The organism is Salinimicrobium sediminis (assembly GCF_900215295.1).
Lineage (GTDB): Bacteria > Bacteroidota > Bacteroidia > Flavobacteriales > Flavobacteriaceae > Salinimicrobium > Salinimicrobium sediminis.
On record NZ_OCMF01000002.1, the window covers coordinates 1 to 57,175 of the forward strand.

At 41.9% G+C, this 57,175-nt stretch carries 55 protein-coding genes, 1 rRNA gene and 1 other RNA gene (1 of these 57 cut by a window edge); 33 read left to right on the plus strand and 24 right to left on the minus strand.

Going from position 1 to position 57,175, the window contains the following annotated elements; all coding sequences use genetic code 11:
• Window positions 1–92 (plus strand): 5S ribosomal RNA (gene rrf, locus CRO16_RS07760); the annotation flags it as partial.
• A 416-nt stretch (window positions 93–508) separates the two neighbouring features.
• On the opposite strand, the gene CRO16_RS07765 is transcribed toward rrf, so the two are convergent.
• On the minus strand, window positions 509–1,489 hold the full coding sequence (locus CRO16_RS07765; protein WP_097055828.1) for a hypothetical protein: 981 nt from the start codon (window positions 1,487–1,489) through the stop codon (window positions 509–511).
• A 212-nt stretch (window positions 1,490–1,701) separates the two neighbouring features.
• Here CRO16_RS07765 and CRO16_RS07770 point away from each other — a divergent pair, with 212 nt between their 5' ends.
• Together CRO16_RS07770 and CRO16_RS07775 are read left to right on the plus strand one after the other, a co-directional pair.
• Window positions 1,702–2,445 (plus strand): LytR/AlgR family response regulator transcription factor, encoded by a 744-nt coding sequence (locus CRO16_RS07770; protein WP_097055829.1) that lies wholly within the window; start codon window positions 1,702–1,704, stop codon window positions 2,443–2,445.
• Window positions 2,446–2,449: 4 nt separating this feature from the next.
• Window positions 2,450–3,925 (plus strand): sensor histidine kinase, encoded by a 1,476-nt coding sequence (locus CRO16_RS07775; RefSeq protein WP_179670510.1) that lies wholly within the window; start codon window positions 2,450–2,452, stop codon window positions 3,923–3,925.
• Window positions 3,926–3,927: 2 nt separating this feature from the next.
• On the opposite strand, the gene CRO16_RS07780 is transcribed toward CRO16_RS07775, so the two are convergent.
• Genes CRO16_RS07780 through CRO16_RS07790 form a run of 3 tightly spaced genes read right to left on the minus strand, consistent with a single transcriptional unit; the run spans window position 3,928 to window position 5,757 of the window.
• Complete coding sequence (locus CRO16_RS07780) at window positions 3,928–4,356, minus strand: DUF4268 domain-containing protein (protein ID WP_097055831.1); 429 nt, start codon at window positions 4,354–4,356, stop codon at window positions 3,928–3,930.
• Between the two features lies 1 nt (window position 4,357).
• Window positions 4,358–5,026 carry a ZIP family metal transporter gene (locus CRO16_RS07785; RefSeq protein WP_097055832.1) on the minus strand — a complete coding sequence of 223 codons (669 nt, stop codon included), beginning with the start codon at window positions 5,024–5,026 and terminating at the stop codon, window positions 4,358–4,360.
• Entirely contained in the window at window positions 5,026–5,757 is a 732-nt protein-coding gene (locus tag CRO16_RS07790; RefSeq protein WP_097056427.1) for a class I SAM-dependent methyltransferase, read from the minus strand. The genes CRO16_RS07785 and CRO16_RS07790 overlap by 1 nt, the downstream gene beginning before the upstream one ends.
• Window positions 5,758–5,802: 45 nt before the next feature.
• On the opposite strand from CRO16_RS07790, the gene CRO16_RS07795 reads away from it, so the two are divergent.
• Window positions 5,803–6,963 carry a THUMP domain-containing class I SAM-dependent RNA methyltransferase gene (locus tag CRO16_RS07795; protein ID WP_097055833.1) on the plus strand — a complete coding sequence of 387 codons (1,161 nt, stop codon included), beginning with the start codon at window positions 5,803–5,805 and terminating at the stop codon, window positions 6,961–6,963.
• Here the strand turns inward: CRO16_RS07795 and CRO16_RS07800 are convergent, their stop codons facing one another.
• The 3 genes from CRO16_RS07800 to rlmD are packed head-to-tail and all read right to left on the minus strand — an operon-like array spanning window position 6,964 to window position 9,522.
• Window positions 6,964–7,659, minus strand: a complete 696-nt coding sequence (locus tag CRO16_RS07800; RefSeq protein WP_097055834.1) for a DUF6048 family protein — start codon at window positions 7,657–7,659, stop codon at window positions 6,964–6,966.
• The gene (locus CRO16_RS07805) at window positions 7,625–8,113 is read right to left on the minus strand and encodes a DUF6452 family protein (protein WP_143544478.1); all 489 of its coding nucleotides are present in this window, start codon (window positions 8,111–8,113) and stop codon (window positions 7,625–7,627) included. The genes CRO16_RS07800 and CRO16_RS07805 overlap by 35 nt, the downstream gene beginning before the upstream one ends.
• Entirely contained in the window at window positions 8,110–9,522 is a 1,413-nt protein-coding gene (gene rlmD / locus CRO16_RS07810; RefSeq protein ID WP_097055836.1) for a 23S rRNA (uracil(1939)-C(5))-methyltransferase RlmD, read from the minus strand. The genes CRO16_RS07805 and rlmD overlap by 4 nt, the downstream gene beginning before the upstream one ends.
• A 174-nt stretch (window positions 9,523–9,696) precedes the next feature.
• Between rlmD and rocD the strand changes: the two genes are divergently transcribed.
• A complete protein-coding gene (gene rocD / locus CRO16_RS07815; protein WP_097055837.1) occupies window positions 9,697–10,941 on the plus strand; it encodes an ornithine--oxo-acid transaminase in 1,245 nt (414 codons plus the stop codon).
• Window positions 10,942–11,039: 98 nt separating this feature from the next.
• On the opposite strand, the gene CRO16_RS07820 is transcribed toward rocD, so the two are convergent.
• From CRO16_RS07820 to CRO16_RS07830, 3 genes are read right to left on the minus strand one after another with little or no spacing between them, the layout of a single operon-like run.
• On the minus strand, window positions 11,040–11,363 hold the full coding sequence (locus CRO16_RS07820; RefSeq protein WP_097055838.1) for a CCC motif membrane protein: 324 nt from the start codon (window positions 11,361–11,363) through the stop codon (window positions 11,040–11,042).
• 15 nt (window positions 11,364–11,378) lie between these two features.
• Complete coding sequence (locus CRO16_RS07825; RefSeq protein WP_097055839.1) at window positions 11,379–11,663, minus strand: DUF2752 domain-containing protein; 285 nt, start codon at window positions 11,661–11,663, stop codon at window positions 11,379–11,381.
• A 5-nt stretch (window positions 11,664–11,668) separates the two neighbouring features.
• Entirely contained in the window at window positions 11,669–13,504 is a 1,836-nt protein-coding gene (locus CRO16_RS07830) for a T9SS type A sorting domain-containing protein (RefSeq protein ID WP_097055840.1), read from the minus strand.
• A 75-nt stretch (window positions 13,505–13,579) separates the two neighbouring features.
• Here CRO16_RS07830 and CRO16_RS07835 point away from each other — a divergent pair, with 75 nt between their 5' ends.
• Window positions 13,580–13,813, plus strand: a complete 234-nt coding sequence (locus CRO16_RS07835; RefSeq protein WP_097055841.1) for a hypothetical protein — start codon at window positions 13,580–13,582, stop codon at window positions 13,811–13,813.
• Complete coding sequence (locus tag CRO16_RS07840) at window positions 13,806–14,354, plus strand: Smr/MutS family protein (RefSeq protein ID WP_097055842.1); 549 nt, start codon at window positions 13,806–13,808, stop codon at window positions 14,352–14,354. The genes CRO16_RS07835 and CRO16_RS07840 overlap by 8 nt, the downstream gene beginning before the upstream one ends.
• 120 nt (window positions 14,355–14,474) lie before the next feature.
• On the opposite strand, the gene CRO16_RS07845 is transcribed toward CRO16_RS07840, so the two are convergent.
• On the minus strand, window positions 14,475–15,428 hold the full coding sequence (locus tag CRO16_RS07845; RefSeq protein WP_097055843.1) for a hypothetical protein: 954 nt from the start codon (window positions 15,426–15,428) through the stop codon (window positions 14,475–14,477).
• Window positions 15,429–15,515: 87 nt separating this feature from the next.
• Here CRO16_RS07845 and CRO16_RS07850 point away from each other — a divergent pair, with 87 nt between their 5' ends.
• Entirely contained in the window at window positions 15,516–16,664 is a 1,149-nt protein-coding gene (locus CRO16_RS07850; protein WP_097055844.1) for a cysteine desulfurase family protein, read from the plus strand.
• 119 nt (window positions 16,665–16,783) lie between these two features.
• On the opposite strand, the gene CRO16_RS07855 is transcribed toward CRO16_RS07850, so the two are convergent.
• Complete coding sequence (locus tag CRO16_RS07855) at window positions 16,784–19,243, minus strand: TonB-dependent receptor (RefSeq protein WP_179670511.1); 2,460 nt, start codon at window positions 19,241–19,243, stop codon at window positions 16,784–16,786.
• Between the two features lie 8 nt (window positions 19,244–19,251).
• Window positions 19,252–20,943, minus strand: coding sequence for a M23 family metallopeptidase (locus CRO16_RS07860; RefSeq protein WP_097055845.1), 1,692 nt, complete (start codon window positions 20,941–20,943; stop codon window positions 19,252–19,254).
• Window positions 20,944–21,125: 182 nt separating this feature from the next.
• Between CRO16_RS07860 and CRO16_RS07865 the strand changes: the two genes are divergently transcribed.
• The 5 genes from CRO16_RS07865 to CRO16_RS07885 all read left to right on the plus strand — a co-directional run bounded on the left by CRO16_RS07865 (window position 21,126) and on the right by CRO16_RS07885 (window position 24,052).
• A complete protein-coding gene (locus CRO16_RS07865) occupies window positions 21,126–21,416 on the plus strand; it encodes a hypothetical protein (RefSeq protein ID WP_097055846.1) in 291 nt (96 codons plus the stop codon).
• A gap of 9 nt (window positions 21,417–21,425) precedes the next feature.
• Entirely contained in the window at window positions 21,426–21,716 is a 291-nt protein-coding gene (locus CRO16_RS07870) for a cell division protein ZapA (protein WP_097055847.1), read from the plus strand.
• 56 nt (window positions 21,717–21,772) lie between these two features.
• Window positions 21,773–21,879, plus strand: a non-coding RNA gene (ssrS, locus tag CRO16_RS07875) — 6S RNA.
• A 50-nt stretch (window positions 21,880–21,929) separates the two neighbouring features.
• Entirely contained in the window at window positions 21,930–23,501 is a 1,572-nt protein-coding gene (rny, locus tag CRO16_RS07880) for a ribonuclease Y (protein ID WP_097055848.1), read from the plus strand.
• Between the two features lie 119 nt (window positions 23,502–23,620).
• The gene (locus CRO16_RS07885) at window positions 23,621–24,052 is read left to right on the plus strand and encodes a hypothetical protein (RefSeq protein ID WP_097055849.1); all 432 of its coding nucleotides are present in this window, start codon (window positions 23,621–23,623) and stop codon (window positions 24,050–24,052) included.
• A gap of 78 nt (window positions 24,053–24,130) precedes the next feature.
• On the opposite strand, the gene pncA is transcribed toward CRO16_RS07885, so the two are convergent.
• From pncA to CRO16_RS07900, 3 genes are read right to left on the minus strand one after another with little or no spacing between them, the layout of a single operon-like run.
• On the minus strand, window positions 24,131–24,736 hold the full coding sequence (pncA, locus tag CRO16_RS07890; RefSeq protein ID WP_097055850.1) for a bifunctional nicotinamidase/pyrazinamidase: 606 nt from the start codon (window positions 24,734–24,736) through the stop codon (window positions 24,131–24,133).
• Entirely contained in the window at window positions 24,733–26,145 is a 1,413-nt protein-coding gene (locus tag CRO16_RS07895; RefSeq protein ID WP_097055851.1) for a nicotinate phosphoribosyltransferase, read from the minus strand. Before CRO16_RS07895 ends, pncA begins: the two co-directional genes overlap by 4 nt.
• A gap of 23 nt (window positions 26,146–26,168) precedes the next feature.
• Window positions 26,169–27,065, minus strand: a complete 897-nt coding sequence (locus CRO16_RS07900; RefSeq protein WP_097055852.1) for a transporter — start codon at window positions 27,063–27,065, stop codon at window positions 26,169–26,171.
• 105 nt (window positions 27,066–27,170) lie between these two features.
• Here CRO16_RS07900 and CRO16_RS07905 point away from each other — a divergent pair, with 105 nt between their 5' ends.
• From CRO16_RS07905 to CRO16_RS07920, 4 genes are read left to right on the plus strand one after another with little or no spacing between them, the layout of a single operon-like run.
• Entirely contained in the window at window positions 27,171–27,449 is a 279-nt protein-coding gene (locus CRO16_RS07905) for a DUF4834 family protein (protein ID WP_097056429.1), read from the plus strand.
• 24 nt (window positions 27,450–27,473) lie between these two features.
• Window positions 27,474–29,891 (plus strand): YfhO family protein, encoded by a 2,418-nt coding sequence (locus CRO16_RS07910; protein ID WP_097055853.1) that lies wholly within the window; start codon window positions 27,474–27,476, stop codon window positions 29,889–29,891.
• Between the two features lie 21 nt (window positions 29,892–29,912).
• Window positions 29,913–31,196, plus strand: a complete 1,284-nt coding sequence (locus CRO16_RS07915) for a glycosyltransferase (RefSeq protein ID WP_097055854.1) — start codon at window positions 29,913–29,915, stop codon at window positions 31,194–31,196.
• Window positions 31,196–32,653, plus strand: a complete 1,458-nt coding sequence (locus CRO16_RS07920) for a lipopolysaccharide biosynthesis protein (protein WP_097055855.1) — start codon at window positions 31,196–31,198, stop codon at window positions 32,651–32,653. Before CRO16_RS07915 ends, CRO16_RS07920 begins: the two co-directional genes overlap by 1 nt.
• A gap of 69 nt (window positions 32,654–32,722) precedes the next feature.
• Here CRO16_RS07920 and CRO16_RS07925 read toward each other — a convergent pair whose 3' ends face one another.
• Together CRO16_RS07925 and uvrA are read right to left on the minus strand one after the other, a co-directional pair.
• Entirely contained in the window at window positions 32,723–33,913 is a 1,191-nt protein-coding gene (locus tag CRO16_RS07925; protein ID WP_097055856.1) for a hypothetical protein, read from the minus strand.
• Between the two features lie 294 nt (window positions 33,914–34,207).
• Window positions 34,208–36,994: an excinuclease ABC subunit UvrA gene (gene uvrA, locus CRO16_RS07930; protein ID WP_097055857.1), complete on the minus strand. Its 2,787-nt coding sequence runs from the start codon at window positions 36,992–36,994 to the stop codon at window positions 34,208–34,210.
• 248 nt (window positions 36,995–37,242) lie between these two features.
• Between uvrA and CRO16_RS07935 the strand changes: the two genes are divergently transcribed.
• Both CRO16_RS07935 and CRO16_RS16160 read left to right on the plus strand, forming a co-directional pair.
• Window positions 37,243–37,827 (plus strand): RNA polymerase sigma factor, encoded by a 585-nt coding sequence (locus CRO16_RS07935; protein WP_097055858.1) that lies wholly within the window; start codon window positions 37,243–37,245, stop codon window positions 37,825–37,827.
• 56 nt (window positions 37,828–37,883) lie between these two features.
• Complete coding sequence (locus tag CRO16_RS16160; RefSeq protein ID WP_179670512.1) at window positions 37,884–38,021, plus strand: hypothetical protein; 138 nt, start codon at window positions 37,884–37,886, stop codon at window positions 38,019–38,021.
• Between the two features lie 19 nt (window positions 38,022–38,040).
• Here the strand turns inward: CRO16_RS16160 and CRO16_RS07940 are convergent, their stop codons facing one another.
• Window positions 38,041–38,700 carry an endonuclease III domain-containing protein gene (locus CRO16_RS07940; RefSeq protein WP_097055859.1) on the minus strand — a complete coding sequence of 220 codons (660 nt, stop codon included), beginning with the start codon at window positions 38,698–38,700 and terminating at the stop codon, window positions 38,041–38,043.
• Between the two features lie 32 nt (window positions 38,701–38,732).
• Here CRO16_RS07940 and bcp point away from each other — a divergent pair, with 32 nt between their 5' ends.
• Window positions 38,733–39,182 carry a thioredoxin-dependent thiol peroxidase gene (gene bcp, locus CRO16_RS07945; protein ID WP_097055860.1) on the plus strand — a complete coding sequence of 150 codons (450 nt, stop codon included), beginning with the start codon at window positions 38,733–38,735 and terminating at the stop codon, window positions 39,180–39,182.
• A 120-nt stretch (window positions 39,183–39,302) separates the two neighbouring features.
• On the opposite strand, the gene CRO16_RS07950 is transcribed toward bcp, so the two are convergent.
• The 5 genes from CRO16_RS07950 to porX all read right to left on the minus strand — a co-directional run bounded on the left by CRO16_RS07950 (window position 39,303) and on the right by porX (window position 43,884).
• Complete coding sequence (locus tag CRO16_RS07950) at window positions 39,303–39,674, minus strand: DUF4258 domain-containing protein (RefSeq protein WP_097055861.1); 372 nt, start codon at window positions 39,672–39,674, stop codon at window positions 39,303–39,305.
• Between the two features lie 6 nt (window positions 39,675–39,680).
• Window positions 39,681–40,880, minus strand: coding sequence for an alanine dehydrogenase (locus CRO16_RS07955; protein WP_097055862.1), 1,200 nt, complete (start codon window positions 40,878–40,880; stop codon window positions 39,681–39,683).
• A gap of 42 nt (window positions 40,881–40,922) precedes the next feature.
• Window positions 40,923–41,516 (minus strand): hypothetical protein, encoded by a 594-nt coding sequence (locus tag CRO16_RS07960; RefSeq protein WP_097055863.1) that lies wholly within the window; start codon window positions 41,514–41,516, stop codon window positions 40,923–40,925.
• Window positions 41,517–41,883: 367 nt separating this feature from the next.
• Window positions 41,884–42,288, minus strand: coding sequence for a tRNA (adenosine(37)-N6)-threonylcarbamoyltransferase complex ATPase subunit type 1 TsaE (tsaE, locus tag CRO16_RS07965; RefSeq protein WP_097055864.1), 405 nt, complete (start codon window positions 42,286–42,288; stop codon window positions 41,884–41,886).
• 45 nt (window positions 42,289–42,333) lie between these two features.
• The gene (porX, locus tag CRO16_RS07970; RefSeq protein WP_097055865.1) at window positions 42,334–43,884 is read right to left on the minus strand and encodes a T9SS response regulator signal transducer PorX; all 1,551 of its coding nucleotides are present in this window, start codon (window positions 43,882–43,884) and stop codon (window positions 42,334–42,336) included.
• Between the two features lie 40 nt (window positions 43,885–43,924).
• On the opposite strand from porX, the gene CRO16_RS07975 reads away from it, so the two are divergent.
• The 13 genes from CRO16_RS07975 to hisD all read left to right on the plus strand — a co-directional run.
• Complete coding sequence (locus CRO16_RS07975; RefSeq protein ID WP_097056430.1) at window positions 43,925–45,154, plus strand: HD domain-containing protein; 1,230 nt, start codon at window positions 43,925–43,927, stop codon at window positions 45,152–45,154.
• A 24-nt stretch (window positions 45,155–45,178) separates the two neighbouring features.
• Window positions 45,179–46,207, plus strand: coding sequence for a UDP-3-O-(3-hydroxymyristoyl)glucosamine N-acyltransferase (gene lpxD / locus CRO16_RS07980; RefSeq protein ID WP_097055866.1), 1,029 nt, complete (start codon window positions 45,179–45,181; stop codon window positions 46,205–46,207).
• Window positions 46,200–47,588: a bifunctional UDP-3-O-[3-hydroxymyristoyl] N-acetylglucosamine deacetylase/3-hydroxyacyl-ACP dehydratase gene (locus tag CRO16_RS07985; RefSeq protein WP_097056431.1), complete on the plus strand. Its 1,389-nt coding sequence runs from the start codon at window positions 46,200–46,202 to the stop codon at window positions 47,586–47,588. Before lpxD ends, CRO16_RS07985 begins: the two co-directional genes overlap by 8 nt.
• A 5-nt stretch (window positions 47,589–47,593) precedes the next feature.
• Window positions 47,594–48,379: an acyl-ACP--UDP-N-acetylglucosamine O-acyltransferase gene (gene lpxA / locus CRO16_RS07990; RefSeq protein WP_097055867.1), complete on the plus strand. Its 786-nt coding sequence runs from the start codon at window positions 47,594–47,596 to the stop codon at window positions 48,377–48,379.
• 13 nt (window positions 48,380–48,392) lie between these two features.
• Window positions 48,393–48,959, plus strand: a complete 567-nt coding sequence (gene efp / locus CRO16_RS07995; RefSeq protein WP_097055868.1) for an elongation factor P — start codon at window positions 48,393–48,395, stop codon at window positions 48,957–48,959.
• A 63-nt stretch (window positions 48,960–49,022) separates the two neighbouring features.
• The gene (locus tag CRO16_RS08000; RefSeq protein ID WP_097055869.1) at window positions 49,023–49,955 is read left to right on the plus strand and encodes a UDP-3-O-(3-hydroxymyristoyl)glucosamine N-acyltransferase; all 933 of its coding nucleotides are present in this window, start codon (window positions 49,023–49,025) and stop codon (window positions 49,953–49,955) included.
• Between the two features lies 1 nt (window position 49,956).
• Window positions 49,957–50,358 (plus strand): nuclear transport factor 2 family protein, encoded by a 402-nt coding sequence (locus CRO16_RS08005; protein WP_097055870.1) that lies wholly within the window; start codon window positions 49,957–49,959, stop codon window positions 50,356–50,358.
• 68 nt (window positions 50,359–50,426) lie between these two features.
• Window positions 50,427–51,299 (plus strand): succinate--CoA ligase subunit alpha, encoded by an 873-nt coding sequence (gene sucD, locus CRO16_RS08010; protein WP_097055871.1) that lies wholly within the window; start codon window positions 50,427–50,429, stop codon window positions 51,297–51,299.
• 133 nt (window positions 51,300–51,432) lie between these two features.
• On the plus strand, window positions 51,433–52,179 hold the full coding sequence (gene fabG, locus CRO16_RS08015; RefSeq protein WP_097055872.1) for a 3-oxoacyl-[acyl-carrier-protein] reductase: 747 nt from the start codon (window positions 51,433–51,435) through the stop codon (window positions 52,177–52,179).
• Window positions 52,180–52,235: 56 nt separating this feature from the next.
• Window positions 52,236–54,266, plus strand: coding sequence for a hypothetical protein (locus CRO16_RS08020; RefSeq protein WP_097055873.1), 2,031 nt, complete (start codon window positions 52,236–52,238; stop codon window positions 54,264–54,266).
• A 19-nt stretch (window positions 54,267–54,285) separates the two neighbouring features.
• Window positions 54,286–55,101 (plus strand): prohibitin family protein, encoded by an 816-nt coding sequence (locus CRO16_RS08025; RefSeq protein WP_097055874.1) that lies wholly within the window; start codon window positions 54,286–54,288, stop codon window positions 55,099–55,101.
• A 211-nt stretch (window positions 55,102–55,312) separates the two neighbouring features.
• Window positions 55,313–56,170, plus strand: coding sequence for an ATP phosphoribosyltransferase (hisG, locus tag CRO16_RS08030; protein WP_097055875.1), 858 nt, complete (start codon window positions 55,313–55,315; stop codon window positions 56,168–56,170).
• 10 nt (window positions 56,171–56,180) lie between these two features.
• Window positions 56,181–57,175: the 5' portion of a histidinol dehydrogenase gene (hisD, locus tag CRO16_RS08035; protein ID WP_097055876.1), read on the plus strand. The gene runs 304 nt beyond the window's last position; the window shows 995 of its 1,299 coding nt (coding positions 1–995); it begins with the start codon at window positions 56,181–56,183; its stop codon lies beyond the right edge, outside the window.

Below are 57,175 nucleotides of genomic sequence, written 5' to 3' on the forward strand. Positions count from 1 at the left end.
CGGGGCTCACCTCTTCCCATTCCGAACAGAGAAGTTAAGCCCGTTAGCGCAGATGGTACTGCATCTCGTGGGAGAGTATGTCGCCGCCTTTTTTTAGAACCCTTCATCATGAATTTGATGAAGGGTTTTTTTATGCGCTAAAGTTAAATAAAACCTGAATGTCAGCTCCCCTCCCTCATAGGGAGGGGTGTCCGCAGGACGGGGAGGGTCAGGCTTCCACAGATTCTGTAATTAACTACAATATCTAACCCTGTCAGGGGTTTGGAACCCTTACAGGGTTGCTAAGGTGCAGGCTTAATAATCTTCTATTAAATAATAATCCGTCATGCACCACCCCGTCTCCACCTCCCGGCGGATCCACCCCTCCTCAGAAAGGAGGGGAACACTAAACCAGGAGACATTTATAGAATGCGCTGGCGCGGATTGCAATCCCATACCGACTCTAAACAGAAAAACCGGCACTGTCCCCTACATCAGTACCGGTTTCAAACCAATCTAAATAACTGGTTTATTTTACTGAAAACTCTTTGTAATAGTTATCAATTAAAATTTCACCATTACTGTCGTAATAGGAAACTTCCGATACTAAGGCATATGTGCCTGGCTTTAATACAGCCTGGAAATAGGTTCTTCCTCCCTTTTTAAGTTCCTGGGTGCCTCCAAGGAAGCTAAAACCATCAGGAGCCGGTGTCATAAAACCTTCTTTTTCAAATCCTATAATGTTCGCCCAGTGCATCCATTTCTTTAATTCTTCTCTATTTGCTGCGTCCGGATCTTCTATTTTTACAAGGTGAACATCGGCATCACTACCGGCTGCGAAATCAACAGAGAAAGTATGTTGTCCGGGTCTTCTGATCTCATCTTCCAGGTGCAATCCAAATTCATCAATGCTTATTGAGATATCTGCTTTTGGTTCTTTGGACCTGGACTCCACTTCGGTCACTGTCATTTGATCTACCATACCAGCCACGGAGTGGAAATCTCCATTAGGCATTTTTACATAACATTCAATAATATAATTTCCCGGTTCCAGATTCACAGAGGTTACTGTTGATTCTCCGGCATCTATGAGTCCGGATCCTCCAGTGTTATAAGCTTTAGTAAAAAACCAAAGAGAGATCCCGTGATCTTCTGCAGGAGCTCCCGCACGCCAGGTATTGAGCCAGGAGTTAAAGGGATTGGTGACTTGAAGACTATATTCTTCTAAAGTGACATCATCGGGAATTTTTACCAGAATAAAAAAATGTGGAGCATCACTTTTATTCATATAAGTAAAAGTTGTCCACCCCGAAGGAATTTCATCAGGGGCGTCAAAATTCATTCCTGTCGAAGTTATTTTTACTGTATTAAATGATTTTAAACTGGCATCTGCCACCTCTATGTGAGAAGTGCTGATTTCATCTTTTTCGCAACTCATGCTGAAAAGACCCAGGAATAAACATGTAATTATTTTTCCGTAGAAGCTTTCTAGTACTTTTAATTGTCTCATGATCAAATGTTTTAAATGGTTAATGAGCTAAAAGTACAGGTAACCCCGGAGTTTCTGTTTTACGGATTTATAAATGGTTCACCGGAATTCATAACCGGTTATACTGCAGGATATACCTAAAATTCTACCGATTGTATTAAAGAATTTACCAATCATAAAGTCAAAGCTTCATTTTACATTCTTTTTTGTAATTTAAATTGCAATCTTTTCCTATGATACGAGCCGTAATTGTTGATGATGAAGTAAGCGCCATAAAAAGCCTGCAATGGGAGATCAATGCATTTTGTCCCTGGATCGAGGTTTGCGCTACTTATTTCGCTCCGCAGGAAGCTGTAAAAGGTATTGAACTTATAAAACCCGATTGCGTATTTCTTGATATTGAAATGCCTCACATGGACGGTTTTCAGCTCCTAAACAGCTTAAAATTCAGAAATTTTGAATTGATCTTTACTACTGCCTACGACAATTATGCTTTACAGGCTTTTAGAGAGAACGCTGTGGATTATCTTCTAAAACCTATAGATTCTGATGATCTCCAGATTGCTGCGGAAAGGGTTTTGGACCGAAAAAAGAATAACCGGCTGGGGGAACAACTTCGCCTTTTAATGCAGGACATGAGGAAGCAACCTGTTTCAAAAAGGATCCCGCTTTCATTTGTAGATAAAACCATCTACGTTTCAAGCGAAAATATCATTTATTGTAAATCTGACGGAAACTATACGGAAATATTTATGGAAGACGGAAAGAAGGAAGTGTTGTCCAAGAAGATAAAGGAAGTGGAGGCGCTGATAGATAATTCTTCTTTTTATAGAGTACATCACTCATTTTTGGTCAACCTTGGCTGTGTGACCGAATTTGTAAAAAGTGACGGCCAGTATTTGATCCTCAAAGATGGGTCAAGCATTCCGGTTTCCCGCTCAAAAAAGGCACATTTGCTCGAACTCCTTGGAACCTGAATCATTGGAAGAAGTAATAGATATCTTAAGTCAACCCTTTAGAAGTGGCCTTCTTACTTTTTTTGCAGGCGTACTTTCGATTCTGGCAGTCTACCATTTCCTTCTTTATTTTCAGCAAAAGGTAATACCCTATCTCTTTTACAGTCTATATCTTTTTCTGGTCTTGCTTTCAATCTTCAGGTTTAGTAGTGGACGATATCATGAATTCTACCTAAATCATTTTCAGGAATTTATGTATCTCCTTACCGAGCTTACTTTTGTTGTCTATCTTCTCTTTGCCTACAGCTTTCTGGAAATGAAAAAACATGAACCGCGCTGGAACAAATATGTTATGCGCGCCAACTTCATATTTCTGGGTATAGCCATCTCAGTTCACCTTCTGTCTTATTTCATGGGAGGTGTTTATTTAAGGTCTTTAGGCTACAACTTTTTTCTCATTTATATGCCTATTCTTGCCGTACTGGCGTATTACCCTATCTTAAAAAGGAAAATTCCTTTAAGATTTTACCTGATCATTGGTTCCTTGATTTTATTTCTTGGATGGCTGGGTCCTGTATTGGTTTATCAGCTCAACCTGGGGAGGGATAATTTTAGAATTGCTTCGGGATTCTTTCTTTTGGCAGGAATTTTTGAAAATCTGCTCTTTTCTTTAGGGCTGGGGCACAAACAGAAATTGTTGCTGCAGGAAAACAGACTGGCAAAACTTGCCTTAATAAAACAGAATGAAGAAAATGAAAAACTTAGACTTAAGGTGCAGCAAAAACTGGAAGCTAATGTCCAAACCTTGAGCAAACAGGCGGAAAGAGATAAAATTGAAAAATTAACTGCTCAATACGAGAGAGAATTGGCAGAATTAAAGGTTAATTTTCTGCGCAGCCAGATGAATCCGCATTTCATTTTTAATTCCCTCAACAGCATCAAACTTTATATTATCAATAATGAAAAAGAGCATGCTGTTTACTATCTCAACAAGTTTTCAAAGTTTATAAGAAAAGTGCTGGATGCCACCAGGGAGAAAATATCTTCTCTGGCAGAAGAATTGGAAACTATTCAGCTTTATGTGAATATTGAGAACATCAGGTTTGACAATCAGATTGATTTTGATGTAAAGATCGGGGACGGGGTTGACCTGCAGGGGATAAAGGTACCTTCTCTTATTCTGCAGTCTTTTGTTGAAAATGCGATTTGGCACGGCCTTTCTCCTGTTGACCGGAAGCAGCTCAGTATTCTTGTGGAAAGGGAAGGGGCAAAGGAAATTACAATAGCAATTGAAGACAACGGTATCGGCATGAAAAGATCAAAAGAAATAAATCGGCAAAAGTTCCATCAAAGAAGATCTGTAGGCTTACAGATCACACGGGAAAGGCTCCAGATATTCTATAAAGATTATGCCGGAAAATATTCTCTGAATCATACAGAAATTCATCCGGGAAAAGAGTATCCCGGAACCCGGGTTGAGTTGCGGATTCCCCTGATGTAGAACTACTGCTCAATAAAATCCCTGTACTCCAAAAAGAAGCTTTCCAGCGCTTCCATTTTTGCGGCTAGCCATTCCTGTACCTCCGGCCAATCTTTTTTATTGTGAATATTCACTCCTTCCCTGGTGACATAGACACGGGAGATAAATTTCCCGTTTTCCAGTTCGTAGGCTTCAGCAAAAACAACATCAGGAAGAAATTCTTCTTTTAAAATATTTTGAAGGCTCTGAAGTTTTTCAAAATAGTATAGTCTCATGATCTCATCAGTGGCATCGAGGTCTATAGAAACTTCAGCAATTCTTCGGGTAAAAGTAAACTTTAGGGAAAAATCCTTGATTCGGGTGTTATACAAAAGCCACTTCCGCGGATAATTTTTTCCGAAGCTGGTCCAGAATTCCTGACGGATCTTTTTGCTTTCCTCCCTGCTGAACATGCTACATCAAATAAGCTAAAATTATTCCCAGAACTACCACTGCCAGTTTAGAGGCATTGAAACTATGGTTTTTGGAGGCTTCAAATAATATAGTTGTAGATACATGCAGAAAAATCCCTATAACGGCTGCATTGATATATGCCGAAACAGGTTCCCCTATTTCATAAACCGAATTGATCCAGCTGCCCAGCGGTGTCATTAAGGCAAAGATGCCAAGGAATAAAAAAGACTTGAATTTTCCTATTTTGGAGTGGAGAAGGAATGTCGCCAATATTGCCGCTACCGGAATTTTATGAATTACCACCCCGTGTAAAAGATCATCACTGCTTTGTAGCGGAAAACCTTCCAACAACGCGTGGAGGGACAGGCTAAACAGCAGCAGGAACGGAAATTTAACCCTATCCTCATGATGGTGCATATGCCCGTGTTCAACTCCCTTGGAAAGAAATTCCAGGAAGATCTGCAACAGCAAACCGGCCATGATAAAGATCCCTACTTCCTCAACACCCGAACTGTAGACATTTGGGAATAATTCAAAGACGGTAACCGCAAGTAAATACGCCCCGCTAAATGAAAGGAGTAACTGGAATCCTGTAGAGGATCCGGGTTTCATAAACAGGGAGATTACATATCCTATAGCAACGGCAAGGAACGGAAGGATATATAACATTACCTAAACACCAGGATTAAACGGTCGGAATTTTTCTCGTCGTAAGGCTGCAATTGATAATTTCCGAAGGTATGCACCAGCTCGATTCCGGCTTTTTCAAAGTAATAAAGAAATTTCTCCAGGCTTAGCGCCTTAACCTTTTCGGTATAGGAATGCTCTTCCCCTTCATCTTCAAATTCTATGTCTTTGAGAATAAATCCATCTTCAACCCTTCTGGTAATATGGAAATCGATATTCTTTACAGTCTTGACTTCTGAAGGTACCAGGTTCTCGATCACCTTTTTTACATTCATGAAATCAATGACTCCCCAGCCTCCTTCTTTTATTTCCTCTTTAATTGCAGCAATGCTTTCCCTGTTTTCCCTTTCATCATCAAAATAGCCCAGACTTGTAAAAAGATTGAAGACGGCATCAAATTTTTGCCCCAATGGTTTACACATACAGTGGGTGTCAAAGTGCAGGGTCTCGTTCTCAAACTGTTTGGCATACGCAATGCTGTTAGCAGAAAGATCTACCCCGGTGACATCAAATCCCAGTTTGTTGAGATAAACAGAGTGTCTTCCCTTCCCGCAAGCGAGATCCAGAATATCGGCTCCCTGTGGAAGGTCTAAAAAATTCACCAGATTTTGCATGAACTCCTGTGCCTCTTCGTCGCCCCGGTTTTTGTATAGAATATGATAGTACGGAGTGTCAAACCATGAAGAAAACCACTTATTTGCTGCTAATTCCATATCGTGCAAAATTAATGTATTTTTGTCTCTCACAGAATATAACAAATGGGAAATAATTTTAAAATGGTGGCCAAAACACTTTTTGGCTTTGAACCCTTGCTTGCCAAAGAATTAAGGAATTTAGGAGCGATAGACGTAAAAGAAGGAGTGCGTTCTGTGTCATTTTACGGGGATAAAGGTTTTATGTATAAAGCCAACCTTTCCCTTCGCACGGCAATTAAGGTGCTAAAACCCATAAATTCCTTTAAGATCTTTTCTGAAGAGGATCTGTACCGGGAGATCAACACGATGGCCTGGGAAGACTATCTTGATAACAATCAAACCCTCGCGGTTGATGCTACCGTACATTCAGAAAAATTTACCCATTCCCAGTATATCGCGCTTAAAACCAAAGACGCCATAGTAGACAGATTCAGAGACCGTACCGGGCAACGCCCCAGTGTAGATCTGGACTATCCCAATTTGAGGATCAATATTCATATCGAAAAAGAATTTTGTACTGTTTCCCTGGATAGTTCCGGACAGTCTTTGCACAAACGCGGATATAAGCTCGCCACTAATATTGCACCTATTAATGAAGTGCTGGCTGCAGGAATGCTTCTGCATTCAGGTTGGGACGGGCAATGTGATTTCATGGATCCCATGTGTGGTAGTGGCACCATTCTTATCGAAGCTGCTATGATCGCCTGTAACATTCCGCCTAACCTTAACCGCAAGGAATTCGGATTTGAAAAATGGAAAGACTGGGATGAAGATCTTTTTGAAAAGATCCAGGAGTCGGTATTAAAAAAGGCAAGGGACTTCCACTTTACCATCAAAGGTTACGACAAAGCTCCTTCTGCGGTACAAAAAGCAAAGGATAATATTGATAATGCCAATCTTTCTGAATTTATTTCTGTAGAACATGAAGATTTCTTCAAGACTGAAAAGCAAACCGAACGGCATCTGCACATGGTCTTTAATCCGCCATATGGTGAAAGGCTGAACATCGATATGCCTGAATTTTATAAAGCTATTGGAGATACCCTGAAGCAAAATTATCCCGGCACCCATGCCTGGTTCATCACATCTAATCTTGATGCCATAAAACATGTGGGGTTAAGGCCATCCAGAAAGATCAAACTTTTTAATGGTTCTTTAGAATCGAAACTGCTAAAGTACGAGATCTACGAAGGCTCCAAAAAAGCAAAAAATCAGGAAGCTTAATTATTTCTTGTAGAAGGGCAGGAGGTAGGAAATGGAATATCCATAGCCCACGCCCCAGTTGCTGTCATCGTAGGTCCTGTTGAAGCCGGGAATATAGAGATTATCAAAATTGGTAGGCTGGGTTTCGTTCACCATCCGCTTTAGCTGCACATGGGTTCCCAGGTAAACATTATTAAGAACTTCTACTTTAATTCCCAGTTGTAGTTCCACCCAACCGGCAGTAAGGTTATTGAATTCCCTGCCTTCTGTACGAATATCTGGTTCAAAATAGGGATCTGTAGTGTAGATAGAAAATTCCTGCAGTTCTGAAGAAAAAGTCGCGAATCCATATCGGAGTCCTACGAAAATAAGATTTTGCATTCCTGCCCAATTCTTATAAACATTATAATTTGCTCCCAGTTTAATATAACTTCCCTTTGCAGAGGCTGTTACATTAGGTTCGGCTATTACATTTTGCTCATTTCCCAGTTCTCCGGCTAAATATATATTCTCGTACAATCTGTAATCTCCCTTTAATTCCAGCCCCTGGTATTCTTCCTCTATAAAGCTTCGTACGGGTTTTGTGAGGTCAATACCCAGCCTTAATCCAAATTTTTCGCGGGTATCTATAGTATCTGTCTGTGCCTGTTGACCCAAAACTACAGAAGAATGAAACGAAATACTAATGAGTAAAAGAAATATGTGCTTCTGTTTCATTTTCTATGTTCTGTTGTAAAATTGATGTTGAAAGAATCCAGTTGTCGTCTTCCCCTTGTACAGAAACGTCAATGTTGCCGTAATTGATTCTGAAGCCACAGGCCCGGTTGATATATTCAGGATTTGGAGAGTAGCGGAAGGTGACTACATCTTCATTCTCATCCTCCTCGCCGCTGTTGTAGGTGAAAGTATATTCTGTAAAGTTTTGATCTGTCCTTAGCGGAATGGAAATAGAGTTGGTGGTTTCAGGCCCAAAATAGATCTCTTCCATTCCAGATGCCTGCACCCTAAGATCCTGAACTGCCTTAAGCCGCCCAGGATTCTGGCTGTCGTAAAATTCAATGACCAGCAGGGGAGTGGTTGCAGTTCCTGCAGGACAAATATCATCTTTTTGACACCCCTGAAGCAGGAAAAAAAAGACCCCTAAAAAAAGCCATTTTTGGATGTAGTTCATATTCTTCTTTCTAAACATACCACGTTCTCTACATGAAAAGTCTGTGGAAACATATCAACGGCCTGAGTTCTGGTCACCTTGTAATGTTCATCAAGTAAAGCCAAATCCCGTGCCTGCGTAGCCGAATTACAGCTCACGTATACGATTCGCTGAGGCAAGATACCAATTATTTGCGCAACCACATCCTTGTGCATCCCATCCCGTGGGGGATCTGTAATGATTACATCCGGGTGCCCGTGCTGCTTAATGAATTCGGCAGTGAACACCTTTTTCATGTCCCCAACATAGAATTCAGTGTTGGTGATATTGTTGTTTCGGGCATTTTCTTTCGCGTCTTCAATAGCTTCAGGCACCGCCTCGACTCCTATAACCTTTTTGGCCTTTGCGGCCACAAACTGGGCAATTGTTCCGGTACCGGTATAAAGGTCATACACGAGTTCACTTCCGGTAAGACCGGCAAAATCGCGGGTGATCTTGTAAAGATTATACGCCTGTTCTGAATTGGTTTGGTAAAAGGATTTAGCATTGATCTTGAACTTAAGACCTTCCATTTCCTCAAAAATATGATCCTTCCCTTTGTAGCAGATCACTTCCTGATCATAGATAGTATCATTTCCTTTAGGATTGATCACGTATTGAAGGCTGGTGATCTCAGGGAATTCTTCAGCAATAAAATTCAGGAGCAATTCCCTCTTTTCCCTGTTCTCCTCAAAAAACTGAATCAACACCATGATTTCTCCCGTAGATGAAGTCCTTATCATGAGGGTTCGCAGCATTCCTCTTTGATCCCTTGTGTTGAAAAACGGAATATCATTAGCAATGGCAAATTGCTTTACACTGTTCCTTATTCCGTTACTTGGTGCCTGCTGCAGGTGACATTCCTTAATGTCCAGGATCTTATCCCACATTCCGGGTATATGAAATCCAAGGGCATTACGGTCTTCTATATCTCTGCCGCTCGATATCTCTTCCTGTGTCAACCAGCGGCTATCGCTAAAGGAAAATTCCATTTTGTTACGGTAAAAATAGATCGCTTGGCTACCTAAAATAGGAGTGACTTCGGGAAGTTCTACTTTTCCCAGGCGGGTAAGATTGTTCACCACCTCTTTTTCTTTATAGTAAAGCTGGTGCTTATAATCCATAAACTGCCATTTGCAGCCTCCGCACACGCTAAAATGTATGCAGGGAGGTTCAACTCTCTTATCTGAATATTCATGGAACCTGGTAGCAGTACCTTCGTAAAAAGCTTTTTTTCGCTTTGTGGTCTGCACATCCACAACATCACCAGGTACTGCATTACCAATAAAGATCACCTTTCCATCGGGGGCTTTGGCAATACTCTTTCCTTTTGCCCCGGCGTCAATCACCTTTACCTCTTTAAATTCTAAATTTCTGTTCTTTCTTGCCATGCCGCAAAAATAGGATAAATGCCAAGAATTATTGGGCGCAGGCTTTAAAAAATCAGGAAACATTTAGTAATTTGCGGCTTCTGAATTCGGGATGATTTCTCTCCCTGAATACCATTGAACCGGTACTTCCTTAAAGCAGGAATTTCTTTTTAGTAACAGGTAAAAATTAATTACATGAAAGTTTCAGAAAAAATCTCTTCCCGGGAAGCAATAGCATTAGAAGATAAGCACGGTGCACACAATTATCACCCTTTGCCCGTAGTTCTTGAACGCGGGGAAGGTGTTTATGTTTGGGATGTGGAAGGCAAAAAATATTTCGATTTCTTATCGGCATATTCAGCCGTGAATCAGGGGCATTGCCACCCAAAGATCGTAGGTGCAATGCATGAGCAGGCTCAAAAACTCACACTTACTTCGAGAGCCTTTCATAATGACATTTTAGGGAAGTACGAAAAATATGCGACAGAATATTTTGGTTTTGATAAGCTTCTCCCAATGAACACCGGGGCCGAGGCTGTTGAAACTGCTATCAAACTTGCCCGTAAATGGGCCTATGAACGCAAAGGAGTAGAGGAGACCGAGGCGCAGATCATCGTGTGTGAAAATAATTTCCACGGAAGGACTACCACCATTATTTCCTTTTCAAACGATGAAGGCGCCCGAAAGAATTTTGGGCCCTACACCCCGGGATTCATCAAGATCCCTTATAACGATCCGGAAGCTCTTGAAGAAGCGCTCAAAAATAACGACAACATCGCCGGATTCCTGGTAGAACCTATTCAGGGAGAAGCAGGAGTTTACGTACCTGCCCAGGGTTTCCTTTCCCGCGCCAAGGAACTTTGTGAGCAGCATAATGTGCTTTTTATTGCAGATGAAGTACAAACCGGAATTGCCCGTACAGGGAAATTACTGGCTGTAGATCATGAGAATGTGAAGCCCGATGTATTGATCCTCGGAAAAGCAATTTCCGGCGGAGTTTATCCTGTTTCGGCAGTGTTGGCCAATGATGACATAATGAATGTGATCAAACCGGGCCAGCATGGATCTACCTTTGGTGGAAATCCTGTTGCCTGCGCCGTAGCAATGGCCGCTCTTGATGTGATCAAAGACGAGAATTTAGCCGAAAATGCTGAAAGATTAGGGAATCTATTCCGCAGAAAAATGGATGACTACATTCGAAGTTCCAACATTGTCACTTTGGTGAGAGGAAAAGGTTTGCTGAACGCGATTGTGATCAATGATTCCGAAGACAGCTCCACAGCCTGGGACATTTGTATGAAACTTAAGGAAAATGGATTGCTGGCAAAACCAACCCATGGGAATATCATCAGATTTGCTCCGCCGTTGGTAATGAATGAAGAGCAGTTGCTGGAATGTGTGTCGATTATTGAAAAGACCCTCAGGGAATTTGAAAAATAATTTCTGAATACCAAGAATAAAACAGGGGCGAAAAATAACATTTTTCGCCCCTGTTTTTTATTGAGGTCACACTAATCACTGATGTTGATCCATGATCACTAACCTTCGTAAGTTTGAATAGATTCCATCATCATTTCCTGCATACCATCCCAGCCGTAAAGAATTATAAGCACAATGTTAATCACCAGGTAAATCGCGGAAAGGATGATCCCTATTATAGCCAGGATCCTTCCGGTTTTTACATTGTTGTAACCGGAATACATGTCTGGTTCTGCCATATAGATCTCTTTGGCCTTTTTGGCCATCACCAGGGCGATGATCCCAAAGATAAGTCCTAGAATTCCCCAGCAACAGCAGGTAATGATTGAAAGAATTCCGAAAATCAGGATGAGGGTTGAATTTGGTAAAGTTGGTTTTTCCATAAATATTAAAATTGGTTAGTTGATCAAAAAGCTCATTTTATAGAAGTAGGCACCAATGATGATCACGGCATTGAGAACAATAAGCCCCACCTTGACATACCAGTCGCCTTTGAATTTGAAAAATAGATTGGTGAAAACAAACAAGAGTAAGAGAAAAATGGTGTAGATAGCGGGAAACATTTTGAAGGCCGCCACAAATTCTCCCTGAAAGACCATTACAAAAGCCCGCTGTGCCCCGCAACCCAGGCAGTCGAACCCAAAAAGTTGCTTGTTAAGACAGGGAAGCATGAATTCTTCCATAGTTATCAATTATAAACAGAGATCTTTTTAGTGATTTTTTTATTATCCGTTCCGGTCACTTTCACAATATAAACAGCATTTGCCCAATGTCCCGTAGCAATACTTATGGATCTTGAGTTGTCAAAATTCGTTCTGTAAAGCATTCTTTTTCCCTGCATATCAAAAATTCCTACCGATTTAACAGGGAAATGATCATTGCCAATGATCTCAAGTTCTCCCAGCTTATTATTTTGAACAATTTCAAATTTTACCGGTATTGCTTCCTCTTCAAAAAATACCTGCGGCAACTGTTCCTGCGGCACTTTTTCGGCAAAAGCAAGTTTGAATCTTCCGTGGAATGTTCCCGGTTGCAGCTCTAAAGTATAACCTTCTTCTTTAATAGAAAAATAATCATTCGTTTGAGTGTCTAAAATAAAAAGATTATTAATATCAATATTTTCTGAAAAACCTTCCGAAAATGTGATTTTTGACTGCTGTGTTTCGACTTTTAGAAACAGGGGAATCTCTGCGGAAGGGTCGTGTGGTCGCACATCTATTACATAACTGCTCTCGTCCTGAAGCCATCCCACATCTGTTGGCGCTATTTCAAAAGCTTCGGCATCCATTCCTGCATCGATTTCCGCGGTTGCTTCATTCCAGAATGCCACAGTCAGCTTGCGTTCATACTCATCATTTACGGAAATTTTGAGTTGGATCTTTGGTATCACCAGAGGAGCTTGTCCAATACTGTGTTTTTTATGAGCTGCTTCCGACAATTTATCCTTAGCAGATCCTTCCTCTTTCTGAAAGCTGCGATGGGCATTCCGAAAAATTACTTTTCCCGTTTCCGCTCCCTGCAGCATAAATCCGCGGCCAACCTGCAGGTATCTCGGATTGAAATGCCTGCCTCTCCCTTCTTCTTCTCCGGTGCCCACTTTTTTGAAAATGGGAGCTTCATAGACTCCGGTGGTGCAAGGGTCGACAGGACTGTAAGCTCCATAGCCGCCAATATAATCTTCAAGATAGTGAGAACTTCCGTTTTCTTTGGAATCCCAGAAATAGGCGATTCCTGTAGTGACATTATGCCGCTCCAGGTCACTGTAGCAATGTGTCTTTAAAGTACCTGCGCCTGAGTTTTCCAAAAGAAAGATGCTCAGATCGAGCGCAGAGGGATAGGGATTTCCCACCAAAACAAAATTACCGGCTGTTACGGGAACTTCTATTACCCCCGAATTTGGTTTTCCACGGAAGTCATAGCGTTGCGCATTGCCGGGGTTATTTACTTCCCCCTCGGCAAGAGTTCCGTCCATGCCATCTGTTCCTTTCATCGTGAATCCGTGGCCCGGAGGAATTGCTGTATTTCCACCCACAAAATTCCAGTTGGAATAGCTATCACCAGTAAAAGTATAGATCCATCGGGTGGCGATGGTAAGTGGATTGGCTGCTCCGTTCAAGGCTGATGTTTGTTGGGCAGGATTGCTTTTGATCTCTGCCTGAGGAGTATGTAATAAAGAGGTACCAAAAAGGCCATTTTCGGGAGCGCCTACAGGAGCACTCCAGTAATTATAATCATAAGCATTGGTACTGCCTCTTTGGAATATGGAAATGCTGCCATTCCCGGAATTCATGGCGTATGATCCTTCTCCCTGCAGCAGCTGGGCGTTTTTCCTGAGGTAAATGGATGCTTCACTCCCCACCGCCTGATTCTTCACCAGATGTATATTCTTCTGAACAAAAAGCAGATCCTCTCTTACAAAGAGATAGTTACTTTTAATTCCGTCTTTTGAGGGTGTAACCGATAGTTGGGCAAAACTGTTTTGCAAAGCAAATAAAAGAGCAGTAATTATTAAATATCCTCGCATTTTCCCGAAATTCGCAGTTGATTACATCAAGTTACTATTCTTTTTTAGTTTTAATTCATTGGTAAACAAATAATTATGAAAAAACCATCTTCGCAATTCTGGAATTCTTTGTTCATAGTAGTGGGTGGTGCGATCCTGCTTTTTGAAATCTCGGGAGAAGAGAGGAATGTTTATGCAATGATCCTGGGGCTGGTCCTCCTTATGTTTGGGCTGTACCGGGCAACAAATTTTTGGGTAGAAACAAAAGATGATCATAAGAAAGACCAGGAGGAAGAGGAGATCAACAATAACAATAAGAAAGATGTTTAAACCCGGAGATAAAGTTGCAGTCCTTGATGAAGACCTGGAAGGGAAAGTGCTTCAGGTAAATCATTCTGAAGTAGAAATAGAAACTACAGAGGGCTTTGTGCTCAGTTTTCCGGCAGGAGACCTTGTGAAAATAGGTTCCTCTTTACCAAATATTCTGCCCGATGATGTAAGTGATCTAAATGAAGTGATCAAACAAAAAGAGGCCTCAAAAAAGCGAAAATCAGTACGTATCAAACCAAAAGAGCGCAACCTGCCTCCTATGGAAGTAGATCTGCATATTGGAAAACTGGTACCAAGAAGTGGCGGATTATCAAACTATGACATCTTAACCATTCAAATGGATACAGCAAAACGGCAGCTGGAATTCGCTATGAGCAAGAGGATCCAAAAGGTGGTTTTTATCCATGGTGTCGGGGAAGGAGTCCTTAAAGCAGAGCTTGAAACCCTGTTCAACCGGTACGATAATGTCAAATTTTACGACGCAGATTACCAGAAATACGGCTTAGGAGCTACTGAAGTATATATTTTTCAGAACTATTAAAAGGTATTATTAGCTTTCTTCAGCCACGAATACACGAATTTTTTTGAGTATAGAATAGAATATTGAGAGTAAAAATAAACTAATCACTGATCACTGACCACTGACCACTGATCACTAATCTTAATTACCTCCGGTTTCCTCTTCGTTTTCTTCATCCTCATCGCCACCCGAAGGATCAATGATGACACTTTGAGAGGGAGAGTTTAGAAAACCCAGTTCATAATCCTGAAGCCTTATTTGTTCTCCATCTCCTCCCTGGTTCACCAGGGTAAGGTTTCTTGCAGTAACCAAATATCTAAAGGACCGGGAAATAGCATTTTCACGCGAGCCGGTAACTTCAAATGAGTCAGTGATCTCGGGGTTTAAATAATGAGGTAGACCATCGTCGTTCCGGTTATCTTCAGGATTAAGATTCCCATCCCAGTCCTCATTTCTTGTAGGAACTCCGTCATTATCATCATCGGCATCAAGATAATCAGGTGTGTTATCTCCGTCTGAATCCGGGTAACCATTTGCTGAATTTTCTGCTTCAACTTTTATCTCTACACGGGTAAGGATATTATCACCGTCATCATCAATGTCCAGATAATCGGGAATTCCATCGTTGTCGGTGTCTCTCTCCTGGTTCATGCCTTCATCTGCAGAAAGAACTCCGTCACCATCATGATCTGTCGCGGTGGTCAGGGTGGAAGTGATCACCACTTCCCCGCCGGTAGTACTGCGATATTCTTCGGTCACCCGGGGTGATACAGGGGGGATTTCATTACAGAAGTAGGAATTGCTCACTTCTCCGTCAAAAACGCGGTAAATAAGCTGGTTTGTTTCATTGATGGGAATGATGATCTCTTCTTCTTCAGTAGCGAAAAATCCGGTTTCTGGCGTATTATAATTGAACCTAAAAGCAATTGCTTCATTCACGCCGGTGTTGTTGATCTTGAACAACACGTGAGCCTCGTCATCTCCACATCGCTGTAGCTGCGGATTCTCAAAATTAAAATCGGTAACAATGATCTCCCCGTCATCACACGAAAATAAAATGGAGGCAGCAAATATAAGGCTCAGGACTTTTCTCATAAGGAGGGTTTTCAGCAAAATTAAAAGTAATATATAATTTAAGAGAGACTTCATTAAATTATTTTAAATCTCCTATTTTTGTACACCATGAAAAAAGTCTACTTTGATAACGCCGCAACCACTCAGATTCGTGAGGAAGTGGTGGATAAAATGGCAGTTGTAATGAAGGAGGTCTACGGGAATCCTTCTTCAACTCATGCCTTTGGCCGCAGTGCAAAAACTCTGATTGAGCAGGCAAGAAAATCTGTCGCAAAAATTCTTAATGTTGCTGCTTCTGAGATCATCTTTACTTCGGGTGGGACTGAAGCCGATAACCTTATATTAAATTCAGCCGTGCGGGATCTTGGGGTTAAGCGCATCATCACATCAAAAATTGAGCATCACGCGGTGCTTTACACGTTGAATAAGCTGCACGAAGTATTTGGCGTGGAGCTTCTTTACGTGAATCTCGATGACTGCGGAAAAGTGGACCTGGAGCACCTGCAGGAGCTACTGAAGCAAAGCGACCAGAAGACCCTGGTGAGCCTCATGCATGTTAACAATGAAGTTGGAAATTTACTGGATATCAAAAAAACCGGAGAGATCTGTAAAGCTCATGACGCTTTATTTCATTCAGATACTGTGCAGTCAATTGGTCATTATGAACTTGACCTTTCCCAGATCAAGGTAGATTTTACAGCGGTTAGCGCCCATAAATTCCATGGACCTAAAGGGGTTGGTTTTGCTTACATCAGAAAAAACAGCGGACTGCAGCCACTCATTTTTGGAGGGGAACAGGAACGAGGGTTTAGAGCCGGAACTGAATCTGTTCATAACATTGTAGGTCTTGAGGAAGCTTTAAAGCTCGCATACCTGCATCTGGACGAAGAACGGGAGTATATTACCTCTTTAAAAAGGCATTTTAAAGACCTTCTTTCAAAAGAAATTCCTGAAGTAAAATTCAATGGAGATTGCGATGATTTTGAGAACAGTACCTATACTTTGCTGAATGTATGCCTGCCCATGAGCCAGGAGAAGGCTTTAATGCTGTTGTTCCAGCTGGACCTGCACGGCATCGCCTGTTCAAAAGGTAGCGCCTGCCAAAGTGGAAGTGATCAGGGTTCTCATGTCCTCAACGCTTTTCTATCTGAAGAAGACCTTAAAAAACCATCTTTACGGTTTTCCTTTTCCCATTATAACACCAAAGAAGAGGTGGAGTATGTCGTGGAGGTTTTGAAGGAATTTATGGAAAAGTAGTGTTCAGTGTTCGGTGCTCAGTATTCAGTTGTTTTTCACTTGGCTACTAAGATTTAGATAGCAACTATTTCTAAAGTTAGACTGATTGCCAACTGCAGACTCTTAACTGCGTACTAAGCTTAAAGTTTTACTCCGATTTTCACGTTAAATACCCGAGGGGTCAGATAGTTAGGAACGGAATACAATGTCTTCGAATATACATCCCGGACAAAGGTGTTGGTGATGGAATTTTGATTGTCGAAGATGTTGAAGATCTCCAGTCCCACCGAAATTTCCCTAAAAAAACTGTCCTTGAAAAAGGTCTTTTCTGAATTCTCATTTTTTAGCAGGTAGGCAAGGCCAAGGTCTGCCCGTTTGTAATCCGGGAGGCGGGATTGGTACAGGTAAGGATCGGCATAAGAAGGGGAGCCTCCGGGAAGACCTGTGTTATAGACCAGGTTGAGATACATTCTCATATCTGGGATGCTGGGAACATAATCCTGAAACAGTAACCCAAACTTCAGCCTTTGGTCAGTAGGGCGGGCGATAAAGCCTCTATCTTCTATGTTCTCTTCGGTTTTTAAATACCCAAAGCTGAACCAGCTTTGAGTTCCGGGAACAAATTCTCCGTTAAGTCTCAGGTCCATGCCGTAAGCATAGGCTTCAGCATTATTATTTGCAGCATACCGTATCCGCACGTTTTCCAAAGTGTATGGATTGACATTGTACAGGTCTTTATAATAGACCTCTGAAGTCAGCTTAAAAGGCCTTTGGAACATATTGAAGCTATATTCATGGCCCGCAACGAGGTGTAGAGCTCGTTGCGCCTCAACTTCAGGATTTAGTGCTCCGGAAAAATTCCGAAGCTCCCGGTAAAACGGCGGCTGCTGGTAAATTCCCCCGGAAATACGGAAAACCATATCGGTTTTCCACAGGGGCTTAATGGCAAATTGTCCCCGCGGGCTCCACACAGTTTGGGTTTTGGAGTGTTCTTCTTCAGAAGCAATGCTCCAGCTATGGCTTCTAATCCCGGCATTAAAGAATATTTCATGATCATTCCAGGTAGTGCGGCGGCTCCATTGTGCAAAGGCCTGCAATCTATCAATACCTGTTTCGTTAAACGCACGAATGGAGGTGAAGGGCACTAAAGGTGCATCATAAGGTTCGTAAGGCTGATGATTTCTGAAATCGGGGAGGGGTGGACGCACAGAGAATCCCGCGGAATCTACGATCTCATACTCCCGGATCCTGTCACGAATATCCTCATGAGAGTACTTGATTCCATAATTGAAGTGATCTGCGTTAACTTTCAGTTCCCCAGTGTGTTCTATATTGATAAATAATGCATTTAACTTATTTCGGGCGTGAGTAAGTTGGGCGCCAACACCTTCAGCAAATTCCACTTTTCCAAAGTCCCTTCCGCCAATTTCCATATTTACTTTACCCAGCCGGTACTGGGCAACTATATCATAATATTCCTGCTCCCGGGAGTTATATGCAGAGGCTGTAAAATGTGCAGTATAATTTTCTGAAGCCAGATAGGAAGCTTTCACTGCCCCAAAATGGGTTTGGTAGAGATCTTTTTCCCTACCGTTATAGTGAACCAGCAGAGCTAAAGGCTCATCAAGTGTTCCGAAATTAGTTTGCCGGGTGAGAGGTTGGTACCTGTAATCATTGATAGCAGCATTTCCCAGAAAGCTTAGCTCCAATTTCCTGGAGAAGGAATAAATGAGATTGAGCTGGGCATCGGCAAAAAGAGGTTCAAAGTTGGTTTCGGTCTCCCGTGCCTGTACCAGCAGGCTGTGATTGCGATACCTTATTCCGCCAAGGGCACTTAATTTTCCACTTTTTGACACCCCTTCGGCAGCGGCATTCACCCCCAGCAATCCGGCGTCCAGGGAGGCGCGAAAATCAGTCGGCCGCCGGTATTCAATATCCAGTACAGATGATAATTTATCCCCGTACTTCGCCTGAAACCCGCCTGCCGAAAAATGCAGATTCCGCACAAGATCCGGATTCACAAAGCTTAGCCCTTCCTGTTGTCCCGAGCGAACGAGGAAGGGGCGGTAGACTTCAATGCCGTTCACGTACACGAGGTTCTCGTCGTAATTACCTCCCCTAACGTTGTATTGAGTGCTTAATTCATTATTGGAACTTACCCCCGGCAGGGTCTTTAAAAGATTCTCCACTCCGGCATTGGCACCGGGGAGGGTTCTGACGGTTTCAGGATCAATATTTACTATTCCGGTTAAAGAAAGGTCTGTCCGGGAACGGATGGTGACCTGGCCGATCTGTTCCATTTGAGCTTTTAAAACCGGATGGAATTCCAGAGTTTCTCCCGGTTTTAAGAAGGTCTTAAAAATAACATTTTTGAAGCCAATATGCGAAACCGTTACCTCGATCCCGATACCGGCGGGAAGCTCTAATAAATAAAAGCCGGAGGAATCACTCTGGGTGCCGGTATCTAAGGCTGAAATGTTTGCGTTGACAACAGGTTGGTTGTTTTCATCCAGGATTACTCCTTTTAGAACTGCCGTCTGGGAAAATAGGTGGTTCCAGGAAAGCAGGCAGCAAAGGATTAAAATTGAGGATGTTCTCAACCTGAAGTTTATTTTCTGAAAAAGGTACTTTCAAATATAGTGGTATTTCCTACATTATCGGTTACTTCAATTTTCAGCTGATTTTCCGTCTCGGTGACCACTCCGTCCTCAAAATCATGTGTGAGCAGGTTTTGCTTGTATTCATATTCCATAAGAATGAACTTTCCGTTGACAGTTGCCCTGAAGCTATTGATCCCCGAAAGGTCATCAGAAATTTTAACTTTAAGGTCCTTATTACCTGAGATCCACTGACCGTTTTTGAAATTGACGGGAATTACAGCCGGGGCTTTGGTATCCCTGGCCAGGGTATAGGTGCCAAAAGAGCGGGTCTTAGTAGTAAATCTATCACCTTCTTTTGTTGTGGTGGAGTAATTAGGCCTTCCCCATTTATTAAGACGGGCAATGAACATTTGCTCCCTGTCCTGCGGCTCATATTTGCTTACATCAAAGCCTATGGAAATATTGCTGTGAATGGGTACTATATCTTCATGAAGGCTTATTTTCTCGTCTTCAAAGGCCACGTCAAGAAAAACATCCTGGTAGAGACTGTTTTTTGGTATGTAAACATCGATTCCCTTCTCCTCAAATTGAGCACCTTTACCGGCTTCCACAAAATATTCGGTGGTGTTGTCTGCCTTTGGTTTGATGTCAGTTCGCTGTCTGCCTTCAATAGGGATGCGTACAATGCGCTCATTTCCCGCGAAATCTGAAACTTTGATCACATAGTTATAGGAAAGGCTGTCCTGTACATTAAGGACCCCTTTATTAAAGCTGTCGCTGTAGATGCTTAAAGGGTTCGATGGTTCCACAAAAAGTTTTTGAATGCGACGGTTATTTTGTGAATAATAGCCGTAGTCGATTAACTGGTTAAGGTGACGGGTTTCGTCAAAAGAGAATTTCTCAAAATTGAGCTGAAGCATGTTTTCTCCGTTTGCTGAAGTTTCTATTTTGAATACTCCATTTTGGTTGGGAGCAGCATCAAGTTGATCCACTGTATTGATACCGAAGCCGATATCTCCGCAAGCCTCTATCTTCTCTGCCTGAAAAGAACCGTCCTGTTGCGGGATGAGGCGCAGTTTTTGACGTTCGGCAGAACCATTTATATGAGCATCTTCAGCAAGAGGATAAGCATATACGCCTGAAACCAGGGGCGGCCGGTTATCGGCTATATCAATGCCGAACATTAGGGGATTCATGGGGTGCTGGTTGCCATCTCTTATTTCAAAATGCAGGTGAGGTCCGCCGCTACCCCCTGTATTTCCGCTATTGGCGACCATTTCGCCACGCTCTATTGGTAGTTCTGAAGCTGTAGGATAAACTTCCACTTCATAACTTTCCTTCTGGTACTGAAGCTTTTTAATATAAGCTTCAATCCTGGGAGAAAAATTCTTAAGATGGGCGTAAACTGTGGTATATCCGTTGGGATGCTGTATGTAGAGTGCCTTTCCGTAGCCAAAGTGAGCAACGTTGATGCGGCTCACATAACCTTCCGCAGAAGCAAATACAGGAAGTCCTTCCCGCTGTTGTGTCTTGATGTCCAAACCGCTGTGAAAGTGGTTGGAGCGCAGTTCTCCGAAAGTTCCGGCAAGAGCCAGGTCCACCTGAAGAGGGTCATCAAAGTAATCTGTCGGAAGTTTGGGGGCTTGCGCCGAAGCAAAGAATGTAGAAAGACAAAGTAGGAGGGCAAAAGTCCTTTTCATGTAGGTAAAATTTTACTTTTTAATAGCGGGTTAAAGATACCAAACGAACGTCAAAAATTAAACCCTTATTTTTGAGGAGGTTAAAATTATTTTAAAATTAACTCACAAAATAGGTTTTTAAAATATTGGATATTTCCACAGGTATGTTAACTTTGTGAGAGTAAGCAGCAGGTTTAGCTTTAATGAGCGATTTAACAGAAATAGTTGATATTCTAGAAGGTAGGATAAAGGAGTTGCTGCAGAAGCACAATGTGCTGGAGCAAAAACAACATAATCTTCAGGAAGAATTGATGCTTTTAAGGGCAGAAAAGCAGGAATTGCAAAATGGCCTTGAAGCTTCTGAAAATCGGGTTCAAACTCTTAAAGCCGCAAATGCGCTGCTTGGCAGTAATGAATACAAAAAAGAAACCAAGCTGAAAATAAACGGCTTGATAAGAGAGATAGATCAATGTATTGTTCATCTTTCTGAATAGAAGAAAAAGATGTCAAATCAGCTTAAAATTAAGATCTCGATTGCAGACCGGGTTTATCCCATGACCATCCTGCCGGAGCAGGAAGAAGGGCTTCGCCGGGCGGCAAAAAAGATTGAGTTCATGATCAAGCAATTTGAACAGAATTATGCCGTTAGGGATAAGCAGGATGTTTTGGCTATGTGCGCCTTGCAATTTGCTGCCCAAACCGAGCAGAAAGCAATTGAAAACAGCAGCGAAGTGGTTTTAGCTGAAGAAAAGCTGAAGGCACTGAACGAATTGCTGGAGAAACATCTGGTTTAACTGTTCTTTGATTTAAATAAAGGTTACTGCCTGTATTAGTTAATTTATTTTGATAAACTCAACACCAATTCTTTAAAAAGGGTGAGTTTAAGTTGTAAGAGCAAGCCGCCTTTGAGCGGATCCTTGATCAGCTTGTTAGCCCTAAACTTGATTTAAAGAGTTTATACAAATCCACAACTAATACAGGCTTTTTTTTTATATAAAAACTAACTAATGGATACACTAACTATAGCGATTATTATTATTTCATTGGTCCTGGGCCTGGCAATTGGCTTTGGAATCGCCAAATACCTGGAGAGGAAGAATGCCTCCAAAATTATTCAAAGAGCTAAGAAATCGGCTGCAGGGATACTTAAAGAGGCTAAACAGGAAGCCGAAGGAATAAAGAAGGATAAGATCCTGCAGGCAAAGGAGAAATTCATTGAATTAAAGTCGGAACATGAAAAGGTCATCCTTTCCCGGGATAAAAAGATCGCAGATGCCGAAAAAAGAGTAAGAGATAAAGAATCCCAGGTTTCAAGTGAACTCTCCAAGAGCAAAAATCTTAACAAAGAGCTGGAAGAAAAGATTGCAGATTACGACCACCGCAATGAGATCCTGGAAAGAAAACAGGAAGAAGTTGATAAACTCCACAATAGTAAAGTTCAGCAACTGGAAGTGATCTCGGGTCTTTCTGCCGAAGATGCCAAAGCACAACTCATAGAATCATTGAAAGATACTGCAAAGGCCGATGCTATGGCCATGGTGCAGGATACTATTGAAGAAGCAAAACTTACCGCACAACAGGAAGCCAAAAAGATCATTATAAACACCATTCAGCGAATAGGTACCGAAGAAGCTATAGACAATTGCGTTTCGGTCTTTAACCTGGAAAGTGACGATGTAAAAGGTCGTATCATCGGTAGAGAAGGAAGGAATATCCGCGCTATTGAGGCAGCTACGGGAGTAGAAATCATCGTCGATGACACACCTGAAGCTATTATACTTTCCTGTTTTGATTCTGTAAGAAGAGAAGTTGCCCGTTTGTCGCTACATAAGCTGGTAACCGACGGAAGAATTCACCCTGCAAGAATTGAAGAGGTGGTGAAGAAGACCACCAAACAAATCGAGGAAGAAATTATTGAAGTAGGAAAGAGAACAGTGATCGACCTTGGAATACATGGATTACATCCTGAACTGATCCGAATTGTAGGTCGAATGAAATATCGGTCCTCTTACGGTCAAAACCTGTTACAACACTCAAGGGAGGTGGCTAAATTATGTGGCGTAATGGCTGCGGAATTAGGGTTAAATCCAAAACTTGCAAAACGCGCCGGACTCTTACATGACATCGGAAAAGTGCCGGATGCTGAAACTGAAGTTCCTCATGCGATCCTTGGGATGCAGTGGGCAGAGAAATACGGTGAAAAACCTGATGTTTGCAACGCGATTGGAGCTCACCATGACGAGATCGAGATGAATTCCTTACTGTCTCCTATAGTGCAGGTGTGTGATGCGATTAGCGGAGCAAGACCGGGAGCGAGAAGGCAGGTGCTGGATTCCTATATTCAGAGATTAAAGGACCTTGAAGATATAGCTTTTGGTTTTGGAGGTGTGAAGAAGGCCTACGCTATCCAGGCAGGTAGAGAGCTACGGGTGATCGTGGAAAGTGAAAAAGTTAGTGATGATAAGGCAGCAAATTTGTCTTTTGAAATTTCCCAAAAGATCCAGACAGATATGACCTATCCGGGGCAGGTGAAAGTGACGGTGATTCGTGAGACCAGGGCAGTGAATATTGCAAAATAGAGTTCGAAATAAATAAATATTTGAAACCCGCTTCAGCAATGAAGCGGGTTTTGTTTTTTACGTGGTTTTAAAGTTCTAAAAACCAAGGATTGTGGTACATGTTTTTTAACTTGTAGTGTATGAAGAGGAAAACTGTCCTGGTCATTATCTTTGTCTTGCTGCTGTTCTATTCTCTCTATTCAGTTTTTGTGCTGGAAGAGGTGATCAGCTCAGGAAGCAGTATTAGAGAGGCCGAATCCGCATTAGTTGCTTTCCAGAGGAGTATCTGGATCACCTGGATCCTTCTTGTATCAATGGCCGTTTATTATAAATGGGTCAAAAAGAGAAATTTCATTTTCTACTTTACCTATGCTTTTCTCTTTGTTGCTTTCTCAGTGTATGGAATTTATGTTCAAAGGCTGGTAACTGCATATGATATTCCCTCAAGTTTTGAAGATTCCTATACCCTCGGAGTATTTTCGGCTTTACAAAACATCCTGATGTCCGGGATCCTAACGGGTTTTCTGCAGGCAGCAGTGTGGTGGTTTACCAGGAGGTGGCATAGGAGATAGTTGTGAGTTGTGAGTTGTGAGTTATGAGTTTTAAAATGGTTCAAGGTACTTTCGGAAACCACTTAGTTCCTGACTCTTTTAAAGCTCTTCTGAAAAAATGATTTTTCCGCCTTTTTGCTGAATATCATCTTTGATCCTGCCAAATTCCTCCGGAATTAAGGGCACAGCAGCATCTTCAATTAAAGTGGCTGAAAAACCTTCTTTTAGAGCATCCAGTAAGCTGAAGTAGACGCAGATATCTGCCGCCAGGCCGCAAAAGTATAATTCGGTGGCGCCTTTTTCCCGGAGATACCCGCTTAGTCCGGTGCTTTTTTTGTGGCCGTTGTCGTAGAACCCGCTATAGCTGTCAATTTCAGGATCCATTCCCTTTCGAAAAATGGCTTCAATGCGCCCGGTTTTCAGATCGGGATGAAAATCTGCTCCTTTGGTTTCCTGCACACAATGCGGCGGCCACAGTTTCTGTTCCAGGCCGTTAAGTTCTATGATCTCAAATTCCTTTTTTCCGGAGTGATTGACTGCAAAACTTTTATGATTTCCGGGATGCCAGTCCTGAGTAGCCACTACAAGATCGAATTGAGGCAGAATCTTATTGATCACCGGAATGATCCTGTCGCCCCCTATTACTTCAAGAGCCCCACCCGGCATAAAATCAATTTGAACATCAACGATGATCAGGGTTTTCATAGATATTCTTTTTTGTGTTCATCAATTAACCGGTCTCTTTCATCTCTCAGGTCACGGCTTATTCCAACCTTGTAAAGATGCGGATTGAAGAACCGCTTGAATTCTGTAGGAAGTTTAGCCAGTCTTTCTTTGCTGAATGCTGAAATTTCCTGGATTGACCGTTTTTCATTTATCCTTTTTCCGTTCTCCAGCACAGGCTGAAGCAGTTGTTCCTTAGGAACATCGGCAACCTTTCTGAACTTTAGAGGATCGTAAGGATGAAACATCATCTCCGGATTCTCTTCCCCGTGCAGGCAAACAACATCGGCGCCCAGAAAATTGCCCTCATGGTCGAGGAGTCGGTAGACTTGCTTCTTGTGAGGTAAAGTCACTTTTGCAATGGTTTCAGAAAGCTTTATCCGTGGCTTATCCCGGAAAAAGGATAATTTATAGACCCCATCCAGGGCGGCATCAGGTTTTCCGGTGACCAGGCTTGTCCCAATTCCAAAAATATCTATTGGCGCCTCCTGATCAAGCAAACTCTTGATCAAATGCTCGTCCAGCTGATTGGAGGCAGAGATCTTCACATAATCCAAACCTGCATCATCAAGCATCTTGCGGGATCGTCTGGCCAAATAGGCAAGGTCTCCGCTGTCAAGGCGAATTCCCTTAAGCTTTTGCCCCCTGCTTTCCATCTCTTTTCCGACTGTTATCGCATTAGGAATACCACTTTTTAGAGTATTATAGGTATCGACAAGTAAAATAGTATTTTTTGGATGGGATTCGGCAAAGTCCCTGAACGCCTGCAATTCATCTTCATAGCTCTGGATAAAGGAATGTGCCATGGTACCAGAGACCTGGAATCCAAAATCCCTGCCCGCCCTGGTATTGCTGGTGCCTTCAAAACCCCCAATCATAGCTGCACGGCTGGCATGATAGCCGCCCAACCCCTGCGCACGACGTAAGCCGAAATCGATCAGTTTTCTTCCTTTTGCCTGGATGTACATCCGGGTTGCCTTTGTGGCTATAAGGGTTTGAAAATTCAGAAGATTCAGAAGGATGGTTTCCACGATCTGCGCCTCAATGATGTTGGCCTCCACCCTTACCACCGGAGCCCCCGGGAATACCAGATCTCCTTCTTTAACGCTGTAGATCTTTCCGCGGAAGCGAAATTCCTTCAGGTATTGGAGATATTCAGCATCAAAATTCTGGGTTTTTAGAAAATTGAGATCTTCTTCAGAAAAGCGGAAATCCTCCAGTACATCAAGTAAAGTTTCAAGTCCGGCGAATACTGCAAATCCTCCCTTGAAAGGAAGTTTTCTGAAGAAATAATCAAACACAGCGGCTTCCTCAGCCTCGCCTTTTTTAAAATATACCTGCCCCATGGTGAGCTGGTATTGATCTGTATATGTGCCGCTGAAATCTATCATTAAAGTTGTTTCTGTTTAAGGAACTACAGCTCTTCCTGGGCATCCAGGTACTGGTCCTGTTTATGCCAGTCAAACCTATAGGAGATTCCGCCGGCCACCTGCCATTTTGATGGGGTATCTTTAAAATTGATAAGGCCCGAAATGTCTGCCTGGAAGTTCTTGTGAAATAAATAGGCAAAGCCGCCACGAGCTATTTCATCGCTGTAGATATCGCTGATTAGGGTTTGAAATTCTCCAAACATTGCAAACCTTGGAGAAAAGGAGTGGGTGAGGGTCACAATTCCCGAATAGGTAGGGTAATCCTGACCTATTTCATCGGCAATTATATTGATCACAAAAACCCAGGGTCCCCAGTTGTTTTGAGAAATTACGGCAAACCGGGGAGAGAAATTTCCCTCTCCTTCATATTGATATGGATTATCTCCAAAGGAAAAATTCGCACCAGCATAGAGAGAAACTGCAGGAATTAGAACGTTCCAGTCAAACCTTTGGTTAGCCTTCCAGCTATAGAGGTTCGGTTTCTTTTCTCCGGCATTTTTATAAGGATCGTAAACCAGATACTTCACTCCCAAAGTGTTGGAATCAAAGTTCCGGATGTTGTAGGATTGATTGGAGGAACCTACCAGGTAGTTGGTGGTTTGGTCCAGAAAAGAACCCATGAGGTTGATCTCCAGTTCTTCAAATAAGAATCCAAATCTAACGGCATAGTCTACTCCCCAAAGATCGGTCTCGGTTTGCAGCAGTTCATGCTCATCTGCACCAAATTTACCTCCGGCTTCAAATTGGAGCACCATCGGCCCAACTGCAAATGCACCCTGGGAATGTCCCGGGCGATTGGAATTTATGGTTTCGGTATATTGAGCGGTGGCAAGAAAACTTCCGCAGAAGAAAAGGGTAATTAAAGTGGCGCAGATCCTCATTTTTGGGCTGATTGGTTGAAACCAAATATAGAGATTTTATCATTTTTTTCGGACGCTGTGATGGTTTTCTTTGAGGAGAGTAGTAATTTTACCAAAACTTTTAGAATGCAGGAAGCTTCATTATCTGAAGTGCTAAGGGTGTTGCTCATCGTGCTCCTTATCTACTTTGGATTCAAACTTATCATCCGCTGGTTTGGACCTATTATTCTCAGGTACTTCCTGAAGAAGGTGGGGAAGAAATTCGAACAGAAATTCAGCCAGTTCGATCCAACAGCAGGGCAACAGCAAAAACAGGGTGAAGTCACCATTGATAAAAAACCTAATAACAAGCGGAAATCAAAGAATGACGTGGGAGAGTATATCGATTATGAAGAAATTGACTAATTTCCGCATCAAAATCCTCCTCCTATGAATTTTTCCTTTAAGAAAGTACTGCCTCACATTTTTGTTTTTCTGGGGTTCATCGTACTTTCTCTCGCTTATTTTTATCCTGTACTGCAGGGAAAGGAAATTTTTCAAAGTGATATAGCTCAATATATCGGGATGGCACGTCAGCAAAATGAATTCCGGGCCGAGACAGGGGAGGAACCGTACTGGACCGATGCTGCCTTTGGAGGTATGCCCACTTATCAATTAGGAGCAAATTACCCGCATAATTACGTAAAGAAGATCGACAGTTTGCTACGCTTTTTACCGCGCCCTGCCGATTATCTTTTCCTGTATTTCATAGGTATCTATATTTTGTTTCTTGTACTAAAAGTCGATTACAGATTGGCCTTTTTGGGTGCCCTGGCTTTTGGATTTTCCACATATCTTATAATAATTTTAGGCGTGGGTCACAATGCCAAGGCTCATGCGATCGCCTATATGCCCTGGGTGCTCGGCGGAATCCTGCTCTGTTTCCGGCGGAAGTATATTACCGGATTCCTGCTCCTTGCCTTCGGAATGGCTTTAGAGATAAGTGCCAACCATTTCCAGATGACCTTTTACCTGTTGCTACTGGTGTTGGTGCTTGGGTTGATCTATCTCATAGATGCTTTCCGAAAAAAAGAGCTGCCGCATTTCTTTAAAGCTATCGGCGTAATGGTAATAGCGGTGATCCTGGCTGTGGGTGCAAACGCAACAAATCTATTGGCCACGCAGGAGTATGCAGATTTTAGTACCCGGGGAGACACAGGACTTACGATAACTCCTGAAGGTACACCGGACAAGTCCGATGGACTCGATTATACCTACATTACAGAATACAGCTACGGAATTCTGGAAAGTTTTAACCTTTTTATTCCCCGATTCATGGGGGGCTCGAGTGCCGAAAATGTCGGGACAGACTCGGCGATTTACACGCAGCTATTGCAGCTTGGTGCCAATCCTATCCAGGCAGCACAATTCGCAGAATCGGCTCCTACTTACTGGGGAGATCAGCCGTTCGTGGGGGCGCCGGCATATGTTGGTGCTACCGTGCTTTTCCTGTTCGTATTCGCCTTGTTCCTGGTTCGCGGCAGGCTAAAATGGTGGATCGTGGGAGGTACTTTGCTCGCATTACTGCTTTCCTGGGGAAAAAACTTCGGGCTCCTTACCGACTTCTTTATCAATTACGTTCCCCTTTATAATAAATTCAGAGCGGTTTCTTCTATCCAGGTGCTCCTGGAACTCTGCATTCCGGTGCTGGCAATTGTTGGCTTGTGCAGGTTCTTCTTTAGAGATGAAACTCCTGAAAGAAAACAATATGCTCTTAAATGGGCCACTATTATTACAGGGGGAATTGCATTGATCTTCCTGTTGTTCAAAGGAATGTTTTTTAGTTTTACGGGTGCAAGTGATGGGGTATTGATCCAGCAACTGGGTCCGGAATTCGTAAGGGCGCTAAAGGAGGATCGTAGAGCAGTTTTTACTGCTGATGCCATTCGTTCGCTGGTGCTTGTGATATTAACCGCGGCTGTATTGTGGCTGTTCCTTCAGGAGAAATATAAAAGGAACATTGCGATCCTTGCTTTGGGAGCATTGATCCTGTTTGATCTTGTGGCAGTGGATAGGAGATATGTAGACAGCGATGATTTTGTAAAATCCAGTGTGGTCAATCGTCCTTTCCAGGCCAATGAAGCAGATCGTGAGATCATGAAGGATGACGGTCACTATCGCGTCTTGGATCTTAGCGGCAGCTCATTCAACACCGCCCGCACCTCTTTTTTCCACAATTCGATTGGAGGTTATCACGCCGCCAAACCCGGGAGAATGCAGGAGTTGTATGACTTCTATATTTCGCAGAACAATCTGCAGGTGCTCAATATGCTGAATACCAAATATTTTATTATTCCTACGAAAGAAGGTGTAGTGGCACAACAAAATCCCGAAACCAATGGCAATGCCTGGTTTGTACGGGAGGTAAAGGTGGTTGAGAATGCAAATGAAGAGATCCTCGGGCTGGACGGTATAAATACAGGGAAGGTAGCTGTAGTTGACAACGATTTTGCTGAATATTTACCACAACAAAACTTCACTGTTGATTCATCTGCTACAATAGAACTCATCTCTTATCAGCCGAATGAACTGAAATATCGCACTACAGCTCAAAATGAGAGCATGGCTGTCTTTTCTGAAATTTATTATCCCAACGGCTGGCAGGCGTATATAGATGGGGAAGAAGTGCCACACTTTAGGGCAAATTATGTGTTGAGGGCGATGATGGTACCGGCAGGGGAGCATGAGATCACTTTTAAATTTGAGCCACAGGTTGTAAAAACCGGAAGTTCTATTGCTTTAGCCAGTTCGGTCCTCCTGGGCTTACTATTGATCGGCGGGATTTTCTACGGAATAAAGAGAAGATAAAATTGCTTTTTAAGCAGGGCTATGAAAAAAGTACTTATAGTTACTTATTACTGGCCCCCGGCCGGTGGCCCGGGCGTGCAGCGGTGGCTTAAATTTGCAAAGTATTTGCCCGGCTACGGAATTGATCCCGTGATCTATGTGCCCGGGAATCCGCATTACCCTCTACGGGATGAAACCTTATTAGCTGAAATTCCTTCAGGAATAAAGGTGCTTAAAAAAGACATTTTTGAACCCTATGCTTTTGCTGAATTCTTTTCGAAAAAGGACACGCAAAGCATCAGCTCCGGAATAATTCCGAAGGAGCAGAAACAGGGATTTATACAAAAGCTGATGCTGTACATTCGCGGAAATTTCTTTATTCCCGATGCCCGAAAATTCTGGATCAAACCTTCAGTAAAATATTTATCGGCTTACCTACAAGAGAATCAAATTGACACCATCATTACCACCGGTCCGCCGCACAGCATGCATCTTATAGGGCTTCGGCTCAAGGAAAAGCTGGCGGTGAACTGGATTGCCGACTTTCGGGATCCCTGGACACAGATTGGTTATCATGATAAACTGAAATTGACAGAGAGCTCACAAAAGAAGCATGAACAGCTGGAAAAAGAGGTGCTTCAAAAAGCGGACACCATTATTACCACCAGTTTCACCACACAAAAGGAGTTCCGGAAGAAGACAGCAACTCCGGTGGAAGTGATTACCAACGGCTATGATGTGGAGCAGGTGAAAAGGCTGCCAATGGATGAGAAATTCAGTCTTTCCCATATCGGGTCCTTGCTTTCCGGAAGAAATCCCGAAAATCTTTGGAGGGCTATTTCAGAATTGATTTCAGAAAATGAGAATTTTGCAAAGGATTTTCAGCTGAAACTGATTGGAGCAGTGGGAGAGCCGGTATTGGAGAGCATACAAAAAGCAGGTATAGAGGAGCATCTTGCTTTAAAAGATTATGTCTCGCATTCCGAAGCCTTACAATTGCAAAGAAGTTCGCAATTGCTGCTCTTGATCGAAATTGACAGTGAGGAGACCAAAGGCATTATTCCGGGGAAACTATTTGAATACATAGTGAGCGACCGTCCAATTCTTGCTATTGGACCACAAGGTGCCGATATGGAAAAGATCATTAGGGAAACAAACACAGGTTCTTTTCATTTGTACTCCCAAAAAAAGGAAATTAAGGCCTTTCTTCTGGAGAAATATGAGCTGTTTCAAAAGGGAGAATTGAAAAGCTTTCCAATCGGTCTTCAGCAATACAGTCGCAAAGCACTCACGGGAAAACTGGCGCAACAAATCAGGAATTTCTAATGGGAGTAGTTGTAAGCCAGTCAGCAAAAAATCTTTTTACCACCTACCTGGGATTTGGGATCGGAGCCATAAATACGCTGTTCCTATACACGAATTTCCTAACGCCGGAATACTACGGATTGGTAGGATTTCTGCTTTCGGCGGCAAATTTGATCTGGCCGCTCATGGCATTCGGGGTGCATAACACGCTGGTAAAGTTCTACACTTCCTATGAATCTAAAGAAGATCGCGATAAGCTTCTTAGCGTCATTTTATGGCTGCCCCTTACCATTTCCCTCCTGCTGGGAATTATTGGGGTAATTTTTTATGACCTGTTGCTCGATTATTTTTCGGATGGAAATGGCATCGTTATACCCTACATCTGGCTCATTTTTGTCATTGCTTTGGCAACTTCCTATTTTGAAATATTTTTTTCCTGGGCTAAGGTCAATTACAAAAGCGTTTTTGGGAATTTCATGAAAGAGGTGTTCCATCGCAGTTGTACTTCCCTGCTGCTGGTAGCGGTTTACTTTGATTATCTTTCTGTTGAGAATTTTGTTTATGCCATTGGAGGGGTTTTTATCCTGCGCCTTATTTTAATGGCTGTTTATTCCTTTCGCCTGTATTTTCCGAAGTTGAGTTTTAATTTTCCGCACAACAAGTCATTTATTCTAAAATATTCGGCCTTGATCCTTATTGCAGGTTCTGTTGCCATGGTGCTTCTTGATCTTGATAAAGTGATGATCGAGCGGTTCCTGCCTATTGAAATGGTTGCGGTTTATGGAATTGCTGTTTACATTTCTTCGGTGATCGCTGTCCCCTCGCGTGCAATGCATCAAATCACTTATCCCATGACGGCGACTTTGCTAAACAACCGGGACAAAAAGGGCCTTTTGGAACTGTATGAAAAAAGTTCCCTGAACTTGCTCATCATCAGCGGCCTCATTTTTTTGCTCATAATAACTAATATTTCTGAAGTTTATGAGCTGATACCGGAAGAATATAAGATTGATTTTTCAATAGTGATCCTTATCAGTTGTGTGAAGCTTTATGATAACCTATTGGGGAATAATAATAGTATTCTTTTTAATTCTGATTATTACAGACTGGTGTTGGGAATAGGCGTTTTTCTTGCTGTACTCGCCTTTGTGCTGAATATTTTGCTTATCCCTGAATTTGGACTGATGGGAGCAGCTTTAGCAACTTTTCTTGCATTTGCCTGCTACAACACGGTCAAACTGGTGATCGTTCAGAAAAAATTTAAAATACATCCATTTACCAGGGAAACTTTCTACGGAATGCTGCTTATCCTGGTCTTTACCTTCGGATTTTATTTCTGGGATTTTCAATGGCACCCGGTCTTTAACATTGTATTGAAGTCGGGAATTATCGGGTTGCTTTATGTTCTGATCATTTATTTGCTGAAGCTTTCTCCTGATATCAACGGCATCATTAGCAAAACCCTGAAGTTAAAGTAAAAAATGATCCCCGATGCTTTCGCAACCGGGGATCAACCAACTAACTAACCAAAATTAACTAACTAACATTTATTGTCCTCTTGAACTTCTTGTTCCGCGGGTAGGAACTGGTTCTGGTGTTCTTTCTGAAGGCACAGCATTTGCAGCCGGAGAAGCCTCGGTACGGCGTGTTGCTGCCTGTACTTCCCTTTCGGGAGAATTGTTTTGTGGTACGCTTCTTTGAACTGCAGGAGTCTCAACACGGGCACTACGGGTGTGCCTTTCCACATTTCTCTGCACCGCAGGAGTTTCCATCCTTGTGCTACGGGTGCGACTTTCCACATTTCTCTGCACCGCCGGAGTTTCTACTGTTGTAGTCCTTCTCTGGGTTTGGACACTATTGGTCCTCACCGGAGCTTCAACTCTTGAACTGCGACTTTCAACTGCTGTCCTTCTTTGTACGTTCGGAGTTTCAACTCTTGATGTACGGGTCCTTTCAACAGCTCTTGTGTTTTCAAATTTCCGGTCATCGGTTTGAGTCCGAATGATCCGTTCGTTTCTGTCCGGTGTCGCAGTGATCCTTGTAGGAAGCTGAGATTCAATTTTTCTCGGCGAATCCACTCTTCTTCCTCTATGGTAAGAAGTCACCGGATCTCCTGGCAAATAGTACCTTTGATGGAAATTATTATTGTAGTAATGTGTTTCATAATAATTCCTGTAATAAGAATACTTCATCCTGTTAGGAGTATAATATAAACGGTAAGGCTGGTGATACACTACACTGTAGGTGTAAGGCCTTACATAATGATCGTGCCATGGCCTGTAAACATAAGAAGCATTACGGCTGTTTATAAAGCCCGATGTATGGGTGAGCTGATTATAGAAGTTATAGTGAAGGAACATATTTCCTATTCTGTCCACCATTCCAAAATGGTTATACCCAATCCTAACACGTCCGGCCTGGATCAATCTTCCGTAATGGTCGTAATAAACCGGAACATTTTCGATCTGGATCACTGCACCATAATCATCGTATTGAATGAAGGGTCCGTAATTGTAACCTGAGTTAAAACTATAGTTAATATGAGAGGGGATTCTGTTGAAATTTCCCCGCGGATTAAAGAAGAAATCAAACTGCCCATCAGGAAAAACGGCAAATTCAACCCCTCTTTCTACAAAAATAAATGCCTCTCCACGGTAAGGGCTTCCAAAAGAAGGAGTTGCTGCAGTAGCAGTAAGCCCCAGGGTGAGAAAAGCAAATATGAGATAAAACTTTTTCATAAGATGGAGGATTAAATTGATTTTAAAAGTGCTTCAAAGGAAGTACATTAATTTAAAATCAAACCGCGTGCCACAAATTAAAAAACCCCGCCGGCAAAGAGCGCAGCGGGGTTTTCAAACTAACCAACCAAAAATTATTAATTACAAATTATGTCAAATTTAATCTTGCAATCGTTAGATTTAATTCAAACCTCATGCCAAATTTGATATTTTTAATCCTGAAGTTGTTAAAGTTATTTGGTGCAGGTTTCTGAACCCTTTCAGGGTTTCAATCCCACAAAGGCTTAATCAAAATTATAATTTCTCCTTCAAAAAAGGAGCTGTATAAGACTCCGGGTTCCCTGCCACTTCCTCGGGAGTTCCCGTAGCAATCAATCTTCCTCCGGTTTCTCCACCTTCAAGTCCCAGGTCAATGACATAGTCAGCACATTTTACCAGGTCCATATTGTGTTCGATAACAATAACTGAATGTCCTTTCGCGATCAAAGCATTAAAAGATTTCAGCAATTTCTGAATATCATGAAAATGCAATCCTGTAGTAGGTTCATCAAAAATAAATAGAGCCTTTTCCTTGGTGTTTCCTTTTACCAGGAAGGAGGCTAACTTGATCCTTTGAGCCTCCCCACCCGAAAGGGTAGAGGAGCTTTGGCCGAGTTGCACATAACCCAACCCAACATCCTGTAAAGGTTTTAGTTTGGAAGTGATCTTGTCTTCTCCATTTTCAGCAAAGAAAGCCACGGCGTCATCTATAGTCAGATTGAGGATTTCGTCAATATTTTTCCCGGCAAAATTCACCTCCAGGATCTCTTTTTTGAAGCGTTTCCCGTTGCAGGTCTCGCACACCAGGTGTACATCTGCCATGAATTGCATTTCAATAGTAACCTCGCCCTCTCCCTTACAGGTTTCGCAACGCCCGCCTTCCACATTGAAAGAAAAGTGTTTTGGTTTATACCCGCGGATGTCGCTTAATTTCTGATTGGAAAACAAATTCCTGATATCATCATAGGCTTTAATATAAGTTACAGGATTGGAACGGGAAGATCGTCCTATTGGATTCTGATCCACGAATTCTACGGAACCTACATTGCTGAATTTCCCTTCGATCTTTGTGAATTGTCCTGCTTTTTCTCCATATCCGCCGATTTCCTTGCACATTGCCGGATAAAGGATCCGTTTTATCAGGGTGCTTTTTCCGCTTCCTGAAACTCCGGTAACTGCAGTAAATACTCCTAAAGGAAACCGTACGTCAATATTTTTCAGGTTATTTTCACGGGCACCAATTACATCTACATAATATTTTGAAATGCGTCTATTTTCAGGAACTTTGATCTCCAGAGTATTGCTGAGATATTTTCCTGTAAGGGAATCTGAAACCAATATGTCTTCAAAGGTGCCGGTGGCGACGACCTCCCCTCCGTGCGTTCCGGCCTCGGGACCTATATCGATGATCTCATCTGCTGCCTTCATGATATCTTCATCATGCTCGACTACGATCACTGTATTTCCAAGGTCGCGAAGAGATTTTAGTACTTCAATTAACTTTAAGGTATCCCGCGGATGAAGTCCGATGGAAGGTTCATCGAGAATATACATGGATCCTACCAAACTGCTTCCTAATGAAGTTGCCAGGTTGATCCTTTGAGATTCTCCTCCCGAGAGTGTGTTGGATTTTCTATTGAGAGTAAGGTAATTTAATCCCACTTTTGACAGGAAGCTCAGTCGGTTTCTTATCTCTGTCAGCAACCTTTTGGCTATAGCAGCATCAGATTCGTTCAATTCCAGTTTTTCAAAAAAGGCTGAGACTTTGTTGATAGGCAATTCAACAAGTTCGGTAATCGTTGCGCCGCCGACTTTTACGTAATTAGCTTCGGGGCGAAGCCTTTTTCCTTTACAGACAGAACATCGTGTTTTTCCGCGGTAGCGGGAGAGCATTACCCGATTCTGTATCTTATAAGCCTTGGATTCCAAAAATGCGAAAAACTGGTTTAATCCTTCGAAATATTTATTCCCGTTCCAAACCAGGTCCTTTTGTTCCTGAGTTAATTCAAAATATGGTTTATGAATAGGAAAATTAAATTTATGGCTGTTGTTCACCAATTGATCCCGGTACCAGCTCATGCTTTCCCCACGCCAGGGAAAAATAGCATTTTCATAAACAGATAGTCCGGTATTAGGGATCACCAAATCTTCGTCTATGCCAATTACATCTCCATAGCCTTCGCATTTTGGACAGGCACCATATGGGTTATTAAAACTGAACAGGTGCACATTGGGTTCCAGAAAAACCATCCCGTCGAGTTCAAACTTGTTGCTGAACTGCCGTACCTTCTTTTCCTTGAGATCCTCAATGAACAGTTCTCCTTTCCCTTCAAAAAAGGCAGTTTGTATGGCATCTGCCAGGCGATTGTAAAAATCTTCCTCGTCCTTGGTGATGATCCTGTCTACCACCAGGAAGAGGTCTTTTTCTGTTATTTTGGAAAGGTCGGTTTCGTCTATTCTCAAAACTTCACCGCCAAATTTTATCCGGCTGTAGCCCTGCTGCAGGAGGACTTTTAATTTTTCTTCAGGAGTTCGGCTTTTCTCGACATGAACAGGTGCCAAAAGCAGCATTTTTGAGCCTTCAGCAAAAGACTTGACGTAAGCAACAACGTCGCTTACTGTGTCCTTTTTGACCTCATTTCCCGAAACAGGAGAGTAGGTCTTTCCAATACGGGCAAAGAGCAGCTTCAGGTAATCGTAAATTTCAGTAGAGGTTCCCACGGTAGAGCGGGGATTGGTAGAATTTACCTTTTGCTCTATCGCTATGGCCGGTGCAATCCCTTTAATGGAATCCACCTGGGGTTTATTAAGCCTTCCGAGGAACTGGCGCGCATACGAAGACAAACTTTCCACGTAGCGGCGCTGTCCTTCGGCATATAAAGTGTCAAAAGCCAGGGATGATTTTCCCGATCCCGAGAGGCCGGTAAGCACTACCAGTTTATTCCGCGGAATAATTACATTGATGTTCTTTAAGTTGTGAAGCCGGGCTCCTTTTATGATGATGTTTTCCTTAGGATCTACCTGAGATATATCTACCTGCATAGTCAATTTTATATCAAAACAGCAAAGGTACTCAAACTTCAAATTTTTTAGGTGCTCCCGGTGCTTTATATAAGTAACTGAAAACTACTTCTTTAAAAACATTAACCTTTTGTTTGGATTTGTGAAAATTTTCCTGTTATATTTGCTATTACTGAACCACCAAAAATTTTGCCTATAGCATAAAGTTACTTTGAACTTGAAAAACTAACCAGCAGGCCTACCCCAACAGCCTGAAAAAAGTAACTCTTATGGAAAAAACCGAGGCAAATGATGCTTTTCTCGTGAAGAGCTATATTGAAGGAAATGAACAGTCGCTTTCAATCCTAATCAACCGTCACCAGCACCGTATTTATAGTTTCATCTTTTCAAAGGTTTTTGATAAGGATGTCGCCGAAGATATTTTCCAGGATACCTTTATTAAGGTGATCCGAACTCTAAAAAGGGGGAAATATAATGAAGAAGGTAAATTTTTGCCGTGGGTGATGCGTATTGCACACAACCTGGTAATTGACCATTTTAGGAAAAATAAACGAATGCCGAAGTTCGAAAACAGCGGCGATTTCAATATTTTTTCTGTTTTGTGTGATTCAGGTTTAAATGCTGAAAAGCAGATCATCAAAGACCAGATAGAAGCCGATGTGAAGGAGCTTATTAAAGAACTTCCTGAAGATCAATTAGAAGTTCTGGTGATGAGGATCTATAAAGATATGAGCTTTAAAGAGATTTCAGAAAGAACGGGGGTTAGTATCAATACGGCCTTAGGGCGAATGAGATACGCATTGATCAATCTTAGAAAAGTTATTGAGAAACATAATTTAGTTCTCACAAATTAACACAATAAGGAAAAAGATTTGCCGTTATTGATTCTGTAACCTTCAATAACTAATTAATGGCAAAACTTTACTCAGAAAAAAAAGTGAACAAAATGTCTCCTAAAAAGGAAACGATCAATTTCCTTTTGAACTATTCCAGGGCTTTAAGAATTAGAACCTACAAGAACATTCAATTTGAAAATATTTTGAATTAGTTAGAAAGAAGGTCCGCAACTAGCGGACTTTCTTTTTGTAGTATTCCTCAAGCACCTTCTTTCGTCCAATAGTTCTGGTAATGATATCTTTTTCAAGATCCCAGCCTCTTGCAGGGGAATAATTCCTTGCATACCAAATGATCTGCAGGTGAAGCTTGTTCCATAATTCCTTCGGAAAAAGCCTTTTTGCATCCTTCTCTGTCTGCACTACATTTTTGCCGTTAGATAGATTCCAGCGGTACATGAGGCGGTGAATATGAGTATCTACAGGAAACGAAGGAATATCAAAAGCCTGCGACATTACTACACTGGCTGTCTTGTGTCCTACAGCCGGCAAAGATTCGAGAGCCTCCATGTCTGCCGGCACCTCTCCATCATATTTTTTGATAAGAATTTCTGAAAGTCCGTGAATTCCTTTTGCTTTCATCGGTGACAAACCAACCGGCTTAATGATCTCCCTGATCTCATCTATAGAAAGTTTGACCATGGAATAAGGATTGTCTGCCCTGGCAAAGAGAAGCGGTGTGATTTGGTTCACTTTTGCATCTGTGCTTTGAGCAGAAAGCAATACAGCGATCAATAAGGTGTAGGGATCTTTGTGGTCAAGGAAGATAGGAACATCGGGATTTAAACTTTCAAGAGTATCTATAACAAACTGTACTTTTTCCTTCTTGGTCATTTACGTAACTTTGAGAGACAAAAATACTAATTATGACCACACTTCAACCCGGCGATAAGGCGCCAAAATTTTCAGCAAAAGATCAGGATGGAAATTTGCATAAGCTCGAAGATTATTCAGGAAAAAAACTGGTAATTTTCTTTTATCCAAAAGCCAGTACTCCCGGCTGTACTGCAGAGGCCTGTAATCTTCGTGATAACTGGGAAACTTTTAAAGCACAGGGATATGCAATCCTTGGAGTAAGTGCTGATTCTCAAAAGCGACAGCAGAATTTTAAAGAAAAATATGAATTGCCATTCCCATTATTAGCAGACGAGGACAAGAAAGTGATCGAGGCCTTCGGGGTTTGGGGACCTAAAAAGTTCATGGGCAAGGAATATGATGGCATTCACCGCACCACTTTTGTTATAGACGAGGATGGAAAGATCAGGGATGTTATCTCAAAAGTAAAGACTAAAGAACACGCCTCTCAGATCTTATAAAAGTTTAAGGAATAAGGAGGAACTGGAAAATTGAATAATTTATTTTATTTCTTGAATAAGAAATATGAAAACAGATTATGATGTACTTCGGCAATCTTGAATTTTAAATCCTGGATTCTTTTATTTTCTCCAGATCTTTTGAAGGGTAGCAATTGAATCACAGTTCTCAAAAAGCAATTCCAGATCTCCGGAGGCTGTGCTGCCGGTAACCAGGTAAGTTTTACAGGAATCCAGATCTGTATTACTACGGCTAAAGTCGATATCTCCTTTTTGAAGAGCAGTAGTAATCGAGGCAGTGTCGATTTGAAGCTGCTGAATCTGAGTCAGAGCTTCTTGAGAATATGCTCGTTCTTTGATCCGGATATTTTTAAGGACCCGGGAATCCATCCCATAAGCGCAGGAAGTTCTTTTTCCGCTAAGGAAGAAGGCAAGTATAATGAGTCCAATGGCAAAACCTCCAAGGTAATAGCCAAGTCTGTGAATAAATTTCATGAGGGTTTAAAATATAAGAAGGTTGATATCCCGGTAAGAGAGATCAAACCAGTCTGCAATAGATTTGTTGGTTAAAATTCCGTGGTAAAAGTACAAACCATTTCGCAGACCTCTGTCAAAACGCAGCGTATTTTCCAGTCCGCCCTGTTCTGCAATATGAAGCAGGTATGGCGTAAAAATATTGCTGATAGAGAGGGAAGAAGTACGGGCGTATCTTGAGGGAATGTTAGGGACACAATAATGAACTACTCCATGCTTTACATAGGTAGGTTTATCATGGCTGGTAATCTCACTGCTTTCAAAGCAGCCACCCATATCTATACTCACATCAATAATCACCGCGCCTTTTTTCATACTTTCCACCATAGCTTCGGTAACCAGGATAGGGGAGCGGTTCTTTCCTCTTACAGCCCCTATGACCACATCACTTCTTTTAAGAGCTTTAATAAGGTTCTTTGGCTGAATTGTGGAAGTGTGTAATGGCCTGCCAAGATTGGCCTGTACTGCTCTTAAACGGGTAAGGGAGTTGTCAAAGATCTTAATATTTGCTCCCAGACCCAAAGCAGATCGGGCAGCGAATTCTCCAACTGTACCGGCACCAAGAATGGTAACTTCAATAGGAGGTACGCCGCTAATATTTCCAAACATGAGTCCGTTTCCTGCCGGATTATTACTCATGATCTCAGAGGCTATTAGAATAGATGCTGTTCCGGCGATTTCACTCAAGGCTCTAACCGCAGGATAAGTTCCGTCATCATCCCGTATGAATTCAAAAGCGAGAGCAGTTATGCGTTTGGAAGCGAGCTTCTGAAAATAGCTTTTTTGCTGGGTCTTTAGTTGTAGTGCAGAAATTATGGTAGTCTGCGGATTCATCATCTCCAGTTCCTCAACCGTAGGAGGTTCTACCTTGAGGATCATTGGGCAGGAGAATACTTTTTTGGTGTCGCTGGTGATTTCTGCCCCGGCTTCGGAATAATCTTTATCGCTGAATTTCGCCCCGGCCCCGGCTCCTTTTTCAATAAGTACCCGATGTCCATGAGCTGTGAGTGCTGCAACAGCATCGGGGCTCAGGCAGATACGTTTTTCCTGGTATGCGTTCTCTTTAGGAATGCCAATAAACAACTGGCCTTTGTGCTTATACACCTCAAGGGTTTCCTCCTGGGGTAGTAATTGTTCCTTGGTGAAAGGAGAAACTTGTTGAGTCATAACTGGTCGATCACAAAGATAAAATTACGACTTTTATTATAACTAAAGTTTTACGTAGTATTCTTCCTGAATATTGTCTTCAACGTCAGCTTCTTCTCTGAATTCTTTGATCTCCTGGTACTCTTTGTCTGAAAAAGGAGAAAAGGGAGAAATGTTTTCTCTTTCAATTTCTGAAAGGTCTATACCATAGATTCTATCAAAAACTCTTATTCTAATAAGATAAACAATGGAGAGTATGACAATAAAAAAGGGAGCTAGATATAAAAGACCATTTGTATCTAAAAAAATACTTTGGTCCATATACGCATCCTGATAAAAAGCAACTATAAGTTGATAGCCATACATGATAGTAGGAACTAAGATTACATGGTACCACCAGTGTTTACAGGTAAAAAACCATATAAGTAATAAAAAAAGTGGAGTAATCTTACCCAAGTAAGTCCAGACGGCTACATTTACGCTTTCGTAATATTTACTTTCGTATACAAAAAAAGAATTTTCCCAAACCTTGCCGCTTGGGAAAATTTCATATAGGTAAAACAGATATGGTGAAAATGCTATACAAATAGCAATTATGCTACCCAGCAGCAGGAATTTTGATGAGTCTTCTGTCGACAGCTGTTTTCTTGATCTCATTTTTATTATCGTTATCCGTAGTTGATGTTACAAAGAAAGTTGCTCCAAAGATAGAAACTGCTAGAAGTACGGCTTTAATTTTCATGATAGTATGTTTTAAGGTTGTGTTTGTTTGTTTCGATTTGATGATTCAAACCTATAAAAAACTAACACGTTAATTTTTAAAACATTATCCGTACTTTTGCCGGCTTTTTGGAGGAAAAATCCTTTTTATCTTAAAATATTAAATTATAAATATTCTGGTTAAAAATACTATAAATTCGTTCATCGGTTCCTTAATCTTTAATTATTCTTAAAAAATCCCTAATGCAGAAAGGCTTTTCAGACATGGCTTTTTAAGAGCATTTTCTGCAGTAATTGTAAATAATTAACATAATTTTAACTTTCTGATTTCATTTTCCTGTACCAAAATTTCCACTTTTTGATGCTCTTCTTCTATGAAGTTTTCTATTTTTTGTGGCCATTCTATAAAATTCCAGGCTCCTGAATCCAAATATTCTTCAAATCCGATATCCCAGGCTTCAGATTCATCCTTAATTCTGTAAAAATCAAAATGGTTTACTGTTCCGTTCGGAGTGTCATATACATTTACCAATGAAAAAGTGGGACTGGAACCGATATCTTCGGCTCCTAAGGACTTGAGAAGGGCTTTGATCAAAGCGGTTTTTCCTGCACCCATCTCACCATAAAACAAAATGGTCTTGCTCTTAGACTTCTCCAAAAGCTCATGGGCAACAACTTCAATTTCAGATAGAAGGTAGCTTACTTCCATTCAAAAGTATTACGATTTGGGGTGATAAAGATAGTTAAATATTTGTTATCTAGGTGATAAGACAGCAAAAGGTATGATCATTTCCTCCATGGAGACTCCTCCATGCTGAAAAGTATTCCTGTAGTAGCTTACATAATGATTGTAATTATTAGGATATGCAAAGAACAGATCTCCCTTGGCAAAAATGAAGGAACTGCTCATATTTATTGAGGGAAGGTGAATAGATTTAGGATTAGTTGCCGCCAAAACGTCTTTATCTTCATAAGTCAAACTCTTTCCTGTTTTGTAACGCAGGTTTAAACTCGTCTGCTTATCTCCAATCACCTTAGAAGGATTTTTCACATTGATAGTACCATGGTCTGTGGTGAGGATCAATTTAAATCCGAGGTTCTGAGCCTGCTGAATAATCTCCAGTAAAGGAGAATTACGGAACCAACTGTGAGTTAGGGAACGATAGGATTTGTTAGTTGAAGCCAACTCTTTGATCACTTCCATTTCGGTCTTGGAATGGGAAAGCATGTCCACAAAGTTGTAAACAACAACTGTAAGATCATTGTCTTTCTGACTTCTAAAATTCTCTACCAATTTCTTTCCTGCCTTAAGGCTACTTATTTTATGGTATTCATGTTTAATATTTTTCCCCAGTCTTTTTAACTGCGCCTGGAGAAATTCTGCTTCGTGAAGATTCTTTCCGCCTTCATCTGTGTCATTTTTCCAGTAATCAGGAAAGAGTTTTTCCATTTCACTTGGCATAAGTCCCGAGAAGATCGCGTTACGTGCATATTGAGTAGCGGTGGGCAGGATGCTGTAAAAAGGGATTTCCTGTTCCTTTTTATAGTAGTTGTTGATCACGGGTTCAAATGCCTTCCATTGATCATATCGCATATTATCGATGACCACTAGTAGGGTGGGTTGCTTTTCACTGATCTCCGGCAGTATCTTTTCCTTGAATAAAGTGTGTGACATTATTGGAGCATCGGCATTCTTCTCGAACCAGCTTGCGTAATTCTTGTCAATGAACTTACAGAACTGGGAATTGGCTTCAGTTTTTTGAGACTCCAGGATCTCAAACATTCCTGTGTCCTCGATATTTTCCAGTTCCAGTTCCCAATAAATAAGCTTTTGATAAAGTTCTGCCCAACCCTCGTAAGAATTGATCATTGCCATATCCATAGAGATCTTTCGAAATTCCTGCTGATAACTGGAAGTTGTCTTTTCTGAGATCAACCTGGAATGGTCCAGATTCTTTTTTATGCTTAAAAGGATTTGGTTTGGATTTACAGGTTTTATCAAATAATCTGCGATCTTGGAACCTATGGCTTCCTCCATAATATATTCCTCTTCGCTTTTTGTGATCATCACCACGGGCAGGTTTGCCTGCTTCTCCTTGATCTCCGAAAGTGTCTCCAGACCGGAAAGCCCCGGCATGTTTTCATCGAGGAATACAATGTCAAAATTCTCCTTTTCTATTTCCTCCAGAGCCTCTGTTCCGCTTTGGCAGGTAGAAACTTTATAATTCTTGCTTTCCAGGAAAATTATGTGAGGTTTTAGCAGATCAATCTCGTCATCTACCCACAGTATTTTGATATCGTTCATATATGTATCTTTGTTGACATTAATAAATAAAGGAATAAGCTTGCTTCAAGGAAACAAACTCAAGATTTTAAACGATCCAATTTACGGATTTATTACGATACCCAATGAGCTGCTCTTTGGTATCATGGAGCATAAATATTTCCAAAGATTACGGCGAATTTCGCAAATGGGGCTTTCTTACCTGGTGTACCCGGGAGCCCATCATACAAGGTTTCATCATGCCCTGGGATGTCTTCATCTTATGCAAAAAGCCGTTAGGGTACTGCGTTTGAAAGGTGTGGAGATCTCTGCGGAAGAGGAGGAGGCACTTCAAATTGCCATTTTACTGCATGATATAGGACACGGACCATTTTCCCATGCTATGGAACATAGCATCGTGGAAGGGGTAAGTCATGAAACAATTTCCTTCCTTTTTATGGAGGAAATGAACCGGAAGTTTAACCAAAGATTAACTTTAGCCATTGATATCTTCCGCGGGAAATATCCCCGGAAATTTCTTTGTCAGCTTATCTCAAGTCAGATGGATATGGACCGGTTGGACTACCTGAAACGGGATAGTTTTTATACGGGTGTAGCCGAAGGGAATATCAACAGTGAACGGCTCATAAGCATGCTCACCGTGGTTGATAACGAGCTCATGGTGGAGGAGAAGGGTATTTATTCTGTAGAAAAATTCCTGTTGGCCCGCCGGCTCATGTACTGGCAGGTCTATTTGCATAAAACAGGAGTGGTGGCAGAGCAATTGTTGATAAGGGTACTTCAGCGGGCAAAGGAGCTGGTAAGTTCCGGCCGCAGCCTGTTTGGAAGTACTGCCTTAAATCACTTTTTAGAGAACCAGATCACCGCAGAAAATTTTTCCGGAGAAACCCTGCAGATATTTGCGAGGTTGGATGATTACGATATACTTTCAGCCATGAAAGAATGGGCTCATGACGAAGATTTTGTGCTGAGTAAGTTGTGTCAAATGATCATAAACAGGGATCTTTTAAAGGTAAAGCTGAAAAAACGTCCGCCTTCAGAAGAAAGACTGGAAATTCAGCTTGAAAAGACAATGCAACGGTACGGCATCTCACGCGAAGAAGCAGGTTATTTTGTTTTCAGCGGGGACATTAGTAATCTCGCTTACAAACGTGAAGATGAGAAAATACATATCCTCTTTAAAAGCGGAAAGATCACAGATGTTATAAAAGCATCAGATCACTTCAATCTCAAGGCTTTATCAAAGCCTGTTACCAAATATTATATCTGTTACCCTAAACCTAAAGATTAACTCATTTTTTTTACTTTTGCCAGAATGAAATTTACAGCAGCGCAAATAGCAGGTATATTAGAAGGAGAGATAGAAGGCGATCCTAATACAGAAGTTGATAAGCTGGCCAAGATCGAGGAAGGGACTGCCGGTTCTATTACTTTTTTAGCTAATCCTAAATATACCTCCTATATATATTCCACGAAGGCTTCCATTACTATTGTAGGGGATTCCTTCAAGGCAGAAGAAGATATTTCCACTACCTTAATAAAGGTAAAGGATCCATATAATGCTTTTTCGAAATTACTTGAATATTATAATCAGGTCAAGCTTAATAAATCGGGGATCGAACAACCCAGCTTTATTTCTGAAACCGCTACCTACGGTGATAATATTTACCTGGGAGCTTTTTCATATCTGGGTGACCAGGTGAAAATCGGGCATAATGTAAAGATCTTTCCAAATACCTATATTGGAGATAATGTGCAGATAGGAAATAATGTGACCATTTTTCCGGGGGCTAAGATCTATTCTGAAACAATTATCGGCAATGATTGTATCATTCACGGCGGAGTGGTCATAGGTGCCGACGGATTTGGTTTTTCTCCGAACCAGGAAGGAGTATATTCCAAAGTTCCGCAAATAGGAAATGTGATCATTGAAGATCATGTGGATATAGGCGCAGGAACTACTATAGATCGTGCTACTCTTGGCTCAACCATTATTAGAAAAGGGGTGAAGCTGGATAATCAAATCCAGATCGCTCACAATGTAGAAATAGGAGAAAATACCGCCATTGCTGCCCAAACAGGGGTTGCCGGGTCGACAAAGATTGGTAAAAACTGCCTTATAGGAGGGCAGGTTGGGATTGCAGGTCATATTCACATAGGAGACCGGGTCAAAGTGCAGGCGCAGTCGGGAATTGGAAGGAATATTAAAGATGATGAAATGATCCAGGGCTCTCCGGCTATTGGATATAGTGAATACAACAAAGCTTACGTGCATTTTAAACATTTACCCAAAATAGAAGACCGCTTAACCAAACTTGAAAAAAAACAATCTGATAATGGCTAAACAACGCACCATAAGTAAAGAGGTTTCTTTACAGGGAGTTGGACTTCACACAGGAAATGAAGTCACTCTTACTTTTAAACCGGCTCCTAATAATACCGGTTATTGCTTTGTAAGAACAGATCTTGAGGGAAATCCTATGGTGGAGGCCGATGTGAATTACGTGGTCAACACTCAGCGAGGGACCAATCTCGAAAAAGACGGAGTATCTATCCAGACTTCAGAACATGTGCTTGCAGCCTGTGTTGGTTTGGAGATCGATAATATAATTATTGAACTTGATGCTGCCGAACCTCCTATTATGGATGGATCTTCAAAATTCTTTGTTGAAGCTCTCGAAAAAGCCGGAATTGAAGAACAGGAGTGTGACAGAGAGGAGTTCGTAGTGACCGATGTGATTCGTTATGTAGATGATAAAACCGGAAGCGAGATCCTGGTAATGCCTGCAGATGAGTACCAGGTGACAACCATGGTTGATTTTGGCACCAAAGTTTTGGGTACCCAGAATGCTTCCATTCAAAAAATGTCTGAATTTAAAACCGAGATCGCCGATGCCCGCACCTTCAGTTTTTTACATGAGCTGGAGACGCTTTTAGAGCATGGATTGATCAAAGGTGGAGACCTTAACAATGCTATAGTTTACGTAGATAAGGAGCTAAGTCCGGAGACTATGGACAAGCTGCGGGTAGCTTTTAAAAAGGATAACATAGCTGTAAAGCCAAACGGGATTTTAGATAACCTCACTTTGCATTATCCCAATGAAGCTGCAAGACATAAACTTCTTGATGTGATTGGGGACCTTGCCCTTGTGGGGACACGCATCCGCGGAAAAGTAATTGCCAATAAACCGGGGCACCTTGTTAATACCCAATTCGCAAAGAAATTATCGAAGATCATTAAAGCTGAAAAGCGAAATAACGTTCCGAAATACGATCTTGACCAGGAGCCGTTAATGGATGTGAATGAGATCATGAATATCTTGCCTCACCGGTCTCCGTTCCTTTTGGTAGACAAGATCATTGAGTTGACAAGCAGCACAGTCGTAGGTGTCAAAAATGTGACCATGAACGAACCTTTTTTCGTGGGACATTTTCCCGGAAAACCTGTTATGCCCGGGGTTCTTCAGGTTGAAGCTATGGCGCAGACGGGAGGTATTTTAGCCCTGAAATCTGTTCCCGATCCCGAAAATTATCTCACTTTTTTTATGAAGATCGATAATGTGAAATTCAAAAGACAGGTTGTGCCGGGGGATACTTTGATCTTTAAGCTGGAATTGCTGGCACCAATTAGAAGAGGGATATGCCAGATGCAGGGTTATGCCTATGCCAATGGTAAACTTGTTACCGAAGCCATTTTAATGGCACAAATAGTAAAACAAAAATAAGAATTATGAATCAACCCTTAGCATACGTACATCCCGGAGCCAAGATCGCGAAAAACGTAGTTATTGAGCCTTTTACCACAATACACAATAATGTGGTAATTGGAGAAGGCACCTGGATAGGATCGAATGTTACCATAATGGAAGGGGCGAGGATCGGAAAGAATTGTAATATTTTTCCCGGTGCCGTTATTTCTGCAGTACCACAGGATAAAAAATTTAATGACGAAGACACCTTAACAGAAATAGGTGATAATACAACTATTAGAGAATGCGTAACCATTAATCGCGGAACTACAGACAGGATGAAAACCAAGATCGGCAAGAACTGCTGGATCATGGCCTACTGTCACATCGCTCACGACTGTATAGTGGGAGATAATTGTATTTTCTCGAATAACAGTACCTTAGCCGGGCATATCAATGTAGGGGATTATGTGGTTTTAGCCGGTATGGCAGCCATTCAGCAGTTTTGCAGCATTGGAAGCCATGCGTTTGTCACCGGCGGATCTTTGGTGCGTAAAGATGTTCCTCCTTTTGTAAAAGCCGGAAGAGAACCGCTTTCTTATGTAGGAGTAAATTCCATAGGCTTAAGAAGAAGAGGTTTTTCTACCGAAAAGATCCGTGAAATTCAGGATATTTACAGGATCCTTTACCAAAAGAATTACAACAACAGTCAGGCGGTAGCGATTATCGAAGCCGAAATGGAGGCGACTTCAGAAAGAGATGATATTTTAGAATTTATCAAGAATTCCCAGCGCGGGATCATGAAAGGATATATTAGTTCAAATTAATCAAGTCAGATAAATGGCAAGTACAAGTGATATCAGAAATGGATTGTGCATAAGATACAATCACGACATTTTTAAAGTAATTGAATTTTTGCACGTGAAGCCGGGAAAAGGTCCTGCTTTTGTGCGTACAAAACTTAAAAGTGTCACTACCGGAAAAGTGATTGATAATACCTTTTCTGCGGGTCATAAGATCGAAGATGTTCGTGTGGAAACACATAAATTCCAGTTCCTTTATAACGACGGCGAATTTTACCACTTTATGAATACTGAAGATTATACTCAGATCCGCCTTACCGAAAATGCTCTTGATGCACCTGGACTGCTTAAAGAAGGGGAAGTGGTAACTATCCTTATCAATACAGAGGATCAAATGCCGCTTTCTGTTGAAATGCCTGCCAGTGTAGTTCTTGAAGTAACACATACAGAACCCGGAGTAAAAGGAAATACGGCTACCAACGCAACAAAACCTGCAACAGTAGAAACAGGAGCTGAAGTGAACGTGCCGCTTTTTATCAATGAAGGGGACAAGATCAGGATCGAAACCGAAAAAGGAACCTATAAAGAGAGAATTAAGGAATAGTGTTCAGTGATCAGTGATCAGTGATCAGAAAAAATCTCAATACTAAATACTCACTACTAACTCATGAAGTTCCCGCAACAACATACTCTTGAACAGATAGCAACAATCATTTCTTCGGAATATGTTGGGCCGGCAGATTTTCCGGTTTTGGGAATGAATGAGATCCATGTAGTGACACCGGGGGACATCGTATTTGTAGATCATCCGAAGTATTATGACAAGGCTTTAAATTCGGCTGCCACTATTGTTCTTATTAATAAGGAAGTGGAATGCCCCGAAGGAAAAGCTTTATTGATCTCAGAGGATCCTTTTCGGGATTTTAATAAGCTGACAAAATATTTCAGGCCGTTCGAAAAAGCTTCAGCAACTATTGCGGCTTCCGCAGAAATTGGGGAAGGAACTGTAGTTCAACCAGGAGCATTTGTAGGAAATAATGTGAAGATTGGTAAAAACTGTCTTATTCACGCCAATGTGAGTCTATATGACAATACCATCATTGGAGACAACGTCACCATTCATTCAGGATCTGTTTTAGGAGGTGAAGCCTTCTATTACAAAAAACGTCCTGAGGGTTATGACAAATTAATTTCCGGAGGCCGGGTTGTGATAAAAGATCATGTTGATATTGGCGCAAATTGCACCATTGACAAAGGCGTGACGGGAGATACCACCATTGGAAAAGGCACCAAACTGGATAACCTTATTCAGGTAGGACATGACACGGTGATTGGAGAAAATTGTTTGATCGCTTCCCAGGTGGGTATTGCCGGAGCAGTGGTAATTGAAGATGGTGTTACCATTTGGGGGCAGGCAGGTTTTCGCAGTGGCATAGTGGTTAAGAAAGGTGGTGTTATAATGGGCCAGGCGGGAATTACAAAATCCACAAAAGAAAATACAGTATATTCGGGAAATCCTGCGATGGAGTCGCGGGAGTGGCTTAAAGAATTGGCACTTTTAAGGCGTTTACCTAAATTAATGGAAAATTTAAAAAGTTGATATGGAACCAAAAGACTGCGTTGCAAAATTCTATTCTTCAGATTTTTACAAAAATCCCGATACAGTAAAGGAATATCTGCATCCGGAAGCACAACTTTTCTGGAACAGTAGCGCAGGATTTCATAAACTTACCTATTCAGAAATTGCCGGGATGTCCAAAGAGCTTTCTCAATCTTTTGAGCAACTAAGGGCAGATATTAGTCACCTTCTAAGCGACGGTAATATGGTAACCATAAGGTTCACCTACTACGTACGTACTGTGGAGAACCCAGACGAAGAGTTGCCAATGGCTCATTTTATAGCAATTTGGGAATGCAGGGACGGTAAAATGTTGAAAGGCCATCAGATAAGTCAGCAGGCCGATGACAGCCCCGAAAATCTTGATTCTTTCCTTCCAATTTAATTACTTAAAACTTTTAGGTTTCCTGTTTAAAAACCTAATTTTGCAACAGAAAATTCAAAAAATCAACTATGAGCGTTTTAGTCAATAAAGATTCAAAAATAATTGTTCAGGGATTCACCGGTAGTGAAGGAACTTTCCACGCAGGACAGATGATCGAATATGGAACGAATGTGGTAGGGGGAGTAACTCCGGGTAAAGGAGGACAACAACACCTCGAAAAACCTGTTTTTAATACAGTATCTGATGCTGTAAAAGAAACCGGAGCCGATGTTTCAATTATTTTTGTGCCGCCGGCATTTGCAGCGGATGCTATTATGGAAGCTGCAGACGCAGGGATCAAAGTAATTATCACTATTACCGAAGGTATCCCGGTTGCCGATATGATTAAAGCTGCCGAATATATTAAAGATAAAAATTGCCGTCTTGTAGGACCTAACTGCCCTGGGGTGATCACTCCCGGTGAAGCAAAAGTTGGGATCATGCCTGGCTTTGTCTTCAAAAAAGGGACTGTAGGGATCGTTTCAAAATCCGGAACCCTTACTTATGAAGCAGCCGATCAGGTTGTGAAACAGGGACTGGGAATCACTACTGCCATAGGAATTGGAGGAGATCCAATTATTGGAACTACTACCAAAGAAGCTGTTGAACTGTTGATGAACGATGATGAAACAGAATGTATCGTAATGATAGGTGAAATTGGTGGACAGCTTGAAGCCGATGCTGCACGTTGGGTAAAAGAAAACGGAAACCGTAAACCTGTAATTGGATTTATCGCCGGTGAAACCGCTCCAAAAGGAAGAACTATGGGGCATGCAGGTGCGATCGTAGGAGGAAGTGAAGATACAGCACAGGCCAAAAAAGCTATTTTAAAGGAGAACGGAATTCACGTTGTGGATTCTCCTGCAGAGATTGGTAAGAAAGTTAAAGAAGTAATGGGATAAGCAATCCCCTATTATTATATTGAACCTCCGTGATCGTCAAAAATGGCAATTCCGGAGGTTTTTTACTTGAAGCCACTTGTTTTATTATATTTGAAAGAATATTAACCCATACCAGGAAAACAGATATTTAATCATGAAATTATTAGAAGGAAAAAACGCTATCATTACCGGTGCCAGCAGAGGGATTGGAAAGGGCATAGCCGAGGTTTTTGCAAAACATGGAGCCAATGTGGCCTTTACCTATAGCTCTTCTGTAGAAGCAGCCAATGAGCTTGAGAAGGAACTTCAGGCATTAGGCGTGAAGGCCAAAGGATATAAGTCAAACGCTGCCGATTTTAAAGAAGCTGAAGAACTTGCCAAAAATGTCCTTGAAGACTTCGGAAGTATAGATGTGCTGGTGAACAACGCCGGGATCACGAAAGACAACCTGCTTATGAGAATGAGCGAAGAAGATTTTGATAAGGTGATCGAGGTGAACCTCAAGTCTGTATTCAATATGACCAAAGCTGTACAACGTACTATGCTGAAGCAGCGCCAGGGAAGCATCATCAACATGAGTAGTGTTGTGGGGGTTAAAGGAAATGCAGGCCAGGCCAATTACGCCGCCTCCAAGGCCGGAATGATCGGCTTCTCAAAATCCATGGCTCTGGAACTCGGTTCCCGTAATATACGAACCAATGTGATCGCTCCCGGTTTCATTGAAACCGAAATGACCGGAAAGCTGGATGAGAAAGTTGTTGAAGGCTGGAGAGATGCCATTCCGTTGAAACGTGGTGGTACGCCCGAAGATATTGCCAACACCTGCTTGTTCCTGGCAAGTGACCTAAGCGCCTACATTACCGGACAGGTGATAAATGTTGACGGCGGAATGCTGACATAAATTATTCAAACCCGCTTCTGTTCCAGGAGCGGGTTTCTTTTTAAATACATATCTGAATGCCGGCAACTACAGTGTTTCTTCTTATTGGAGCCTTTCTTCTTTCGGTAGCGCTTGCCGCATTTCAGTATTTCTTCCTGGCAAAAGGAAGATTGTCTCAAAATGCCATTTTTGCCACCTTACGTTTTATTGCTCTGTTCTCCTTGTTGGTGCTCCTCATCAATCCAAAGATCACCAATACAGAATACACTACTGAAAAACCAAACTTAGTGCTGGCCGTGGATAATTCCTCATCTATAGCCAATTTTGAAGCGGAAGATGAAGTTCGGGACCTGGTAAATAATTTAGCTGAAGATCCCGACCTCCGGGAGAAATTTGCCATTCAAACCTTCTCTTTTGGAAGGGAAGTAAACCAAAACAATGAATTCGATTTTGAGGAATCCCAGTCTGACCTGCCGTCTGTTTTTAAAGACTTTTCTACTGTTTTTGAAGGCCAAATTGCACCTGTTATTCTTATTACAGACGGAAATCAAACCGTAGGGGAAGAGTTTACTTTTGCGGCACAACGTTTCCGGCAGCCTGTAATTCCTGTGGTAGTGGGAGACACGGTAAAATACCAGGACCTTTATATTAGCCGGGTCAATGTCAATAAATATGCATTTTTAAATAATCGATTTCCGGTGGAGGTGATGGTGAATTACTCCGGAAATTCTTCCGCAGAAAGTACACTGCAGATATTTTCCGGAGAGTCAGTCGTCTATTCCAAAGCATTAAAATTTTCTCCCGAAGAGAATTCAGCAGTCATTCAGGCAGAACTTCCGGCTAATTCTATTGGGCCGCAAACATACAGGGTTGAGTTGCAGCCTTTGGAAAGCGAGAAGAATGTGCTTAATAACCGCAGGGAATTCGCAGTGGAAGTGATCGATGAGAGGACAAAGGTGTTGATCGCCTATTCCTTTCTTCATCCCGATGTGGGAGCTCTAAAAAAGGCCATTGAGAGCAATCAACAGCGGGAAGTGGAGATCAAGCCGATTTCAGAAGTTTCAGATCTTCAGGATTATCAGCTGCTCATCCTTTATCAGCCCGACAATCGCTTTAAAGATCTGTTTTCTGAACTTGAAGCTCAGAGTAAAAATTACTTTCTCATTGCCGGCCCGCGAACGGACTGGAATTTTCTAAATAACTCCCAGGACATCTTCACTCAGGAGATCACAAATCAGCCGGAAGAGTTTTTTCCTGCCTGGAATGAGAACTTCAAAGCTTTTCAAACAGAGGATATTGGATATTCAGGATTTCCGCCGCTGGAGGGCAACTTTGGAAAAATTGAGTTTTCAGAAGGCATTGATATACTCCTTTACAGGCAGATCCAGGGTGTGGATACGAATGATCCCTTACTGGCCATTGCTGAAGCAGGAGGCTCAAAAAAGGCATTTTTGATGGGCGCAAATTTGTGGCGCTGGAGGAGTGCAGTTTTCCAGGAGCGTAATTCCTTCGAAGATTTTGACAGGGTGATTGGGAACCTGGTTCAGTTCCTGGCTGCGGGAAGCCGGAAGGAACGCCTGGTGATCCATTACGAACCCTTGTATAACAGCAGCGAAGAGGTGATCCTTCAAGCCGATTTTTTTGACAGGAATTACAATTTTGATCCAAGGGCATTGCTGGAAATCAGCATTATGAATGAAGACACGGGGGATAAACGGCAAGTTCCTTTCCTGCTTAAAGAGAATTCTTATGAAGTTGATCTTAGCAGTCTTGAAGCCGGAGTTTACAATTTTACCGTAAAAGTTTCAGGAGAAGGCCTTTCCCGATCCGGAACTTTCAGGATCATGGATTTTGATGTGGAACAACAATTCGCAGGTGCTAATTTTGAAGCTTTGCAGGAAGTGGCTGAAAGTAAAGGACAGAAGGTATATTTTCACAAGGATTTTGAAGCCATAAAAGATCAGCTTTTATCAGATAATTCTTACGCCACAGTCCAGAAAAGCCAGCAAAAGGACGTACCTTTGATCGACTGGAAATATTTACTGGGAATCATCATTTTAGCCCTGAGTGCAGAATGGTTTTTGAGGAAATATTACGGTTTGATTTAAACATTTTTAATTTTTTACTATGGATAGATTGCCCAAGATTGGCCTGCCAATTCTCTTTGCAGGAATTATTTTAATTATTCTTATTGCCAAGTCCACAATTACTATTGAATCCGGGGAAGCCGGAGTTTTATACCAGACTTTTGGTGGTGGGGTAGTTGTAGATGAGCCGCCTTTAGGGGAAGGGTTTCATTTTGTAGCTCCCTGGAATAAGGTCTATGTTTATGAGGTAAGGCAGCAATCTCTGGATGAAAAAATGGAGGTGCTATCTTCAAACGGTCTGGAGATCGAACTTGATGCTTCGATCTGGTTTGAGCCGGAATATTCCAATCTTGGGGCTTTACACAAAGAAAGGGGAGAAAATTATATACAACGGGTTTTGCAACCTGCAGTGCGTTCTGCTGCCCGTGCGGTAGTGGGAAGATATAATCCAGAGCAGCTATATTCAAGTAAAAGGGAAGCCATACAGAGAGAAATATTTGAAGAGACTCAATTGTTGCTTAAGAACCAGTATGTTCAGATCAACGAAGTTCTGGTAAGGGATGTTTCTCTTCCAGCTACCATTAAGGATGCTATTGAAAGGAAGTTGCGCCAGGAACAGGAATCTTTAGAGTACGAATTCCGCTTGACAAAAGCCGAGCAGGAGGCAGAGAGACAAAGAATTGATGCCGAAGGAAAGGCTCGTGCCAACAGGATTCTTGATGCTTCCCTAACACCTTTGGTATTACGTGAAAAAGGAATTCAGGCTACCGTGGAACTTGCAAAATCTCCCAATGCCAAGGTGGTTGTAATTGGATCGGGGGATGATGGTATGCCATTGATCCTAGGGAATAATTAAGTTTTTTCGATTTTCTGTTGAAAAATTCAAATAAAGATTTATTTTTGCTTCAAACAATGAAAGCACAACAACTACATCATCATCATTCTCATTCATTCGCTCTTGCGAGGTGAGATTGATATGTGTATAACTCATATTTTGAAAACCCGTTTGAGCAGCTCAAACGGGTTTTTTTGTTCCCAATGGTCTGCTCTAACACAAATTAAAAAAGATGAACAGGATAAGAATAGCAGTACAAAAATCGGGAAGATTACACGAGGATTCCCTTAAACTTTTAAAAGACGCCGGGATTTCAATTGATAATGGCCGGGAACAACTTAAAGCAGCCTCCGGAAATTTTCCTTTGGAGATCTTTTACCTCCGCAATGGAGACATTCCGCAGTATTTAAGGGATGGAGTGGTAGATGCCGCTATTATTGGTGAGAATGTGCTGGTGGAAAAAGGTGAGGATATCATAATGGCAGAAAAGCTGGGATTTTCTAAATGCCGCGTATCCCTTGCCGTTCCGAAAGCTCTAAAGTATTCAGGCGTTGAAGATCTGCAGGGTGCAAGGATTGCTACGTCCTATCCAAATACTGTAAGGGAATATCTCTCAAAAAAGGGCGTTACAGCCGATCTTCATATCATTAACGGTTCGGTAGAGATCGCCCCAAATATTGGCCTGGCCGATGCTATTTGCGACATCGTTTCAAGTGGGAGTACACTTTTTAAGAACAACCTTAAGGAAGTAGAAGTAATGCTTAAGAGTGAGGCTGTGCTGGCTGTCTCTCCTAAAATTTCTTCGGAAAGAGATGAAATTCTGAAAAAATTACAGTTCAGAATTCAGGCTGTTTTACGTGCCCGAAATTCAAAATATATCCTGATGAACGTTCCGAATGAAAAAATGGAGCAGGTGATAAAATTGCTGCCGGGGATGAAGAGTCCTACCGTTCTTCCTTTAGCAGAAAAAGGCTGGAGCTCTTTGCACACTGTTATTTCTGAAGAACGTTTTTGGGAGGTGATCGATGAGCTGAAGCAAAACGGAGCCGAGGGTATTCTGGTGGTTCCAATTGAAAAAATGGTCCTTTAATCCTGAAACCATGAAAAAAGTTTTTGATCCAAAAAGAGCAGATTGGGAAAGCCTTTTAGAACGTCCTGTTCAGAATTTTGAAGAAGTAGAAAAGGTAGTTGCCCAGGTTTTTCGGGAGGTAAAAGCAAATGGAGATATCTCGGTAAAGAAATATTCTGAAATGTTTGACGGATTTATTCCCGAAGATCTTCAGGTTTCTACTGACGAAATAGCTTCAGCCGAAGCTAAGGTTTCCCCGGAATTAAAAGCAGCCATTCAACTGGCGAAGCAGAATATCACCACTTTTCATACTGCGCAAAAAACTGAAAAAGTTTCCGTAGAGACTTTGGCGGGAGTAAATTGCTGGCAGGAGAAGAGGCCCATACAAAAGGTGGGGCTTTATATACCGGGAGGAACTGCACCCCTGTTTTCCACAATTTTGATGCTGGCTATTCCTGCTAAAATTGCGGGTTGTAAGGAGATCATTCTTTGCACGCCTCCGGGTAAGGAAGCCGAAGTAAATCCCGTGATCCTTTACACCGCAAAACTTTGTGGAATTGATAAAATTTACAAGGTAGGTGGCATACAAGCTATAGCTGCCATGACCTTTGGCACCCAAACAATCAACAAGGTTTATAAGATCTTTGGTCCCGGAAATCAATATGTCACAGTAGCCAAACAACTGGCAACCAAATATAATGTAGCGATCGATATGCCAGCAGGGCCCTCTGAACTACTGGTTCTCGCAGATGACACTGCCGATGCAGCATTCGTTGCTTCAGACCTGCTTTCACAAGCCGAACACGGGTCAGATAGTCAGGTGATCCTGGTCTCTCTTTCTAAAAGCCTGATTGAAGATGTGGAAACCGAAATACAGCGTCAACTGGAGGACCTGCCACGAAAGGAAATCGCTGCACAGGCTATTGAACATTCGAGGTTGATCTATATCGGGTCTAAGGAAGAGGCTCTGGAGTTGATCGACGAATACGCGCCCGAACATTTTATTGTTTGTACCGCCAATCCTGA

Coding starts and splice junctions, on each gene's coding strand:
- CRO16_RS07765 (WP_097055828.1), bottom strand. CDS start 1,489: ATGAGACAATTAAAAGTACTAGAAAGCTTCTACGGAAAAATAATTACA.
- CRO16_RS07770 (WP_097055829.1), top strand. CDS start 1,702: ATGATACGAGCCGTAATTGTTGATGATGAAGTAAGCGCCATAAAAAGC.
- CRO16_RS07780 (WP_097055831.1), bottom strand. CDS start 4,356: ATGTTCAGCAGGGAGGAAAGCAAAAAGATCCGTCAGGAATTCTGGACC.
- CRO16_RS07785 (WP_097055832.1), bottom strand. CDS start 5,026: ATGTTATATATCCTTCCGTTCCTTGCCGTTGCTATAGGATATGTAATC.
- CRO16_RS07790 (WP_097056427.1), bottom strand. CDS start 5,757: ATGGAATTAGCAGCAAATAAGTGGTTTTCTTCATGGTTTGACACTCCG.
- CRO16_RS07795 (WP_097055833.1), top strand. CDS start 5,803: ATGGGAAATAATTTTAAAATGGTGGCCAAAACACTTTTTGGCTTTGAA.
- CRO16_RS07800 (WP_097055834.1), bottom strand. CDS start 7,659: ATGAAACAGAAGCACATATTTCTTTTACTCATTAGTATTTCGTTTCAT.
- CRO16_RS07805 (WP_143544478.1), bottom strand. CDS start 8,113: ATGAACTACATCCAAAAATGGCTTTTTTTAGGGGTCTTTTTTTTCCTG.
- rlmD (WP_097055836.1), bottom strand. CDS start 9,522: ATGGCAAGAAAGAACAGAAATTTAGAATTTAAAGAGGTAAAGGTGATT.
- rocD (WP_097055837.1), top strand. CDS start 9,697: ATGAAAGTTTCAGAAAAAATCTCTTCCCGGGAAGCAATAGCATTAGAA.
- CRO16_RS07820 (WP_097055838.1), bottom strand. CDS start 11,363: ATGGAAAAACCAACTTTACCAAATTCAACCCTCATCCTGATTTTCGGA.
- CRO16_RS07825 (WP_097055839.1), bottom strand. CDS start 11,663: ATGGAAGAATTCATGCTTCCCTGTCTTAACAAGCAACTTTTTGGGTTC.
- CRO16_RS07830 (WP_097055840.1), bottom strand. CDS start 13,504: ATGCGAGGATATTTAATAATTACTGCTCTTTTATTTGCTTTGCAAAAC.
- CRO16_RS07835 (WP_097055841.1), top strand. CDS start 13,580: ATGAAAAAACCATCTTCGCAATTCTGGAATTCTTTGTTCATAGTAGTG.
- CRO16_RS07840 (WP_097055842.1), top strand. CDS start 13,806: ATGTTTAAACCCGGAGATAAAGTTGCAGTCCTTGATGAAGACCTGGAA.
- CRO16_RS07845 (WP_097055843.1), bottom strand. CDS start 15,428: ATGAGAAAAGTCCTGAGCCTTATATTTGCTGCCTCCATTTTATTTTCG.
- CRO16_RS07850 (WP_097055844.1), top strand. CDS start 15,516: ATGAAAAAAGTCTACTTTGATAACGCCGCAACCACTCAGATTCGTGAG.
- CRO16_RS07860 (WP_097055845.1), bottom strand. CDS start 20,943: ATGAAAAGGACTTTTGCCCTCCTACTTTGTCTTTCTACATTCTTTGCT.
- CRO16_RS07865 (WP_097055846.1), top strand. CDS start 21,126: ATGAGCGATTTAACAGAAATAGTTGATATTCTAGAAGGTAGGATAAAG.
- CRO16_RS07870 (WP_097055847.1), top strand. CDS start 21,426: ATGTCAAATCAGCTTAAAATTAAGATCTCGATTGCAGACCGGGTTTAT.
- rny (WP_097055848.1), top strand. CDS start 21,930: ATGGATACACTAACTATAGCGATTATTATTATTTCATTGGTCCTGGGC.
- CRO16_RS07885 (WP_097055849.1), top strand. CDS start 23,621: ATGAAGAGGAAAACTGTCCTGGTCATTATCTTTGTCTTGCTGCTGTTC.
- pncA (WP_097055850.1), bottom strand. CDS start 24,736: ATGAAAACCCTGATCATCGTTGATGTTCAAATTGATTTTATGCCGGGT.
- CRO16_RS07895 (WP_097055851.1), bottom strand. CDS start 26,145: ATGATAGATTTCAGCGGCACATATACAGATCAATACCAGCTCACCATG.
- CRO16_RS07900 (WP_097055852.1), bottom strand. CDS start 27,065: ATGAGGATCTGCGCCACTTTAATTACCCTTTTCTTCTGCGGAAGTTTT.
- CRO16_RS07905 (WP_097056429.1), top strand. CDS start 27,171: ATGCAGGAAGCTTCATTATCTGAAGTGCTAAGGGTGTTGCTCATCGTG.
- CRO16_RS07910 (WP_097055853.1), top strand. CDS start 27,474: ATGAATTTTTCCTTTAAGAAAGTACTGCCTCACATTTTTGTTTTTCTG.
- CRO16_RS07915 (WP_097055854.1), top strand. CDS start 29,913: ATGAAAAAAGTACTTATAGTTACTTATTACTGGCCCCCGGCCGGTGGC.
- CRO16_RS07920 (WP_097055855.1), top strand. CDS start 31,196: ATGGGAGTAGTTGTAAGCCAGTCAGCAAAAAATCTTTTTACCACCTAC.
- CRO16_RS07925 (WP_097055856.1), bottom strand. CDS start 33,913: ATGAAAAAGTTTTATCTCATATTTGCTTTTCTCACCCTGGGGCTTACT.
- uvrA (WP_097055857.1), bottom strand. CDS start 36,994: ATGCAGGTAGATATATCTCAGGTAGATCCTAAGGAAAACATCATCATA.
- CRO16_RS07935 (WP_097055858.1), top strand. CDS start 37,243: ATGGAAAAAACCGAGGCAAATGATGCTTTTCTCGTGAAGAGCTATATT.
- CRO16_RS16160 (WP_179670512.1), top strand. CDS start 37,884: ATGGCAAAACTTTACTCAGAAAAAAAAGTGAACAAAATGTCTCCTAAA.
- CRO16_RS07940 (WP_097055859.1), bottom strand. CDS start 38,700: ATGACCAAGAAGGAAAAAGTACAGTTTGTTATAGATACTCTTGAAAGT.
- bcp (WP_097055860.1), top strand. CDS start 38,733: ATGACCACACTTCAACCCGGCGATAAGGCGCCAAAATTTTCAGCAAAA.
- CRO16_RS07950 (WP_097055861.1), bottom strand. CDS start 39,674: ATGAAATTTATTCACAGACTTGGCTATTACCTTGGAGGTTTTGCCATT.
- CRO16_RS07955 (WP_097055862.1), bottom strand. CDS start 40,880: ATGACTCAACAAGTTTCTCCTTTCACCAAGGAACAATTACTACCCCAG.
- CRO16_RS07960 (WP_097055863.1), bottom strand. CDS start 41,516: ATGAGATCAAGAAAACAGCTGTCGACAGAAGACTCATCAAAATTCCTG.
- tsaE (WP_097055864.1), bottom strand. CDS start 42,288: ATGGAAGTAAGCTACCTTCTATCTGAAATTGAAGTTGTTGCCCATGAG.
- porX (WP_097055865.1), bottom strand. CDS start 43,884: ATGAACGATATCAAAATACTGTGGGTAGATGACGAGATTGATCTGCTA.
- lpxD (WP_097055866.1), top strand. CDS start 45,179: ATGAAATTTACAGCAGCGCAAATAGCAGGTATATTAGAAGGAGAGATA.
- CRO16_RS07985 (WP_097056431.1), top strand. CDS start 46,200: ATGGCTAAACAACGCACCATAAGTAAAGAGGTTTCTTTACAGGGAGTT.
- lpxA (WP_097055867.1), top strand. CDS start 47,594: ATGAATCAACCCTTAGCATACGTACATCCCGGAGCCAAGATCGCGAAA.
- efp (WP_097055868.1), top strand. CDS start 48,393: ATGGCAAGTACAAGTGATATCAGAAATGGATTGTGCATAAGATACAAT.
- CRO16_RS08000 (WP_097055869.1), top strand. CDS start 49,023: ATGAAGTTCCCGCAACAACATACTCTTGAACAGATAGCAACAATCATT.
- CRO16_RS08005 (WP_097055870.1), top strand. CDS start 49,957: ATGGAACCAAAAGACTGCGTTGCAAAATTCTATTCTTCAGATTTTTAC.
- sucD (WP_097055871.1), top strand. CDS start 50,427: ATGAGCGTTTTAGTCAATAAAGATTCAAAAATAATTGTTCAGGGATTC.
- fabG (WP_097055872.1), top strand. CDS start 51,433: ATGAAATTATTAGAAGGAAAAAACGCTATCATTACCGGTGCCAGCAGA.
- CRO16_RS08020 (WP_097055873.1), top strand. CDS start 52,236: ATGCCGGCAACTACAGTGTTTCTTCTTATTGGAGCCTTTCTTCTTTCG.
- CRO16_RS08025 (WP_097055874.1), top strand. CDS start 54,286: ATGGATAGATTGCCCAAGATTGGCCTGCCAATTCTCTTTGCAGGAATT.
- hisG (WP_097055875.1), top strand. CDS start 55,313: ATGAACAGGATAAGAATAGCAGTACAAAAATCGGGAAGATTACACGAG.